Here is a 54,827-nt window from a genome sequence, read left to right as displayed (position 1 = left end):
TCGGCGACTACCGGCAGCTCAACGACGCCACCTTCAAAGCGGGCACCGGCGCCTCCAGCGGGTACGAGTACACCGACGAGGCGAACCGCCTGCATTTCCTGGTGACCGATCTCGACCGGGACGCACACGGCGTGCTGTCCTACACCGTCACGGTCTCCTCACTCGACGGCTCCGGCCCGCAGACCCGGGGCGCCCGGCTTCGGCCCGCGCCGCCCGCGTTCGCCCGCGGCGGGCTCGCCACCTGTGACTTCGCGCTGTTGAACTCGGGTTCGGCCGGCGGAGCCGCGGCGCCCTACGACACCGACACCTACCGGCTGAGCGCACGCACCAGCACCGGAGGCTGGCAGGTCCGGCTCCCGAACGAGCTGGCGACCGCGAAGTTCGGCGCTACGACGCGGGTGCCGGTATATGCCAAGCGCACGGCCGGTGCCCCGTACACCGCCCGCGTCGAGCTGACCGCGACCTCGGTCGCCGACCCGGCGAAGACGGCCACCACCACCTGCACCGCACTGGGCTCCTGAACGGAGGGCTAGGCTTCGCGGCATGAGTGCGGTGTACGACTGCAGCAAGCGCGATTCCCGGGCCGAAGGGCTGGCCTCCGCGGCCGGCGCGGTGCGGTCGAGCCGGTTGGTGGTGCTGCCCACCGACACCGTCTACGGCATCGGCGCCGACGCGTTCGACGCCGGCGCGGTGCAGGCTCTGCTGCGGGCCAAGAACCGCGGCCCGGACATGCCGGTCGGCGTGCTCGTCGGCTCATGGTCCACTGTGGACGGACTGGTGCTCGGCATGCCGCCGCAGGCGCGCGCGTTGGTGGAGGCGTTCTGGCCGGGGGATCTGTCCCTCGTGCTGCCGCACGCGCCGAGTCTGCAGTGGAACCTCGGGCACTCGCGCGGCACGGTGATGCTGCGGATGCCGCTGCACCCGGTCGCCCTCGAACTCCTGCGCGACGTCGGCCCGATGGCAGTGTCCAGCGCGAACGTGTCCGGCCGGCCACCCGCGGCCACAGCCGCCGAAGCACAGGAGCAGCTCGGCGATTCGGTCGCGGTGTACCTCGACGGCGGCTCCAGCGGCGATTCGGTCGCTTCGTCCATCGTGGACCTCACCGGGGACGGTCCGGTGGTCCTGCGCGAGGGCGCGGTCACCCGTGCGGCGATCGCCGAGGTCGTCGGTGTCCCGGTGGAATCGCTCGGCTGAGCCGGTCGGCTCGGTGCCCGCCGTGCGCCTGGTCCCCATCCGGTCGCGGTAGCGTAACGCGGTGACTCCGAACCCCCGGCAGATGTGACACCGTCATGCCTGCAGTGCAAGGACTTCTCCTCCCGATCCGGGAATTCCTCCTGGTCGCGCTCACCGCGGCCGCGGTGACCTATCTGCTCACCGGGCTGGTGCGCAAGATCGCGATCCGGATCGGCGCGATCGCCAACCCTCGGGCCCGCGACGTGCACGTCACGCCGATCCCGCGGATGGGCGGCGTGGGCATCTACTTCGGGCTGGCCGCCGCGATGGGGCTGGCCCACCAGCTGCCCGCGCTCGGGCACGCGTTCGACGCCTCGCTCGACTCGGTCGGCGTGCTGATCGCGGCCGGCGTCATCTCGCTGATCGGTGTGCTCGACGACCGGTTCGAATTGGACGCCTGGACCAAGCTCGCCGGCCAGGTGATGTGCGCGGGCATCCTGATCATCTTCGGCGTGCAGTGGGTGTCGTTCTGGGTGCCGTGGGGCGGGGGTGGTGATTCGTTCGGCTCGGTGCTGGTGCTGGACAAGAACCAGGGCGCGCTGCTGACCGTGGTGATGGTCGTGCTGATGGTCAACGCGGTGAACTTCGTGGACGGCCTCGACGGGCTGGCCGGCGGACTCGGGTTCATCGCAGCCGCGGCCACGTGCACCTTCTCGCTCAACCTGCTGGTCACCACCGGCGGGTCCTTCGTGGACGCCGGCACCTACGCGCCCGCGCTGATCGCGGCCGCGCTGGCCGGGGCGTGTCTGGGCTTCCTGCCCTACAACTTCCAGCCCGCCAAGATCTTCATGGGCGATTCCGGCTCCATGATGATCGGCCTGGTCCTGGCCGGGGCGACCATCTCGGCCAGCGGCCGGGTGAACTACCTGCGCTACACCGCCTCCGACGCGCTGGCCCTGCTGTCCCCGCTCGTGGTGGTCGTCGCGGTTCTCTTCATCCCTGTGCTGGACCTGGTACTGGCGGTGATCCGGCGGACCCGGCGCGGGGAGAGCCCGTTCGCCGCGGACAAGATGCACCTGCATCACCGGCTGCTCGAGATCGGTCACTCCCAGCGCCGCGCGGTGCTGCTGATCTACTTCTGGGCGGGCATTCTCGCCTTCGGCGCGGTGTCGGTGACCCTGTTCGACAGCGCCGTGGTGTTCTGGGTGATCGGCGCCGGACTGGTGGTCGCGGTGCTCGTCTCACTGGTGCCGCGGCTGCGCGCCCGGCACCACCGCGGCGGCTGAGCACCGGCGGCGGCTACACTGGCGGGTCGAACCGACCTGGGAGCCAAGCGTGAGCGAGACCGAAACCGAGAACCCGCACGCCGCGGTCGTGAGCAAGGCCGCACGTGCGATGACCCGGGCCTCCCTGCTGGTGACCCCGCCCGCGGTGCTGGCGTGCATCGCGGTGTTCAGCATCGTGTTCGGGCTACCCGGTTTGCTCGGCTCGCTGGTCGGCGGAACGCTGGCGTTGCTCGCCTCACTGTCCACTCTGGGCATGATGAAGTTCAGCGCGGGCCAGGACCCGATGTTCGTGATGGTGATAGCGCTCGGCGGGTACGTCGTCAAGATCGTCGTGCTGTTCGCCGCGCTGAGCCTGCTCAAGGGCGTCACCGTGCTGCACCCGCTCTCCCTCGGCATCACCATGATCGTGGCGATCCTGGTGGCCGCGGCCGTGGAGTTCGCCGCCTTCCGGCGGACCAAGATCCCGGCCATCATCCCGGCCGGCAGCTGATCCTCCGCCCGGTTCGAGACGGTGGTCCCGGCCGGACCCGGGACTTAAGTCCTCGGCCGTTCGGTGGGTTAGGAGTACGCCTGTACGGCACCGATTGACCTGCTGGTATGGTCCGCGTCATGGGTGGCGGCCTCGGCCGCGTACTCCCTCGCGAAACCTCGATCAGCAGTGTGGCGACCGATTGGTTCCTGCCGCTCCACCGCTGGTCCGAAGTGGACTGAAGGGCAGTGCGCGCGCGAGACCTTCCTGTGCCGCGGAGCGTGTTCCGGTGCTCCGCGCGCGGTGGGATAAGCCGCCTCCGGCGTCCCGAAACGTATCGGGTACGTTAAGTCCAGATCGTGACGATTCCCCCGGCGGAGTGAACGCCGGCCGGGAGAACCGGAGGGAGCGCAGTGAGCGCGCTGGTACTGGCCGAAGGTGCGGTGTTCTCACCACCCGGCGCCCAGAGTTTCGAGTTGCCGCCGTTGTTCGGCTCGGTCACCAAGCCGATGCTGCTGGTGGTGCTCTCGGTTGTCATCATCGCGACGTACTTCCTGCTGGCCACGCGGAAGCTGAAGGTGGTGCCGGGCAAGGGCCAGTTCATCGCCGAGTCGATCTACGACTTCAGCCGGAACAACATCGCGCGGCAGCAGATCGGTTCCCACGACTTCAAGCGGTACGTCCCGCTCGTTTTCGCGTTGTTCACCTTCGTGTTGCTGAACAACCTGTACGGGATCATCCCCGCGCTCCAGTTCCCCACGATGGCGCGGTTCGGCTTCCCGATCGCACTGTCGGTCCTCGTGGTCTTCCCGGTGTACCACTACGCCGGGTTCAAGCGGCATGGTTTCGCGGGCTACTTCAAGAAGGAACTGGCCCCGCCGAGCGTGCCGAAGGCGGTTCTGCCGCTGTTCTCGCTGATCGAGTTCGCGGAGAAGTTCTTCCTCAACCCGATCACGCTCGCCATCCGGGTGTTCGCGGCCATGTTCGCCGGGCACCTGATCCTGGCGGTGTTCACCCTCGGCGGCACCTTCCTGCTGACCGAGACCTCCGGCTGGGCGTTGAAGCCGGTCTCCCTGGTGGCCTGGGTCGTCGCCATCGGCATGACCTTCCTCGAAGCCTTCATCCAGGTCCTGCAGGCCTACATCTTCGCCCTGCTGTCGGCTGGGTACATCGGCGCCGCGCTGGCGTCGGACCACTGAGAAAGAACCACAAGCCCCGATCCGCGCGAGTGCGCGGACCGAAGTGAAGGGAAACGCACGTGAGCAACATCCTCCTCGCCCAGGCTGCCGCCCAGCCCGCCAACATCAACGCCGGTCTGGCCGCGATCGGGTACGGCCTCGGCGCGATCGGCCCGGGCATCGGCGTGGGCCTGATCTTCGCCGCGGTCATCAACGGCACCGCACGTCAGCCGGAGGCGCAGGGCAAACTGCAGGGCATCGGTTTCTCCACCTTCGTGCTCACCGAGGTGCTCGCCCTGATCGGCATTGTCATCTACTTCATCGCCTCCGCCGCCTGAGTTCTCGCTCGTTGCTTAAGGAGACGTCGTGCTGAACAGTGTTCTGTTCCTCGCCGCGGAAGGCGAGACGCACAACCCGATCATTCCGGATATCTCGGAGCTGATCCTCGGGTTCGTCGCCTTCCTGATCCTGCTGTTCGTGCTCAAGAAGTTCGTCGTCCCTCGGTTCGAGAAGGCGTACGAGGAGCGGGCACAGAAGATCGAAGGCGGCATCGAACGGGCGGAGAAGGCCCAGGCCGAGGCCGAGGCCGCGCTGACCGAGTACAAGGCGCAGCTGGCCGACGCCCGGTCCGAGGCCGCGAAGATCCGCGACGACGCGCGCTTGGAGGCCGAGCAGATCAAGGCCGAACTGCGGGCGAACGCCGAGGCCGAGGCCCAGCGGATCGTCACGCAGGGGCAGGCTCAGCTGCAGGCGCAGAAGGCGCAGATCGTCACCGAGCTGCGGGCCGAGCTGGGCCGCAACGCGGTGGAGCTGGCCGGCCGCATCGTCGGCGAGTCGCTCGAGGACGAGGCGCGCCGCCGCGGCACCGTCGACCGGTTCCTGGCGGAACTCGAGACGTCCGGTGCCACCAACGGAGCGGGGAAGTAGACCAGAGATGACGCTGCATGCTGCGAGCCGGGAAGCGCTCGACCTCGCCGGGACCCGTCTCGGCGAGGTACTGGCCGACGCGGGGGCCGACCCCGCGACGGTCGGGGACGAGCTGCTCTCGGTCGTCGACCTGCTGGACCGCGAGATCGGCCTGCGCCGCGCGGTCGGTGACCCTTCGGTGGACCCGGAGAGCCGCCGGGGCCTGGTCCGCCGGCTGTTCGAGGGCAAGCTGAGCGAACCGGCCCGCCAGGTGCTCGACACCGTGGTGGGCAGCCGCTGGTCCAGTCCCCGCCAGCTGGTGGACGGGCTCGAATCGCTCGGCCGCTCGGCGCTGCTCACCGCGGCCGAGCAGGCGGGCGGGGTCGAGACCGTCGAATCCCAGCTGTTCCAGATCGCGCGGATCGTGGCCGGCTCCCCGGAGCTGGACGCCGCGCTGTCCGACCCGATCGCTCCCGCGGAGGCGAAGCGCACGCTCGTGCGCGGGCTGTTCGCGGACAAGGTCGACGTGGTCACCGAAACCCTCGTCGAACAGGTCGTGCGCCGGGCCAAGGGCCGCGGGGTCGGTGCCCGGCTGGACACGCTGGTCGCACTCGCCGCGCAGCGGCGGGAGCGCTCGGTCGCCTACGTGACCAGCGCGAGCGCGCTCAGCGACGCCCAGCGGGCGCAGCTTTCGGCCAAGCTCGACGGGCTCTACGGCCGGCCGATCGCGCTGCACGTGGAGATCGACCCGGCCCTCGGCGGCGGGCTCGTCGTCCGGGTCGGCGACGAGGTCATCGACGGCAGCACCTCCGGTCAGCTCGCGGCGCTGCGCCGCAGGCTGGCCAGGGCCTGAGGCCGCATCCCCCGGCACACAGACTTTGCACACTGACGAAACAGAAGCGAGAGCGGGAACGAAATGGCGGAGCTGACGATCTCCTCGGACGAGATCGCCCAGGCGATCGGGAATTACGTCTCGAGTTACGCCCCTTCGGTGGAGCGGGAAGAGGTCGGCGTCGTCGCCGACGCCGGTGACGGGATCGCCCACGTCGAGGGGCTGCCCTCGGCCATGGCCAACGAGCTGCTCGAATTCCCGGGCGGCGTGCTGGGCGTGGCGCTGAACCTGGACGCGCGCGACATCGGTGTCGCGATCCTCGGTGACTTCGACGGCATCGTAGAGGGCCAGCAGGTCAAGCGGACCGGCCAGGTGCTCTCCGTGCCGGTCGGCGACGGCTACCTCGGCCGGGTCGTCAACCCCCTCGGCGAGGCGATCGACGGGCTCGGCGAGATCGAGACCACCGGCCGTCGCGCGCTGGAGCTCAAGGCCGCCTCGGTGGTCGAGCGCCAGCCGGTGTCCGAGCCGCTGCAGACCGGCATCACCGCGATCGACGCGATGACCCCGATCGGCCGCGGCCAGCGTCAGCTGATCATCGGCGACCGCAAGACCGGCAAGACCGCGGTCGCGGTGGACACGATCATCAACCAGAAGGCCAACTGGGAGACCGGCGACCCGAAGCAGCAGGTCCGCTGCATCTACGTCGCGGTCGGCCAGAAGGGCTCCACGATCGCCTCGGTGAAGACGGCGCTCGAAGAGGCGGGTGCGCTGGAGTACACCACCATCGTCGCCGCCCCGGCCTCGGACTCGGCCGGCTTCAAGTGGATCGCCCCCTACACCGGCTCGGCCATCGGCCAGCACTGGATGTACGAGGGCAAGCACGTCCTGATCGTGTTCGACGACCTGACCAAGCAGGCCGACGCCTACCGCGCGATCTCGCTGCTGCTGCGCCGCCCGCCGGGCCGCGAGGCCTTCCCCGGCGACGTCTTCTACTTGCACTCCCGCCTGCTGGAGCGCTGCGCGAAGCTCTCGGACGAGCTGGGCGCGGGCTCGCTGACCGGGCTGCCGATCATCGAGACCAAGGCCAACGACGTGTCGGCCTACATCCCGACGAACGTCATCTCGATCACCGACGGCCAGTGCTTCTTCCAGTCCGATCTGTTCAACGCCGGCCAGCGCCCGGCCATCGACGTGGGTATCTCGGTCTCCCGCGTGGGTGGTGCCGCGCAGGTCAAGGCGATGAAGAACGTCGCGGGCTCGCTCCGGATCGACCTGTCCCAGTACCGCGAGCTGGAGGCGTTCGCCGCCTTCGCCTCGGACCTCGACGACGCGTCGAAGGCGCAGCTCGAGCGTGGTGCCCGGCTGTACGAGGTGCTCAAGCAGCCGCAGTACTCGCCGGTCCCGGTCGAGGAGCAGGTCGCCACGGTGTACCTGGGCACGAACGGCCACTTCGACTCGGTCCCGACCGAGGACGTGCGCCGGTTCAACCTGGAGTTCCTCGACTCGGCGCGGCGCAAGCACGCCGAGGTGCTCGGCGCGATCCGCGAGACCGGCAAGTTCGAGGACGCCACCAGGGACGCGCTGATCGCGGCGGTGGAGGAGTTCAAGAAGGAGTTCACCACCGCCGAGGGCAAGCCGCTCGAGTCGAACGCCGACGCGATGGACGCCGAGAAGGTCGGGCAGGAGACCGTCAAGGTCAACAAGCCCGCCCCGAAGAAGTGAGCTGGTAGCCCATGGCCGCACAACTGCGGGAGCTTCGCTCGCGCATCAAGGCGACGAAGTCGATCGGCAAGATCACCAAGGCGATGGAGCTCATCGCCACCGCGCGCATCACCAAGGCGCGGGCGAAGGTTGCCGCTTCCCGGCCGTACGCGGACGAGATCACCAAGGTGCTCTCGGCGCTGGCCGGCGCGGCGACGAGTCTCGACCACCCGCTGCTGGTCGAGCGCCCGAACCCGAAGCGTGCCGCGGTACTGGTCGTCACCAGTGACAAGGGCCAGTGCGGTGGATACAACTCCAACGTGCTGAAGGCGACCGAGGAACTGCTCGCGCTGCTGCGCGAGGAGGGCAAAGAGGTCGACGTCTACACCACCGGCAGCAAGGGCCTGAACTACTACCGGTTCCGCAACCGCCCGGTGGCCGGCAGCTGGACCGGGTTCTCCGACCAGCCCGGCTACCCGGACGCGGTCACGGCCGCGGAAACGCTGGTGCGGTCCTTCAACGCCGGGGTCGACGACTCCTCCGGTAATGCCGACGGCATCACCGGGGTGGACGAGATCCACGTCGTCTACACCGAGTTCGTGTCGATGCTGACCCAGCGGCCGGTGGCCAAGCGCGTCGCGCCGCTGGAGGTCGAGTACTCCGAGGGCGAGGACGAGAAGCCCGCCGGGCTGCTGCCGAGCTACGAGTTCGAGCCCAGCGCCGACAAGCTGCTCTCCGCGCTGCTGCCGAAGTACATCAACACCCGGCTGTACTCCGCGCTGCTGGAGTCGGCGGCCTCGGAGCTGGCGGCCCGCCGCACGGCGATGAAGGCGGCCTCGGACAACGCGAACGAACTGGTGAACACGCTGACGCGGGAGGCGAACCAGGCCCGCCAGGCGCAGATCACCCAGGAGATCTCCGAAATCGTCGGTGGCGCGAACGCGCTCACCGCAGCAGGAAGTGATGACTGATGACGAGTACTGAAGCCCCGCGCGCCAAGGGGCGCATCGTCTCGGTGACCGGGCCGGTCGTCGACGTCGAGTTCCCGCGCGGTTCCGTCCCCGACCAGTTCAACGCGCTGCAGGTCGACATCGAGTTCGAGCAGCTGCGCAAGACGGTCACCCTCGAGGTCGCCAGCCACCTCGGCGACAACCTGGTGCGCACCATTTCGCTGCAGCCGCAGGACGGTCTCGTCCGCGGTGCCGAGGTCACCGACACCGGTGCCCCGATCAGCGTGCCGGTGGGCGACAAGGTCAAGGGCCACGTCTACAACGCGCTCGGCGAGTGCCTCGACGAGCCGGGCTACGGCGCGGACCTCGAGCGCTGGGGCATCCACCGCAACCCGCCGGCCTTCGACCAGCTCGAAGGCAAGACGGAGATGCTGGAGACCGGCCTCAAGGTCGTCGACCTGCTGACCCCGTACGTGCAGGGTGGCAAGATCGGCCTGTTCGGCGGTGCCGGCGTGGGCAAGACGGTGCTGATCAAGGAGATGATCACCCGCGTCGCCCGGAACTTCGGTGGTACCTCGGTGTTCGCCGGCGTCGGCGAGCGCACCCGTGAGGGCAACGACCTGTTCCTGGAGATGTCCGAGGACGGCGTCATCAACGACACCGCCCTGGTCTTCGGCCAGATGGACGAGCCGCCGGGCACCCGGATGCGGGTCGCGCTGTCCGCGCTGACCATGGCGGAGTACTTCCGCGACGTCCAGAACCAGGACGTGCTGCTGTTCATCGACAACATCTTCCGGTTCACCCAGGCCGGTTCCGAGGTCTCCACCCTGCTGGGCCGGATGCCCTCGGCGGTGGGGTACCAGCCGACGCTGGCCGACGAGATGGGTCAGCTGCAGGAGCGGATCACCTCGACCCGGGGTCGCTCGATCACCTCGATGCAGGCGATCTACGTGCCCGCGGACGACTACACCGACCCGGCCCCCGCGACCACGTTCGCGCACCTGGACGCCACCACCGAGCTTTCCCGGTCGGTGTTCCAGAAGGGCATCTTCCCGGCGGTGGACCCGCTGGCCTCGACCTCGACCATTCTCGACCCGGCGATCGTCGGGGAGGACCACTACCGGGTGGCCTCCGAGGTCATCCGGATCCTGCAGAAGTACAAGGAACTGCAGGACATCATCGCGATCCTCGGGATGGACGAGCTTTCCGAAGAGGACAAGCTGACCGTGCAGCGGGCGCGCCGGATCGAGCGGTTCCTGTCCCAGAACATGCTGGTGGCCGAGGCCTTCACGCAGATCCCCGGCTCGACGGTGCCGCTGGCCGAGACCATCGAGTCCTTCGACCGGATCACCAAGGGCGACTTCGACCACTACCCGGAGCAGGCGTTCCTGGGTATCGGCGGGCTCGAGGACCTGGAGAAGAAGTACCGGGAGATCACCGGTAAGTGACGTTCCGGGGCGGCGGGGCGGATGTCCATTGTGGACTGAAGGCCCCGCCGTTCCGGTACCCGAAGCCGGACCTATTACACTCGGCGGTGACCCCGGCGAGCGAAGGAGTGCTACGTGGCTGAGATGTCCGTGGAGCTGGTGGCCGTCGAGCGCCGGCTCTGGTCGGGTACCGCCACCTTCGTGGTGGCGCAGACCACCGAAGGCGAGATCGGCATCATGCCGGGCCACGAGCCGGTCCTCGGCCAGCTCGTCGAGGGTGGCGTGGTGAAGGTGAACACGGTCGACGGTGAGGTGCTCACCGCGGCCGTACACGGTGGTTTCCTGTCGGTCACCGCCACCGGCGTGAGTGTGCTGGCCGAGAGCGCCGAGCTGTCCGACGAGATCGACGTGGCGGCCGCGCAGGCCGCGCTCAGCACCGGTGACGAGGCCGAGCGGGCCAGGGCAGCGGGCAGGCTCCGCGCGGCCGGGCAAACGGCCTGACCGGGCGAACGCGAACGGAGGCCGGGCCATGGAGATCGTCATCGTGGTGCTGGCTCTCCTGATCGTGGTCGTCCTCGTGGCCGGCTGGTATGTCCAGCGATGGATCCGGATGCGCCGGGGCGGTGGCGTGAGCGTCGCGCTGCGGTGGCGTCCGGACCATCCGCGGGCCAGCTGGCACCTCGGGCTCGGCCGGTACGAGGGCGACAAGTTCGTCTGGTATCGGGTGTGGAGCCTGCGGGCCGGCCCGGACCGGGTCTTCCAGCGCGAGAGCATGCAGATCGCCGACCGGCGGGATCCCTCCGGATCGGAGGCCTACGCGGTGCCGGACGGCTCGACCGTGCTTCGTTGTGAGTCCGCGGCGCAGGAGGCGATCGAGATCGCCATGGGGCCGGGTGCGCTCACCGGGTTCCTGTCCTGGCTGGAGTCCGCCCCGCCCGGGCGCCGGTTGCCCCGGGCCTCCTGAATCGCAGCCTCAGCACGCCCTGCGCGGTCACCCGGCCGAGTTCCCACGAACCGCCAGGGCCGTGAAGGGACCCTTCACGGACTCTGAGTCTGTGAAGGGTCCCTTCACAGCCTTACGTCGGAAGGTTCCGCAGCGAGCCCGCCCCCACGGCCGCGCTCGTCAGCCGCCCGGCTGCCACAGCACATCACCGTCCGGGTTGGCCAGCCGGGAGAGGATGAACAGCAGGTCGGACAGCCGGTTGAGGTACTTCGCGGCGAACGGGTTCGTCGTCTCGGGCTCGGCCTCCGCCAGCGCCCAGGCGGCGCGCTCCGCCCGGCGGGTCACCGTGCGGGCCTGGTGCAAGTACGCCGCTCCTGGGGTGCCGCCCGGCAGGATGAACGAGGTCAGCTTCGGCAGCCGCTCGTTGAACTCGTCGCACCAATCTTCGAGCCGGGTCAGGTACGCCTCGGTGATGCGCAGCGGCTCGTACGGCGGGTTCTCTTGGATCGGCAGGCACAGGTCGGCGCCGACGTCGAACAGGTCGTTCTGGATCCGGCGCAGGACCGTGGTGATCTCCTCGGGCAGCCCGCCGAGCGCGACGGCCAGGCCGAGTACCGAATTCGCCTCGTCGGTGTCGGCGTATGCGGCCAGCCGTGGCGAGGTCTTGGGCACCCTTGAGCCGTCGCCGAGGGCAGTGCTGCCGCTGTCGCCGACCTTCGTGTATACGCGGTTGATGCGAACGACCATGCGGCTGACTCTACCTGGCCCCGCGTCGGGCAAAGCTGGGTGAGAGGGCATGATTGGCGGCCATGAGCGAGCACTTCAACGTGCACGGCGGGGCGCGGCTGGTCGGTGAGGTCGAGGTCGTCGGCGCCAAGAACAGCGTGCTGAAGCTGATGGCCGCGGCGCTGCTGGCCGAGGGCACCACGACGATCACGAACTGCCCCCAGATCCTCGACGTCCCCTTGATGGGCGATGTGCTGCGCAGTGTCGGCTGCGAGGTGGAGATCGAGGGCGACACCGCGCGGATCACCACCCCCGCGGAGCTGTCGCACCGGGCGGACTCGGCGGCGATGGGCAAGCTGCGCGCCTCGGTGTGCGTGCTGGGCCCGCTGGTCGGGCGGTTGAAGCAGGCCGTGGTGGCGCTGCCCGGCGGGGACGCGATCGGCCAGCGGCCGCTGGACATGCACCAGAACGGGCTGCGCAAGCTCGGCGCGACCAGCACCATCGAGCACGGCTGCGTGGTCGCGAAGGCCGAATCGCTGGTGGGCGCCCAGATCTGGCTGGACTTCCCGAGCGTCGGCGCGACCGAGAACATCCTGATGGCCGCGGTGCTGGCCGAGGGCTCGACGGTGATCGACAACGCCGCGCGCGAGCCGGAGATCGCCGACATCTGCACGATGCTCACCGAAATGGGCGCGAAAATCGAGGGCGTCGGCACGTCCACCCTGACCGTGCACGGCGTCCCGCAGCTGAACCCGACCGAGCACCGCGTGATCGGCGACAGGATCGTCGGCGCGACCTGGGCGTTCGCCGCCTCGATGACGCGCGGCGACCTGACCGTGCGCGGGGTCAACTCGCACCATCTCGACCTGGTGCTGGACAAGCTGCGCCTGGCCGGCGCCGAGGTGACCACGTTCGACGAGAAGGGCTTCCGGGTCGTGCAGCCGGAACGGCCCAAGGCGGTCGACTGGGTGACCCTGCCCTACCCCGGCTTCGCCACCGACCTGCAGCCGTTCGCGGTGGCGCTGTCCGCGGTGTCCGACGGCACGTCGATGATCACGGAGAACGTCTACGAGGCCAGGTTCCGCTTCATCGAGGAGATGATCCGCCTCTCCGGCGACGCCCGCACCGACGGCCACCACGCCGTCGTCCGCGGCGTCGACCGCCTCTCCAGCGCCCCCGTCTGGGCCTCCGACATCCGCGCCGGCGCCGGACTGGTCCTGGCCGGCCTGTGCGCGGACGGCGTAACCCAGGTGTGGGACGTCTTCCACATCGACCGGGGCTATCCGCACTTCGTGGAGAACCTGAACCGCCTCGGCGCCCGTATCGACCGCGTGGCGGGTGAACCGGAACGGGCGTAGACAGTGCCCGTACCCTGGGACTACACGTGAGAAACGGGGTTCGTGACGACTGCGCTGCCCGACTGGATGGTTCTGCCGCCCGGTGGTTTGTCCGCCGCTGATTACGAGGCGCTGGACGAAGAGGTCTGCCGGGCCATCGAGATTGTTGACGGAGCCATTGTCGTCAACCCCGCACCTCGTCGGATGCATCAACGGATCATCCGGCGCCTGTCGTATGCGGTCGAAGCGGCCTGCGGCCCGGACCTCGCCGTGGAATTCGACGTCGACCTCCGGCTGCGGGACGTGCCGCTGCTCAACCGGCGGCCGGACCTGGTCGTCTACGACGCCTGGCTCGGCGCGGACGCGGTGCTCCGCCCGGAGGCCTGCCACCTGGTCGTCGAGGTCATGTCGCCCGGCTCGGTCACTGTCGACCAGATCGACAAGCCCGCCGAGTACGCGGCTGCGGGCATCCCGCGGTTCTGGCGCGTCGAGAACGCCACGGACGAAGTCGGCGGGCTGACGGTCTTCTGCTATCGCCTCGACGGAACCACTCGCTCGTACGTCCCGGTCGGGGCGCATCAGCGGAGGCTGACCGTCTCCGATCCGTTCGAGCTGTCGGTGGAGCTGCCCGAACTGCTCTGAGTCACGCTCAGCTCTCAACCGCCAACGCCGCCCCGAAGCCGATCAACACCGTTCCCGTCACGCCGTCGAGCGTGCGGCGGACTCGGCGCTGTTCCAGCCAGTCGCGTACGCGGTGTACGAGCAGGAGTAGCAGAACTTGCCATACTGCGCCTGCTGCAGCGACGGTGTAGCCGAGCAGGAGCGCGTCGCCGGTGGTGGTCACGCCGGGGATGAGGAACTGGGGCAGCACCGACAGGTACAGCACCAGCACCTTCGGGTTCGTGATGTTCGACAGGAACCCTTCCCGCCACCGCCGGAACGCGCTCGGGCGCGTCCGCCGGGAGCCGTCCGCCGCGTTGTAGTCACCGCGCCAGGCGCCGCGCAGGGCCTGGCAGCCGAGGACGACCAGGTATGCGATGCCTAGCCACTTGACCGTCTCGAACACCGGCTGGGCTCGCGTGATGACCGCGCCGAGCCCGAACGCCGCGGCGGTGGCTTGCAGAGTGTTCGCCACGGTAATGCCGAAGCATGCCGACGCCCCGCCTCGCGCACCGCCGGACAGGGCGTTCTTGAGCACCACCATGCTGTCCGGCCCGGGCACGATCGCAAGCAGCACCATCATGGCGAGGAATCCGCCGTACACGCCCCACGTCATGCGCGCACCGTAACCGGCTCAGGACTCCAGGGCTAAAGCCGCCCCGAAGCCGAGCAGCGCGGTCCCGGTTACACCGTCGAGCGTGCGGCGGACCTTGCGCTGGCTCAGCCAACCGCGTACGCGGTGTACGAAGAAAAGCAGAGCCAGCTGCCAGATCCCGCCCAGCACCGCGACCGTGTACGCGAGAACGAGCGCGTCCAAGGTCGTGGTCTGCACTGGGTCGAGGAACTGCGGCAGCACCGACAGGTACAGCACAAGCACCTTCGGGTTGGTGATGTTGGACAGGAAGCCCTCACGCCACCGCCGGAAGCCGCTGGCACGCTTGCGCTGGGTCTGCGCGACGGCGTCGTAGTTGCCCCGCCACGGACCGCGTAGCGCCTGGACGCCGAGGAACACCAGATAGGCCGCGCCGAGCCACTTGAGCGTGAGGAACACCGGCTGCGACCGCGCGATGACCACGCCGAGCCCGAGCGCCGCGGCGGTGCCCTGCACCGCGTTGCCCGCGAAGATCCCGGCTGTGGCGAGGAATCCGCCTCGCGCGCCGCCGGAAAGCGCGTTCTTCAGCATCACCATGGTGTCCGGCCCGGGGGCGAGCACGATGAGGACCACGATCACCAGGTAGCTGCCGTATACGCTCCATGTCACGTCTGTCCACGGTAGAGCCCGGATCGGCCGCAGTCTCGCGGATTTCCGTCACAGTGCCGGGCAACCCGGGCGAAGCGGACAGCGTGTCCTCTTCGGAACGAGGAGGCAGGCATGTACCCACTGGCCGAAGGCGAACAACTGCTCTGGTCCGGACGCCCGCAGCGGTACGTGCGGCGGTACCGCGATTACCACTACTACCTGTCGGTGGCGATCCTGCTCCTCGGCGGGGTCGTCCTGACTGCCCGCTTCGACCTGCAGCTCTGGAACCTGCTCGGCTGGGGAGTCGTACTGGGGCTGCTGATCGGCACCGCCTGCGAACGCAACCGTGACCGTCGTGCATTCGTCGCCGCGACCACCTATCTGGTCACCGATCGCCGGCTGATCTTCGTTTCGCAGGGGGAGCCCGGGATCGAGTTCCGGTGGATCGGGCTCGCCGATCTCCGCCCGCCACGGGTGCAGGGGCACGGTGACGGCGTCGGCACGATCGACTTCCACCCCACGGCCCTTGAGTGGCTGAAGGACCAGGGATACCGGTCCCGGCCCGCGTGGGTTCCGATCCTGCCCGAGCTGATGGCCGTCCCCGACGCCGCACAGGTCGCCGCCCTGATCACGCGGAACGGTGCGGACGCTGCGGCCGCGGTGAGCCAGGGATCCGGGTCCCAGCGTCCGGAAGGTCAGGACAGCCGTCCCGATGCCTGAAATTCTGTCCACTATGGACTGTCGCGGGTGGCCTGTTCGCCCACTCCGGCACACGGAGCACTTTCCGTCGGCGTGATTCCGGGGCTACCGTCGGGGCATGGGCGAGTACGAGCACATCCTCGTGAAGCGGGACGGGGACACGATCACTGTCACCATGAACCGTGCGGCACGGCGAAATTCACTGTCCGCCGAGCATCTCGGTGAGTTGCTCGCGGCGTTCCGGGAAGCGGGCCGTTCGGACGCGACCGGCATCGTGCTGGCCGGCGCCGGTCCGGTGTTTTCCGCGGGGCACGACTTCGGCGACGTGGCCGCGCGTGACTTTATGGGCGTACGCGAGCTGCTCACGCTCTGCACCGAGCTGATGCGGACCATGCAGTCGGTTCCGCAGGTGGTGCTCGCGCGTGTGCACGGGTTGGCGACTGCCGCGGGCTGCCAGCTGGTCGCGTCCTGCGACCTTGCGGTGGCCGCGGAATCCGCCGGTTTCGCCCTGCCTGGCGGCAAAGGCGGCTGGTTCTGCCACACCCCGGCGGTCCCGGTGGCCCGCTCGATCGGCCGCAAGCGCCTGATGGAGCTGGCCCTGACCGGAGACGTGGTGGACGCCGCGACAGCGCTCGACTGGGGGCTGGTCAACCGCGTGGTCCCGGACGCAGAGCTGGACGAAGCTGTGGCCGCCCTGCTGGCGCGCGCCACCCGGGGCAGCCGGGCGAGCAAGGCGATGGGGAAGCAGACGCTGTACGCGCAGCTCGATCGCCCGGAAGCGGACGCGTACGCGATCGCGCTGGAAGTCATGGCCTCGGCCTCGCAGCTACCCGGCGCGCGCGAGGGAATTGCGGCGTTCCTGGAGAAGCGCAAGCCGGACTGGACGGACTAGCGCCGTTCGTGCAGAACCAGCAAGGTGTAGGCGGCGATCGTCTGCGCGTCCAGGATCTCACCGGACGCGATCATCTTCTCCACCTCGTTCCGTCCGAACCAGGCGGTGCGCATGTCCTGCTCCTCCGGTTCCCGCTCCGGTTCGCCCTCGGTCAGGCCGGTGGCCAGGTAAACGTGGCCGCGCTGGCTGGTCAGGCCGGGGGCGACTTCAAGCAGGCCGATCTCGGTCATGGTCTCCGCGCGGAGCCCGGTCTCCTCGCGTAGCTCCCGGCGCGCCAGCTCGGCGGGCGGCACCTCGGCGAGATCGGGCGCGGTGCCCTGGACGAACTCCCAGCGGCGCGCCCCGACCGGGTAGCGGAACTGCTCGACCAGGTGCATCCGGTCACCCGCGAGCGGGATCACCAGCGCGTAGGTCGGTTTGTCGATCACGCCGTAGATGCCGGGACTGCCGTCCGCGCGGCGGGTGGTGTCCTCGCGCACCGTCATCCAGTTGTTCCGATACACCTCGCGGGTCGCGACACGCTGAACGGGGTCCACCCGTTCAGTATCACCGAGCCTGTCCTACCCTCGGCGGGTGCGTCTCGTGATCGCTCGGTGCCAGGTCGACTACGCCGGCCGCCTGCTGCCCGTCAAGTCGGACGGCTCGGTGTCGGTGCACTCCGACGACCGTGCCTGCAAGCACGCCTCTCCGAGGTCGAGACACCTGTCTCCATCCATGAAGCGGATGGGCGCTGCTCCTCGGCTCGCCGAGGGATCGATCGCGAAGGGATGGGCGCGGTGAGGCTCGTAGTCGCTCGCTGTCAGGTGGACTACATCGGTCGGCTGACCGCGCATCTGCCGATGGCCAACCGGGTGCTCATGGTGAAAGCGGATGGCTCGGTTCTCGTTCATTCGGATGGTGGCTCGTACAAACCCCTCAACTGGATGTCGCCGCCATGCTGGTTGATCGAAGACCCCGGAATCTGGACGGTCCAGAACAAGGCCGGTGAGAAGCTCGTCATTGCGATCGACGAGGTCATGCATGACTCGAAACATGAGCTGGGTGTGGATCCGGGACTGCAAAAGGATGGCGTCGAAGCCCACTTGCAGGAGTTGCTGGCCGAGCACATCAAAACCCTTGGCGACGGTTATACGCTGGTCCGCCGCGAGTTTCCGACGGCGATCGGGCCGGTCGACATCATGGCCCGTGACGCTGACGGCGCAAGCGTGGCGGTGGAGATCAAGCGGCGTGGCGAGATAGACGGTGTAGAACAGCTGACGCGTTACCTCGAACTGCTCAATCGTGACCCGCTGCTCGCCCCGGTGCAGGGCGTATTCGCGGCGCAGGTCATCAAGCCCCAAGCCCGCACGCTCGCCCAGGACCGGGGTATCCGGTGCGTGGTGCTGGACTATGACGCTCTGCGCGGTACCGACTCTGACGAGTTTCGCCTGTTCTGACCGACCGATCACGGTGGCCTTGTGTGCCACGCGGAGGCCGCATTCAATGTGGCAAGATCATCCTGCGGCCAACCGATGCTGCGCTCCTGTGATCGGCTAGCAGTGCATGCTCAATACGGTGACATGCCGTGATGCCGGTCTGAACGTGCTCAACCGGTGGCTTCGACGTTCCATGCCTTGAGGTAGGGCGTGGCGCTGGGGGCGTTCTTGACCAGGGCAGTGCGCCACGGCAGTACACCTTCGCGTTGCAACCTGCCGATTACAACGATGGGGTGTACTCCTCGATCATTCGCAACCGCGTTGATCCATTGAGCGCCGATTCGCGAAGGTGGTCTGGGGAGAGGTTGATCGAAAACCCAGCCGGATGCGAGCTCATCTGCCTGGTCCTCGTCACCCAAAGTATGATCGTCCTCGTCGATGAGAGGTTTCCCATTCTTGGAAACGTCGCCGCGAACTACATGAGCAATCTCATGTAGCAGGGTGAACAGTACCTTGTCGAGACGGTGACCCCGGCCGGACAGTGCAATGACTGGGCCGGCCTCGTCCGCATAGGACGCACCGGAGATTTTGCTGGACGGGAATGCCTCCACGAACACGAGGCGAACTCCGGCGGCGCCGAATTTTTCCGGTAGTCTCTTGAAGTCGCCTGGGTCGCGAACCAGGCGACTTACTTGCTTCGCAAGTTCTTCGAGCATGTGGTGCGAAAAAGTGTGGGATGACATCGTGGCGGCGGCTCTCCGTACGCAGGCGAACCAGCCGTTCTGGGTCGGTGTGAGTGGTTCGTCATTGTTGGCACGTCGTGCTGCCATGTGCCATGGGGGTTGTTCGTCGAGGGTTTCGATTCCCATGAGTTGCATGAGCTGCTGGGCCTGGCCGGCAGTGGACGTGGCCGTTATGATTCCGCGCTTGCGCAGTACGGCCATGGGGGCCAACGCGTTGATCTTTGCTCGCGTCTTGACGTCGTCGAGGTCCTCTTGGATATCCGGATCCAGCCGCTGCTTCCAGAGAAAATATGAATTCTGCACGTTGAGCCAAAACTCGGCACTAGTCCCGAATGCTGCTCCGATCTGCGCGGCGGATTCCCGTGTAATCTCCTTCTTGCCCTGAATGATCTCGGAGACAAACTGGGTTGGGCGCCCAAGGATCTCGGCGAACTCGGCTTGAGTCCATCCCCGGGCCTCCAACTCGTCAGCGAGGTGCTCCCCAGCGGGAAACGCCTCGGCGAGTGTGGTGTCCATGAGCGATTCCCTAGTGGTAGTCAACGACTTCGATGATGACTGCGATGCGGTCGCCGTTGGTCTTGAATGTGACGATCAGTCGGTATTGGTCGTTGAGGCGCATCGAGTGCTGTCCCGCCCGGTCACGCCGCAACAGTTCCAAGCGCAGGCCGCGAAGCGCGTACAGGTCACGCTCGTCTTTCGCGGCCACGATGCGCTGGACCGTCTTCCGATAGGCCTTGACGACATCGCGACCCCATCCCTTCGGCGCAAAAGCAGCGTCTTCGGCCAGTCGACGCAGGTTCTCGTCGCTGTACTCGACTCGCAACTCGCCCTCACTTCATCACCCCTGGGCCGAAGCCCCGTGTGAGCATGAAGGCTACCTTTCGTTCCCGGGTGGGCCGTCGCCCGGTCCCTGTTGACTAGTGTACATGTGTTCACCTCTAAGGTGAAGTGATGAATGCGACCAAGGTCATAGTGATTCCCGCTGTTGGGCAGCCCGCAGGGCAGAGGTGGGGGTAGTGATGACTGTTCGAGGTGGAGTCGAACGCTTCGGGTCCCGGCAGATGCCGGGCTCGCGAGTTCCGCCTGTTCTGAGCTTTCCCCGGCCGGATTCCGGCGACGGCCGCACGCGGCGGCCACGATGCCCTCGCCCCCCGGCGCTGAGCGGTCAAAGCGTGCCCTCGGCGGCTCATCCCCCTTGTTGCCCCTTGTGGTTCGCCGGGCTGAATCTCCCCCTGACTCTGCCCGAACGGGCACTGCGCTGGATGGCCGATCCGGTTGGGTCGCCCGCCGGAACGCCCGGTAGGCCACGGGATCGACCACGACCGAACACGTGGTCTGGTCCACTAGATAAATCACAGGTCAGCCATCTGTTGGAAAATTCCGCAGTGTCGGCGTGACTCCTCGGGGAGACATGCAGTACGGTCCGGTCGGCAGGGACGATGGTGTTTCCTGTGGGAGAATGTTTGATTCGGAGGTGGCCGGGTGCTCGTCCTCGCCGACGCGAACCTGCGGCTCAACGCGAGTCCGATCGACTACATCGAGCTGGCGTTCTATTTCCTGCTGGTGCTGGGCATCGGCTATCTCGCCCGGCGGCAGGTGTCCAGCAGCCTGGACTTCCTGCTCTCCGGCCGCTCACTGCCGGCCTGGGTGACCGGCCTCGCGTTCGTCTCCGCGAACCTCGGCGCGGTCGAGGTGATGGGCATGTCCGCGAACGGGGTGCTCTACGGCCTGCCGACGGTGCACTACTTCTGGATCGGCGCCATCCCGGCGATGCTGTTCCTCGGCCTGGTGATGATGCCGTTCTACTACGGCTCCAAGGTCCGCAGCGTGCCGGAGTTCATGCGCCGCCGGTTCGGCAAGCCCGCGCACCTGGTCAACGGCATCAGCTTCGCGGCCGCGCAGATCCTGATCGCGGGTGCGAACCTGTTCCTGCTGGCCAGTGTGGTCAACCTGCTGCTGGGCTGGCCGCTGTGGGTGTCCATTGTGGTGGCCGCCGCGATCGTGCTCGCCTACACCGCGCTCGGCGGGCTCTCGGCGGCGATCTACAACGAGGTGCTGCAGTTCTTCGTGATCGTGGTGGCGCTGCTGCCGCTCACGATCGTCGGCCTGGTCAAGGTCGGTGGCTGGCAGGGCCTGGTGGACAAGGTCACGAACAGCCCGGGTGGTTCCGCGCAGCTGCACTCCTGGCCCGGCGACAACCTGACCGGCTTCGGCAACAACTTCCTTTCCGTGCTGGGGATCGTGTTCGGTCTCGGCTTCGTGCTCTCCTTCGGCTACTGGACCACGAACTTCGTCGAGGTCCAGCGCGCGATGGCGTCGAAGAGCATGTCCGCCGCGCGGCGCACGCCCATCATCGGCGCGTTCCCGAAGATGCTGGTCCCGTTCATCGTCATCATCCCCGGCATGATCGCCGGCGTGGTGGTGCCGGAGTACTTGCGCGACAAGGGAATCCTGCTCGACGGCGGTACCGCGCCGAGTGGTGTCACGGCGAACAACGCGTTGCTGCTGCTGATGCGCGACCTGCTGCCCAACGGCATCCTCGGCATCGCGATCGCCGGTCTGCTCGCCTCGTTCATGGCAGGTATGGCGGCGAACCTCAGCTCATTCAACACGGTGTTCACGTACGACATCTGGCAGACGTACGTGAAGAAGGACAAGCCGGACGGCTACTACCTGCGGCTCGGCCGGAGCATCACGGTGGTCGCCACGATCCTGGCCATCGGCACCGCGTTCATCGCGTCGAACTCCTCGAACATCCTCAACTACCTGCAGGATCTGTTCTCCTTCTTCAACGCGCCGCTGTTCGCCACCTTCATCCTCGGCATGTTCTGGAAGCGGATGACCCCGCACGCGGGCTGGAGCGGCCTGGCGTTGGGCACACTGAGCGCGGTCACCGTGTGGAGCCTTTCGCAGGCCGAGGTTCTGCCGCTGACCGGACAGGGCATCAGCTTCGTGGCCGCCGGTACCGCGTTCGCGGTGGACATCGTGGTCAGTGTGGCGGTCTCGCTGGCGACCCGGCCGAGGGCGGACGCCGAACTCGTGGGGCTGGTCTATTCGCTGACCCCACGGGATTCCCTCAAACACGACGCGAGCGGCGAGAACGCCGGCTGGTACCGCAAGCCGGGCCTGCTGGCCGGCATCGTGCTCGTGATCACCATCGGTCTGAACATCATCTTCTGAGGAGGCCCGCATGACCGAGTCCTCGCGGCCGCGCAAGGCGGGCGCCTTCGACATCCGGCTGATCATCGCGCTGCTGCTCGGCGTCTACGGCGTGGTCCTGACCGTGATGGGCCTGGCCTTCACCTCGGACGCCGACCGGGAGAAGGCGGCCGGGGTGAACATCAACCTGTGGGCCGGGATCGGCCTGCTGGTGGTCACCGCGATGTTCGTGCTGTGGACCGTGCTGCGCCCGCTGGCGGTGCCGCAGGCCGCCGCGGAACCGGCCGAATAACCGGGTTGTGGCCATGTCCGGTGGCCCGGCCCGCTAGGTTTCCGGACGTGGTGCACGATCGCCGGCCCGGCCGGTTTCCGAAGCTTTCCGCCCTCGTCGCGGCCGGCGCGCTGGTGGTTTCCGGCTGCGGGCACGGGAACCTCGGCAAGGAGAACTTCGCCCGCACCCCGGTGCCCGCGCCGGCGAGCGTCGCGTCCACTGTGGCGGTGGACGATCCGGCGACCACCGCCGAGGTGCTGCGGAATCTGCAGCCGTGCCAGTTCGTCGGCCCGGAGGTGCTGAAGCAGCTGGGGACGCCGCAAGGGGAACCGGCGCCGTCCGCCGTGCGGTTCGACGTCTGCAGTGCTTCGGTGACCGACCCCGGCGGCAAGAACCTCTCCGTGGAGGTCTCCCTCGGCAAGCCGGTGAGCATCACCGTGCAGAAGGTCACCGATCAGGTGGACGGCCTGCCTCGGCTGGAGGGGTCCGGTGCCGGCGCCGAGTCGTGCACGGCCGGTGTGCTCACTTCGCGAAAGCCGGACCTCGGCGTCTTGTTCGCGCTCAACTACCCCGGCGGGGACGCCTGCCCGGCCGGGCGCACGCTGGCCGCCGAGGCCGCGAAGATCCTGCACCGGACACCGCAGAAGTACGCCCCGGGCGCGGGCAGCCTGGTCACCACCGATCCGTGCGCGATGCTCGACCGGAGCGTGGTGGACGCGGTGGCCAAGGGCGCCAAGCCCGAGGTCACCGGGCTGCACAGCTGCCGATGGGGGACCACCGCGTCGCTGGAAGTGCTGCTGCTGCCGGGGCGCCCGCTGCTGGAGGGCGACGGCTGGCAGAAGGTCGACGTCGGCTCGCCCGGCCAGGCCTTCCAGAAGCAGGGCCCATCCGGTCCGGGGAGCTGCCAGGTGCACTGGCAGCACCGGCCGTGGCAGCAGGGCTATTTCGAAATCGCCCAGGTGGAGTACCAGAACGGGACTCCGGGCACCGATGATCCCTGCGGCCAGGCCGTCCCGGCCGCTCAGCAGCTCGCCGCCGAACTGCCCAAGCCGTGAAGGGTCCCTTCACGGACGCTGATTCCGTGAAGGGACCCTTCACAGCTCCTTCGCCGGAGCCGTGGAGCCACTAAGTTGAAGGGTGCCCACCACGTCGACGTGTCGGAGGCTCCTCATGAAGAAGATCATCAACGATCCGGCCACCGTGGTCGCCGAGTCGCTGAGAGGACTTGCCGTCGCCCATGCGGACCTGCTGCGGGTGCGGGACGATCCGGCGCTGGTCGTCCGGGCGGACGCCCCGGTGCCGGGCAAGGTCGCGGTGATCTCGGGCGGCGGTTCCGGCCACGAGCCGCTGCACGGTGGGTTCGTCGGGCCGGGGATGCTCGACGCGGCGGTGCCCGGCGCGGTCTTCACCTCGCCGACGCCGGACGCGGTGCAGGCAGCGCTCGCCGAGACCACCGGCCCGGCCGGTGCGCTGCTGATCGTCAAGAACTACACCGGTGACGTGCTCAACTTCGAGACCGCCGCCGAGCTGGCCGCGGTCGACGACCTCGACGTGCGCAGCGTGGTGATCGACGACGACGTCGCGGTCAAGGACTCCACCTTCACCGCCGGGCGCCGCGGCGTCGGCGGCACGGTGCTGGTGGAGAAGATCACCGGGGCCGCGGCCGCCCGCGGTGACACACTGGACGCGGTGGAAGCGCTGGCACGCAAGGTGATCGGGCAAGTTCGCTCGATCGGGGTGGCGCTCACCGCACCGACCGTGCCGCATGTCGGCCAGCCCAGTTTCGACCTGGGCCCGGACGAGATCGAGTTCGGCATCGGCATCCACGGGGAGCCGGGCCGCGAGCGGATCCCGGCCGAACCGGCCGACGCGCTGCTGGCCCGGATGGTCGAGGCGGTGGCTTCCGACCTGCCGTTCGCCGCGGGCGACCGGGTGCTGCTGTTCACCAATTCGATGGGTGCCACCCCGCAGCTGGAGCTGTACCTCGCGCACGGCATTGCCGAGCGGCTGCTGGCCGAGCGTGGCATCGTGGTCGAGCGCAGGCTGGTCGGCCCGTACATCACGAGCCTGGAGATGCAGGGCATCAGCCTGACCTTGTTGAAACTGGACGACGAGCTGACGCAGCTGTGGGACGCCCCGGTGCGCACCCCGGCTCTGCGGTGGGGGATCTGATGAGTTGTTCTGCCGAGGGCCTAGCCGCGGCGCTGCGCGAGGCCGCCGAGGTGGTCGCGGAGCACCGCAGCGAGCTGGTGGAGCTGGACCGGGTGATCGGGGACGCTGACCACGGCGAGAACCTGAGCCGCGGCTTCACCGCGATGGTCGCCGCGCTGGAGACGGAGGTGCCACCGACTCCCGCCGCAGTGCTGAAGCTCGCGGCCACCACGTTGATCTCCAAGGTCGGTGGCGCGGCGGGTCCGTTGTACGGCACGGCTTTCCTGCGTGCGTCGGCGAAACTCGGTGACGCCGCGGTGCTTGATCCGCCGTTGCTGATCGAAGCGCTGCGCGCCGCGCTGGAAGGCGTGCAGGCGCGGGGCAAGGCGGTCGGCGGGGACGCGACGATGGTCGACGCGCTGATCCCGGCCCTGTCCGCGGCCGAAGGGGCGGCCGGTGGCTCGGTGGCCGAGGTGCTCACCGCCGCGGCGGAAGCGGCCGATCGCGGCGCGGAGTCCACTGTGGACCTGGTGCCACGCAAGGGCCGGGCGTCCTATCTCGGCGAACGGGCGGTGGGGCACATGGACCCGGGCGCGCGCTCGACCGCGTTGCTGCTGCACGCTTTCGCGGAGGCGGCCCGGTGACCGTCGGAATCGTTCTCGTGTCGCACAGCGCGAAACTGGCCGAGGGGCTGGCCGAGCTGGCCGGTCAGATGGCGCCCGACGTACGCATCGTGCCCGCCGGCGGGCTGTCCGACGACGGCGGTCTCGGCACCGACTACGACGACGTCGTGGCCGCCACCCAGCGGGCCGATTCCGGCGACGGCGTGGTGCTGCTCTACGACCTGGGCAGCGCGCAGATGACCGCCGAGCTGGCCGTGGAGTCGCTCGCCGACCCTTCGGCCGCCGTGGTCGCGGATGCGCCGCTGGTGGAAGGCGCCGTGGCGGCGGCGGTGGCCGCCCAGTCGGGCGCGAACCGCAAGGCGGTGGGCGAGGCGGCAGCAGGCGCCGGTCTCGCGCCCGACCTGGCGGCCGTCGAAGCCTCCGCGGACGACGGCGGTGAGGAGAAGGCGTTCACGCTGACCAACGACGTCGGCCTGCACGCGCGTCCGGCGGCCGTGCTGGTGCGCAGCCTGGCCGGGTTCGAGGCGGACGTCTCAGTACGGCTGGGCGCGCGCGAGGCAGACGCACACAGCGTGCTGGCGTTGATGTCGCTGGGTGCGCGGCAGGGGGACCGGATCGTGGTCCGGGCCTGCGGGCCGCAGGCCGCCGAGGCGCTCGCCAAGGTGACCGAGCTGGTGGGCACGAACTTCGGCGAGTGATTCCGGGGCGGGCTCCGGCGGCAATCCACCGGAGCCCGTGATCCGGTGCGTGCAGTCCGAAGTGGACGGCTTTACGGGGGCGGTAAGAGCGGGCCGCCCGCCCAGTGCTGGAAGACCAGATTCGTGTGTACGCGGGCGATTTCGTCGCGGGCGGTCAGCTCGTCGAGCACGAGGCGCTGCAGTTCGCCGGCGGAGGCGACGGCGACGTGGGCGAGGAAATCGTCCGGGCCGGTCAGGTGGTAGACCGCGCGGACTTCGGGCAGGCCGAGCAGGTGCCGGACGAACGCGTCGACCAGCGGCCGCCGGTGTGGCCGGACCTGCACGAACAGGAACGCCTCCAGGGGGCGCCCGAGTTTTGCGGCGTCCACGGCGGCGTGCTGGCCGGTGATCACGCCCGTCTCGCGCAGCCGGTTGACCCGGTCCAGGCAGGTGGAGGGCGCGATCCCGACCGCCGCCGCGAGATCCTTGTTGGTGATCCGGGCATCGTTCTGCAGCTGACGCAGGATCTCAAGATCAACCGGACTCAGTTCGACGGAAGCAGTCATGCGCGAACGATATCCGAAATCCTTGCCCGGAATCCGGTGAAGAACCGACGATACGGCTATGACCTCCTCGCTGCACACACGTGCCGTCCACGCCGGTCGCGACGATCTCGCGGGCCTCGGCCTGCACGCCGCCCCGATCGATTTCTCCACCACCTACCCCTCGCGGGACAGTGCCGAGGAGGCCCGGAGGATCGACGCGTTCGCCGCGGGCGAGGACGTCACCGGGATTTACGGCCGGATCGGCAATCCGACGGTCGAGCGGTTCGAGCTGGCGCTCGCCGAACTGGAGGGCTTCGACCACGCGGTCGCGTTCGCCAGCGGGATGGCCGCCGTGTCGGCCTGCCTGCTTTCCGCGGTGATGCAAGGGAAACCGCACATCGTCGGCGTCCGCCCGCTTTACGGCGGCACGGACCACCTGCTCACCACCGGACTGCTCGGCACCGAGGTCACCTGGACCGCCCCGGAGGACGTGGCCGGTGCGCTGCGGCCGGACACCGGGCTGGTCTTCGTGGAGAGCCCGGCGAACCCGACCCTGTCCGAACTCGATCTCGCCGCGCTGGTGGAAACCTGTGGCGCGGTGCCGGTCCTGGTGGACAACACCTTCGCCACGCCGGTGCTGCAGCGGCCCGGACAGCACGGGGCGCGGCTGGTGCTGCACAGCGCCACGAAGTTCCTCGGTGGTCACGGCGACGTGATGGGTGGCGTGGTCGCCTGCGGTGCCGAGGAAGCCGCCCGCCTGCGTGGCCTGCGGTTCGCGACCGGCGGCGTCCTGCACCCGCTTGCCGGATATCTGTTGCTACGCGGCCTTTCCACCCTGCCACTGCGGGTCAAGGCCGCCTCGGCGACCGCGGCCGGACTCGTCGGACGGCTTGCCACGCACCCCGCGGTGCACGCCGTGCACTACCCGAAACTGGGCGGCCCGCTCATCTCCTTCGAGGTGACCGGCGACCCGCACGCGGTGATCGGCGCGGTCCGGCTGATCACTCCCGCGGTGAGCCTCGGCAGCGTCGACACGCTCATCCAGCACCCGGCGTCACTGACACACCGCATCGTCGCCGAGGACGATCGCACCGGTTCCGGCATCACCGCCCGCCTGCTCCGGCTGTCAGTGGGACTGGAGGACGTCGAGGACCTGTGGCTGGATCTGGACCAGGCGCTGAAATCCTGCTAACCGCCGCAACAGCCGCCTCCGCAGCACCCGCCGGACGGGGCGGGGGCGGCTGAACCGGTGAGCGCGACCGTGGTCAGCAGCTTGACGGTGTCGGTGTGGCCGCCGGGGCACAGCGCGGGCGAGCCGGATTCGCTCATCGGCCGCTGAAGCTCGAACGTCTCGGTGCAGTCGCGGCAGCGGTAGGCGTAGGTGGGCATGCGGTGATTATCGCCGCTCGTGCCCGGCGGTGGGAAGCTGTCGGGGTGGATGTACCTCACTACGCGGATGTTCCGCACCTCGGCCAGGTCGTTCCGTCCCTGCTCGCCGCGCTGGGCGTGCCCGGGGAGGCGAGCACGCTCGTGGTACCCGAGTGCCGCAGCGCCTGCGTACTGCTCGTCGACGGGCTTGGTTGGCAGCTGCTGGCCGAGCATGCGACCGACGCGCCGGTGCTGACGGAGCTGGCGAAGAGCCCGCTGCGCGCGGGGTACCCGTCGACCACGGCGGCCGGCCTCGCGGCCATCGGTACCGGCCTCGCGTCCGGCGAACATGGGATGGTCGGCTATACCTTCGAGGTGCCCGGCGCCGGCGTGCTGAACGCCCTGCGCTGGCGTTCACACGAGGACGGCAGCGATCTGCGCGGTGCGCTGCCTCCACGTGACGTACAACCGTTGCCCACGACGTTCGAGCGCGCGGCCGCCGCCGGACTCGATGCCGTCGCGGTGTCGTCCGCCCAGTTCGCAGACACGGCGATGACCAAAGCGACGCAGGGCGGCGCGCGGTACGCCGGTGTACACGCGCTCGGCGACCTCGCCGCGCGTACGCTGGAAGTGTTGTCGTCACGGGCTTTCTGCTACGCCTACCATGGCGAGCTGGACCTTGTCGGGCACCTGTACGGCCCCGGTTCGACCGCGTGGCGAATGCAGCTGCGACAGGTCGACCGTCTTGTGGAGTCGATTGTGGACGGTCTACCACCCGGTGCTGTGCTAGCCGTCGTCGCCGACCACGGCATGGTGCGTATCGGGGAGAAATTCGACCTCGAAGCCACTCCGGAACTACTCGTCGGCGTACGCGCTTTCGGTGGCGAGGTGCGAGCACGGCACGTGTACACCGAACCGGGCGCCGAAGCCGACGTACGCCAGGCATGGCAGACCGTACTCGGCGACCGTGCGTGGGTCCGCTCCCGCGACGAGGCGATCGAGGAAGGCTGGTTCGGCACCGTCAGCGACCGCGTACGCCCCCGGATCGGCAACGTGGTAGCCGCGGCGTGTGGGACCTTCGGCATGGTTCGCGAACTCGGGGAGGCGGTCGAATCGTCCCTGCTCGGCCAGCACGGTTCGTTCACCGAGGCGGAACAGCTGGTGCCGCTGGTGCTGGCGGCGGGGTGAGTGACCCGTCTCGACGGCCCCGGACAGCCGGTACCGCCGATCCTTGCGACGGACCGAGCCCTTACCGTTGCTCGCGTGCCCCGACGCAACCGCCCCGGCCGGGCCCGCCCCGGACCGGCCGAACGACCGGACCCCGGCGCGGTCGGCGGCTGGGCAAGCACCGAATCGGCGCCCGATGGGGATTGGCTGGTGCGCACCGTCCCCGGCGCGCAGGCGGGCAAGACCTACCGTTGCCCCGGCTGCGATCACGAGATCCGCCCCGGCACCCCGCACCTGGTGACCTGGCCCGCCGATGACACCGGCGGAGTCGCCGATCGCAGGCACTGGCACCGCCCGTGCTGGGCCGCCCGCGCCCGCCGCCGCCCCGGCCGGTGACGTTCTCGCCCGGAAAACCCCACGGCGCCGACACTTCCGGCCGCACACGCCGCTCGTCCGGCGAACCACGGACAACGTCCACAATGGACGTGACTCCGGAGGATGTCCGAGCCACGGCCGCTCAGCTCACCGCCGGGTACCCGGCTGGCGCCGCTCACAGCCTCAGGCCCGGCTCACCGCCGCGCGCCCGGCTGGCGCCGCGGCATGAACGCTGGGCATCCGCGTTCGTGCCGCATGCTCGGCTGGCTGCAGCTCACCCTGGACACTGCCACTCACCGGACTCGTTGCCCCTCCATCCAGCTCACGCCGGACACCCGCGTTCATGGCGGGTACCCGGCTCACCGCCGCACGCCGTTCACCGCCGCATGGGGCTGACGCTCGCCACCCGGCCCATCCCGTTCCACACCCCTCGAAGGTAACTCCCAGGTACGACAGAATCCCGCCATGACCGAACTGCCCCTCCTGCTGCTGCACGCCTTCCCGCTCGACGCCCGGATGTGGGACCAGGTGCGCGCACCACTGGCCGAACGGATCCGCGTGATCACGCCCGACCAGCGCGGTTTCGGACGCAGCCCGTTGCCGGAGACCGAACGCGAGCCGGACCTCGCCGACGCCGCCCGCGACGTGCTCGCGTTGCTCGACAAACTCGGTCTCGACCGGGTGGTGCTCGGCGGTTGCTCGATGGGCGGCTACCTGACGATGGCCCTCCTCCGCCTCGCGCCGGAACGCGTCGGCGGACTGGTCCTGATCGACACCAAGGCGGCCGCCGACACCCCGGAAGCCGCGCAGAACCGGCTCGACCTGGCGAACCGCGCCGAGGCCGAAGGCATCACCGGCTGGCTGGCCGAGCGGAACCTGCCCGCCCTGCTCGCGGACACCGCGGCACCGGAGGTCGTCGAGCGGGTGCGCGGGCTGATCGACGCCCAGCCGCCGTCCGGCGTCGCCTGGGCCGCCCGCGCGATGCGGAACCGGCCGGACGCCACGGACGTGCTGCGGCAGGCCGAAGTCCCGGCGCTGGTGATCGTCGGCGAGCGGGATGCGCTCACCCCGCTCGATGCCGCGAACACGATGGTCGGAGCGTTGCCGGACCCGACACTTGCCGTCATCCCGGACGCCGGGCACCTGACCCCGCTCGAAGCCCCTGCGAGCGTCACAGAGGCAATCCTCGGCTGGTACCCGGTCAGCTGAAGCCGGCCATCAGCTTCCGCAGCACGGTGTGGGAAGCGCTCCGCGATGAGGAGCCGCCAAGCGACAGCGAACAGCTCGCGAAGCTGCGTACACGTGGCAAGAGCTGCTTCGTCTGCTTCGCCGGGGCACGCGGCCAGCATCTCCGGAATGCCTTGCTTCGCGAGAATCGCCAGATCCCACTCAAGCGGTCCGCGCCAGCATGGTCCGTCAGCGGTCGCCAGGAGGTTGCCCGGGTGCGCGTCGCCGTGCAGCGGGCGGCCCGGTGCCGGCAGGAGGTTCTCGGCCAGCCGCAGGGTTTCCGTCCATATCCGGTCGCTCGCTCCGGGTGGCAGCGTCGCGGTCCGGTCGGCCATGCGCAGCAGCTCGTCCGCCGGGCCGCGTGGAGGCAATTCGCCCGGATAGTCACGCAGGGCGTCGTGCACCTGCGCCAGAGACCTTACGGTCTCCCTCACCCCGTGCCGATGGTCCGGGATCGTGGCGGGTCCAGTTCCAGAGCGTGACCGGCAGTCCGGCCGCGAAATGCGGTCCGGCCGGGGGATCCGTGGTCGGTGAGACGACGCGCACACCACGTTCGGTGAGGTACGTCGACATCGCCACGTCACGCGCGAGCCACGGGGTCGGGTCCGGCCGCAGCAGACGCGTGGTGCCGGGTACCCGTGCGATCGCCGGACCCATTCTCACCAGCACGTTCGATCGTTCGTGGAGGACCTCGGCGCGATCGGCGGGAACCCCGGGGCGGCGCCCGGGCGGCGACCGCCGCGGCGGTGTGGGACCCGGTCATCCGGCGATCTGAGCAGCCGGTGCGAGCGACTGTCGGTGACGAGGGCTACGATCCTCCCGAGCCGCTCGGATCAGGCCAGTCCTGAGCCCGGACGACCCGGACGATGACCACCACAAGGCTGCAGTGTTGGAGGCAGGAGTGACGGCCGTAGCCCCGAAGCCGATCGCAACGCGCCCGTATCCCGCGCGCGAGTCGGTAAAGGGTTCGTACCTGCTGCGGTTGTTCCGCACGACGGACCACAAACAGATCGGGATCATGTACCTGGTCACGTCGTTCGCCTTCTTCATGGCGGGCGGCGCGATGGCCATGCTGATCCGCACGGAGCTGGCCCGGCCAGGGCAGCAGTTCCTCTCCCAGGAGCAGTACAACCAGCTGTTCACCATGCACGGCACGGTGATGCTGCTGCTCTACGCCACCCCGATCCTGTTCGGGTTCGCGAACTTCATCCTGCCGCTGCAGATCGGCTCGCCGGACGTCGCCTTCCCGCGGCTGAACGCGTTCTCCTACTGGCTGTACCTGTTCGGCGGCCTGATCGTGCTGTCCGGCTTCCTCACCCCGGGTGGCTCGGCCGACTTCGGCTGGTTCGCCTACACGCCGCTCTCGGACGCGATCCACTCGCCCGGCGTCGGCGCCGACCTGTGGATCGCCGGTCTGGCGGTGTCCGGTCTGGGCACCATCCTGGGTGCGGTCAACATGATCACCACCGTGGTCTGCCTGCGTGCGCCCGGCATGACCATGTACCGGATGCCGATCTTCACCTGGAACATCCTGATCACCAGCATCCTGATCCTGCTCGCCTTCCCGATCCTGACCGCGGCTCTGTTCGGCCTGCTGGCGGATCGACATCTGGGCGCGCACGTGTTCGACCCGGCCAATGGCGGGGTGATCCTCTGGCAACACTTGTTCTGGTTCTTCGGCCATCCAGAGGTATATATCGTCGCGCTGCCGTTCTTCGGGATCGTGTCGGAGATCTTCCCGGTGTTCAGCCGCAAACCGGTGTTCGGCTACAAGGGCCTGGTCTTCGCGACGCTGGCGATCGCCGCCCTGTCCGTGGCGGTGTGGGCGCACCACATGTATGCCACCGGCGCCGTGCTGCTGCCCTTCTTCTCCTTCATGACGTTCCTCATCGCGGTGCCGACCGGTGTGAAGTTCTTCAACTGGATCGGCACGATGTGGAAGGGCCAGCTGTCCTTCGAGACGCCGATGATCTTCTCGATGGGCTTCATCGTCACGTTCCTCTTCGGCGGCCTGACCGGCATCCTGCTGGCCGCGCCGGCGATCGACTTCCACGTGTCGGACAGCTACTTCGTGGTGGCGCACTTCCACTACGTGCTCTACGGCACGATCGTGTTCGCGACCTTCGCCGGGATCTACTTCTGGTTCCCGAAGATCACCGGCCGGATGATGGACGAGAAGCTCGGGAAGTGGCACTTCTGGACCACGTTCATCGGCTTCCACGCCACGTTCCTGGTGCAGCACTGGCTCGGTGCGGAGGGCATGCCCCGCCGCTACGCGGACTATCTCGCCAGCGACGGGTTCACCACGCTGAACACGATCTCCACGATCGGCGCGTACATCCTCGGCGCGTCCACGCTGCCGTTCATCTGGAACGTGTTCAAGAGCTACCGCTACGGCGAGATCGTGACCGTCGACGACCCGTGGGGCTACGGCAACTCCCTGGAGTGGGCCACGTCCTGCCCGCCGCCGCGGCACAACTTCACCGAGCTGCCCCGGATCCGCTCCGAGCGTCCGGCGTTCGAGCTGCATTACCCGCACATGGTGGAGCGGCTGCACACCGAAGGCGAGATCGGGTTCTTCGGCAAGCCACGTCATGTGGCCGCGCCTTCGCAGAAGCTGGTCGAGGCCACCATGCCCGGTGACCACGACAAGGACAACGCGAGCGAGAAGTAGCCTCGCGGCAGACCTCGAACGAGGCGGGCGCCCCTCCACCAGGGCCGCCCGCCTCTTTCGTGCCCGGAAAAGCTGTGAAGGGTCCCTTCACGGACGCTGCGGCTGTGAAGGGTCCCTTCACAGCTCCTCCGAACCGCCCACAATCGCTCGTTCGTGGAGTGCGGGTGTGAAGCCGGGCACGCGGGCATGCTGCATTCCGGCCGAGGGGGCCAGACTGGTCGGGTCTCGCATCCGCCTTACGAGGGAGAGCTCCCAGTGACCCAGACTCCCGTGCTCATCACCACCACCGGGCCGGACAAGCCGGGTGTTTCGTCCGTGCTGTTCGCCGTGCTCACCCGGCACGACGTCGACGTGCTCGACGTCGAACAGGTGGTGATCCGGGGGCAGCTGGTGCTGGGTGTGCTGGCCGGCGTCTATCGCGATCCGGAGGGGCTGCAGGAGTCCGTGGAACAGGCGATGGCGACCGTCGGGATGGAGGTCGAGGTCCGTATCGGCGACGCGATCGGTGCCGATCCGTTCGCGCTCGGGCGGCGCGACTCCTCGCACGTGCTGGTGGTGCTCGGGCGCCCGGTGACCGCGCGCGCGTTCTCCGAGGTGGCTCGCCGGCTGGCCTCGGTGGGCGCGAACATCGACTCGATCCGCAGCGTCGCCGACTACCCGGTGACCGGCCTGGAGCTGTACGTCTCGGTGCGCGAGGACAGCGAGATCGCCGACGCCGAACTGCGTTCCGAACTGGCCGACGCGGCCTCCAAGGCCGGCATCGACGTCGCGGTGGAGCGGGCGGGCATCACGCGCCGGGCGAAGCGGCTGGTCGTCTTCGACGTGGACTCCACGTTGGTGCAGGGCGAAGTGATCGAGATGCTGGGCGCGCACGCCGGCGTCGAGGAGCAGGTCCGCGAGATCACCGAGGCTGCCATGCGCGGCGAGCTGAACTTCACCGAATCGCTCGAACGCCGGGTGGCGCTGCTGGCCGGGCTGCCGGCCTCGGTGATGGACGAGGTCGCCGCCCAGCTCGAACTCACGCCCGGCGCCCGCACCACGGTGCGCACGCTCAAGCGGATGGGCTTCCGCTGCGGTGTGGTGTCCGGCGGGTTCTCGCAGATCATCGAGCACCTGGTGGCGGATCTCGGGCTGGACTTCGCGGCCGCGAACGAACTTGAGGTGGTGGACGGCAAGCTCACCGGCCGCGTGACCGGCGAGGTCGTCGACCGCGCGGGCAAGGCGACCGCGTTGCGCCGGTTCGCCGGGGAGTACGGGGTTCCGCTCGGCGCCTGCGTCGCGGTCGGCGACGGGGCCAACGACATCGACATGCTCGCCGCCGCCGGGATGGGCGTGGCATTCAACGCGAAGCCCGCCCTCAAGGAGGTCGCGGACACCGCGATCTCCCACCCGTATCTGGACGCGGTGCTGTTCGTCCTCGGCGTCACCCGGGCCGAGGTGGAGGCGGCGGACGCGGCGGACGGGCTCGATCTGGTGCGCCAGTGAGCCGGATTCTCGAACCACTGCGCAGCCGTTACGCATACTGGCTGGGCATGCCCGCGGAGGCGACGTCCGACACCTCCGACGAGGATCCGGACCAGGTGCGCGCGATGCCGATCGTTCTGCGCATCGAACGTGCCGAGCCGCCCGGCCGGACCGCGTTGCTGGAGGCGGCTGCTGCGGCCGCGGTCGCGGTCTGCCTGGACGAGCGTTCCGAGGCCGGCGGGGAATGGGCCGAACCCGTAAATCTCTGGCTGGACAATCGGATCCGGAAGGTTTCCCGGCGGGCTCGTGGGGCGCATTGGCGGGCGGTGCTCGACTTGCCCGGAGTCACCGTGGAAGTCGGCGGGGCGGAGGTCCGGGCACTGGTACCGGGGCTGGTTTCCCAAGCGCCGAAAGAGGTTTCCCGGTTGCAGATCTCCGGGAGCGAGCTGCCGATGGATACGCCCGGAGCGGCTCCGGGCGGTGTGCCGGTGCTGCTGCTCAATCCCGACGTGGCGATGACTGTCGGGAAGGCTGCCGCTCAGGTCGGGCACGCCACGATGATTCTCGCGTCGCTGCTGCCGGACGAGGCGTTGGGTGCGTGGGCGGCGCGGGGGTATCGGGTGGCGGTGCGGACGCCTTCTTTGGCGCGGTGGAAGGAATTGTGCCCGATCGAGGATCCGGAAGGGGGCTGGCGGAACGATCGGGTGGTGGCGGTGCGCGACGCCGGGTTCACCGAGGTGGAGCCGGGGACCATTACCGTGCTCGCGCAGTATCCGGAGGGCGGGATTTCGGGATGACGCTTGAAGTACTGCGCGAGGGCAAGCATCGGTTCGTCGGGCGTAACGATCGTGGGGCGGAGGTCGTGCTGGGGAGGGCCGGGGCGGAGGGGGCGTTCTCCCCGGTGGAGTTGCTGCAGATCGCGGTGGCGGGGTGTTCCGCGGTGACGGCGGAGGAGCTGATCGTGCGGAGGGTGGGGGAGGACGCGGAGTTCCGGGTGGTGGTGAGTGCGGATCGGCGGGTGGGGGTGGCGGAGCTGGACGGGGTCCGGGTGGTGTTCGAGGTGGATCTGGCGGGACTGGCCGGGGATGTTCGGGAGGGGATGGTCCGGGCGGTGGAACGTGCGGTGGAGCGGTTGTGCACGGTGCGGAGGACCTTGGTGAAGGGGGTGCCAGTGGTGGAGGAGTTCCCCGGCTCCCAGCGGTGAGCGGGCACCTCGGGCGTAATAAGGCTGTGAAGGGTCCCTTCACAGCCTCTGAGTCCGTGAAGGGTCCCTTCACAGCCAGCGGCGATGGGTGGGCGGCGAACTGCGTCAGCTTTGCCAGACCACGTAGGCCTGGTCGGCGTCGGTGGTCATGGCTTCGATGAAACGGTCGTTGTCGAAGCCGGGGAGGGTTTGCAGGCGTTCGATCAGGGCGTCGGCTGCGGGGTCGCCGCTGGGGATGGCGGTGCCTTTGCCATCGGAGCCGACGAGCATGAAGAAGACGTCCTCGTTCCAGGGGCCATCGGGGATGACTCTGACCATCACGGACTGCAAATCCGACCACGTGACGGCCTCTTCGCTGCCATCGGCAAGCGTGCGCCGCACCCCGGTGTCGTCGACACTGACGGTCCGGGATCGTGCGCTGGACGGATCCTGGGTCAACCGGTGCTCCCTGTCGTAAACGTTGCCGATTACCGTACTCGCCGGGTCCTCACCCGGTCTCATGCGGGCGCGGCCGCGTCCAGTCGCTTCAACGCATCGCGCGCGACCTGCGGGTCCGTGGTGGGCCAGAACGGCGCCAGAGACGCACGCAGGAATCCGCCGTAGCGGGCAGTGGCCAGCCGCGAATCCAGCACCGCGATCACCCCGCGGTCGTCGATCGCGCGGTGCAGCCGGCCGGTGCCCTGTGCGAGCAGCAGCGCGGCATGCGTCGCGGCGACGGTGAGGAAGCCGTTGCCGCCCCTGGCTTCCACGGCGCGCTGCCGGGCCGAGGACACCGGATCGTCCGGCCGCGGGAACGGGATCCGGTCCACCACTACCAGCTGCAGCGACGGGCCGGGCACATCCACGCCCTGCCACAGGGTGAGCGTGCCGAACAGGCAGGTCCGCGGGTCCTCGCTGAACTGCCGCACCAGCAGCCCGGTGGCATCGTCGCCCTGGCACAGCACCGGATGGTCGAGCCGTTCGCGCATGGCCGCGCTGGCCTGCTTCGCCGCGCGCATCGAGGAGAACAGCCCGAGGGTGCGTCCGCCGGCGGCCTCCACCAGCTCGGCCAGCTCGTCCAAAGTGGACTCGCCGAGGCCGTCGCGGCCCGGTGAGGGCAGGTGCTTGGCCACGTACAGGATGCCGTTGCGCCGGTGGTCGAACGGCGAGCCGACATCGAGGCCGGTCCACTTCGGCCCGCTGTCCTCGTCCGCGGGTGCTTCCTTGTCGGTGGCCGTGCCGGGCGACTTCTCCACCCGGGCACCGGACGGCGGCAGGCCCCACTGCCGAGCCATGGTGTCGAACGCGCCGCCGAGGGTGAGCGTCGCCGAGGTGAGCACGGTGGTGTGCTGATTGAACACCCGCTCACGCAGCAGCCCGGCCACGCCGAGCGGGGCGACTTTCAACGCCGGCGGACGCGGGTTGGCCGAGTACTTGTCGCCGGTGAGCCACACGACGTCGCGCTGATGGGCCTGATCGTCGGTGTACGCGTCGAGCAGCCGTACCGCGACATCGTGCACCTCTTCCACCAGCGAACGCGCGAGCTTGCGCGCGGTGGCCTCGTCGACGTCTTCCTTACGGTCGGAGCCCAGCGCGGTGAGGCATTCCTTCGCCGCGTCGCGCACCGCCGGGATCGCGCCCTTCAACGCCTGCGGCAGGGTGTCCAGCCTGCCCGCGGGCAGATCGTCGAGAATCAGCGCCAGGCCGTCGGAGGATTCCAGCAGCCGGTCCGCGATCGCGGCGTCCATCACCCGGCCGCAGCGACGCGCGGCGGAGGCGGCCATCGCGCTGGTCAGCTCCCCGGTCGCGACGGAGGTGACCCGGTCCACCAGATCGTGTGCCTCGTCGATGATCACCAGATCGTGGTCGGGCAGCACCTGATAGCCCTGGAGCGCGTCGATGGCCAGCAACGCGTGGTTGGTGACCACCACATCGGCCTTGCCCGCCTCCGCACGCGCGCGCTCGGCGAAGCAGTCCGTGCCGATCGGGCAGCGGTTCACGCCGAGGCACTCCCTCGCGGTGACCGAGATCTGGCGCCAGGCCTGATCCGACACCCCGGGCACGAGTTCGTCCCGGTCACCGGTCTCGGTGTCGGAGGACCACTCGTGCAGCCGGGTGATCTCCTTGCCCATCCGGGAGACCGCGAACGGATCGAACAGCTGCGCGTCCTCGGGCTCGTCGGCCGGGCCGGTGTCGAGCCGGTGCAGGCACAGATAATTGCGGCGGCCCTTGAGAATGGCGAAGGTCGGCGTGCGGCCGAGCGGCTTCTTCAGCGCCTTGGCCAGCCGCGGCAGATCCCGGTCCACCAGCTGGCGCTGCAGGGCGATGGTGGCGGTCGAGACGACCACCGTGGTGTCCTTCTCCACCGCGTGCCGGATCGCCGGGACCAGGTATGCCAGGGACTTCCCGGTGCCGGTGCCCGCCTGCACGGCGAGATGCTCCCCGGTGCGGATCGCGTGGCCGACGGCATCGGCCATCTTGACCTGGCCGGGACGCTCGGCGCCGCCGACGGACTCCACTGCGTGGGTCAGGAGTTCGAGGACGCCGGGGAAATCGGTTCGGGCGGGCACAGCCAGACACGATAGCCGTCGTCCCCGACAGGATCACCGCTCCGGCGCGAACGGGCCGTTCGCGCCGGAGCGGCGGAACGCGTCAGTCCTGCTTGCGCAGCCGCGAAACCGCGGCCCACGCCAGCGGCAGCACACCGGCCGCGACGACGATCTTCAGCAGGTCACCGATCAGGAACGGCACCACGCCCTTGCCGAACGCGGTGGCGAAGTCGTAGTGCGCGGCGGCCATCAGCCAGGGCACGCCGAACGCATAAATCACCACATTGCCCAGCGCCATGGTCCCCGCCATGCGCAACGGCGTGCGGTCACCACCGCGGCGGGCGAGTGCACCGACGAGCGCACCGGCGAACACGAACCCGACGATGTACCCCGCCGAAGCACCCGACAGCCCGGAAGTCGCGCCCTGGAACCACGGCACGCCGACCGCGCCGACGAGCAAGTACAGCAGCAGCGAAGCTGCGCCACGGCGCATGCCGAGCGTCGCACCCACCAGCAATGCGGCGAAGGTCTGGCCGGTCATCGGCACCGGCGTACCCGGCAGCGGGATCACCAGCTGCGCCGCCGCGCCGGTCAGCACGGCGCCCCCGGCCACCAGCGTCAGGTCGCGCACGAGTGCGCCAGGCACGAGATCGGCCAGCACCTGGCGGCGGCCGGTGAGGGAAAGCGACGACACGGGACCTCCCACGACGAAAACGGACGTCCAGGCAGGTTAACGCTCGCTAGCCTGACCGGGCGGCACAAGTTGCGTTCCTCACGACGCCACACGTCCGGGTGGTGTAGGGGCGGTGGCGTTTGGCCCCACCACCGCGCTGCCGATCTCGATGCACGGGCGAAGGGAGAACGATGCGCGCACGGGTCCGTTCGACGGGAACGCTGGTAACGGTGCTGACCGGACTATTGCTGGGTACGGCCGCCCACGCTGCCGAGGTGACCTCCACCGGGTGGGGTTCCGCGGGCAGCCTCGACTTGCTGGTGGACGGCGAGCACGTCGTCACCGGCGAGCTGGCTCGCTGCGATGCCGACGGGCCGTTGTCCGCGCGCAGCGACGGCGGCGTCGCGGGCAATGTCGCGGACTTCGGGTTCGGCGGCTCCACCTGCGGGCGTACGGGCGCGGTGGCCACCGCGCAGGGGGGTGGACAGCGATTCGAGACCGATCTCCTACGCCGCTGGGGCGGCCCGGTGCTGAAGGTCCGCACGTACTCCTCGGGCTGCTCGACCACCGAGTCCGGCAGCACCGGTTCGATGTCCATCGGTGAGGTCTCCGGGCTCACGGTGCCGTCTTCGATCCCCGCGAACTACTCGATCACCATCCCCGGCGGTGAAGCGGGCACAGCAATGGCCACGGTCACGCTGAACGAGACTGTCACGCCACAGCCGGCCGACGGCAGCCTCGTCACGCACGCTATGCACCTGAAGCTGTTCCCACAAGGCGGCCCGGCGAGCGGGGACCTCTACCTCGGCACTGCGGCGTGCAACCCGTACGGCAAGGGTGGTCAGCCGGGTGGCAAGGCGGGTGCACCGGAGTAGGCGACGTCCGCTTCGTCGAAGTCCTTCAGCGTCGCGTCCACAGTGGCCCGTGAGCCGCCAACGGTGAGGTCCAGCAGCACGCGTACGCCGAAACCAGCGCGCGCTGCGTCGAGCGCGGTGGCGCGTACGCAGAAGTCCGTGGCGATGCCGACCACGTCGACGTCGGTCACGCTCCGCGCGTGCAGCCACTCTTCGAGCGTCTCGCCCGTGCGGGACTTCCCCTCGAAGCCGGAGTACGCAGCTTCGTATTCGCCCTTCGAGAACACTTCCTCGATCGGGACGATGTCGAGCGCCGGATGGAACGAAGCACCGGCCGTGCCCACGACGCAGTGCGGCGGCCAGCTGTGGTTGAAGTCTGGCGTTTCGCTGAAGTGGTCGCCCGGATCGATGTGGTGGTCGCGCGTGGCCACCACGTGCACATAGCCGCCCGCGGCCAGGTGCTGTGAGATGGCTTCGGCGGCTGCCGCCCCACCGGGCAGGCCGAGCGACCCGCCCTCGCAGAAGTCGTTCTGTACGTCCACCACGATCAGCGCGGTTCCCATGGCCTGCTCTCCCTACAGAAACGTCGTCGGTATCGCGGGCTCGCCGTGGGAGAGCTTCAAACCTTCCCACGGCAGGCTGACTTGCGCACGTCGCAACCGGGCGCGCGCGTCGTCCAGTGTGGGCAGATCCTCCACCGCTTGGCCACCGCGCACCAGGGGTATCTGCAGGTCGCGGTCGTACTCCTCGGCCGCCGGACGCTCCGCGGCAGCCGTCCACACAACCTCTTCGACTGCGGTGCCGGTAGCGCGGTGCCGCCGTAGCGCGTGCTTACGCCCGCCGCGGGACTCCTTGTGCGTACTGCGTTTCGCGACCGGACGGCCGTCCACTTCGACCAGCTTGTAGACCATGCCCGCCGTCGGCGCGCCCGAGCCGGTGACTACCGACGTACCGACGCCGTACGCGTCCACCGGCTCTGCGCGCAGCGCCGCGATGGCGTGCTCGTCGAGGTCCCCCGACACGACGATGCGGGTGTCCTTGGCGCCCAGGGAGTCCAGCTGATCACGAGCCTTGCGCGCGAGCGGCCCGACGTCACCGGAGTCGATCCGGATCGCGCCCAGGTCGGTTCCCGCCACTCGTACAGCGGCTTCGATTCCGGCGGTGATGTCGTACGTGTCGACGAGCAAGGTGGTGTCCGCGCCCATTTTTTCGACCTGCGCGCGGAACGCGGCTTCTTCGCTGTCGTGCAGGAGCATGAAGGCGTGCGCGACGGTGCCACGCGTGGGAATGTCGTAGCGACGGCCGGCTTCGAGGTTGGACGTGGTCGCGAAGCCGGCCAGGTACGCGGCCCTTGCCGCGGCGACGGCCGCGTACTCGTGCGTACGCCGTCCGCCCATCTCGATGATCGGCCGTCCGTGCGCGGCGCCCGCCATCCGCGCCGCTGCCGACGCAATGGCACTGTCGTGGTTCAGGATCGACAGCGTCAGCGTCTCCAGCACCACGGCTTCGGCGAAACTGCCGGTGACGGTAAGGATCGGGGAGCCGGGGAAGTACAGCTCGCCTTCGGGGTAGCCGTCGATGTCGCCGCTGAACTCGTAGTCCGCCAGCCAGGACAGCGTCGCAGGGTCCACGACAGCGGTCTGTTCGAGCACGGTCAGCTCGGCGTCGGTGAACCGGAAGTCGGCGATCGCGTCGAGCACGCGCGCTGTGCCGGCCACGACGCCGTAGCGCCGTCCGTCCGGCAGCCGCCGCGCGAAGACTTCGAACACGCACGGACGGTCCGCTGTGCCGTCCGCGAGGGCGCTAGCCAGCATGGTCAGCTCGTAGTGGTCGGTGAGCAGCGCCGTGCTGGCGCTGGTGACCGGCTCGGGTGAACCCATGGGATCACCCTATTCACCCGTACGGCCGGACCTGGCGCGGCGTACCGGGTTACCGTCGTGACACCATGGGGTGCATGTCCACGCCTGTTGCCTCCGAACAGACGCAGGTCGATCCACTCGGGGCCGACGTCACCGAATCCGACCAGCCGTGGCGGACCGTCGTGTGGAACGATCCGGTCAACCTCATGTCGTACGTGACGTACGTGTTCCAGAAGCTGTTCGGCTATAGCCGGGACCACGCCACCAAGCTGATGCTCGACGTACACCACAAGGGCCGGGCGATCGTGTCGTCCGGCGCCAAGGAGAAGGTGGAGACCGACGTGGCGAAACTGCAGGCCGCGGGGCTGTGGGCGACCATGGAGCAGCCCTCGTGAAGGCCTGGCGCCGCAAGGGAGAAGTCATCCTCGCCGGGTTCGAGCAGCAGGAGGCCGCGGTGCTGCGCGGCCTGGTCGGACAGCTGGAGGACATGCTGCGCGCGCGGGGCGAAGAAGCCCCGCAGGACGAGCTGGCCGAGCTGACCGGCATCCGGACCGGCCCCAGCGAGGCGCCGGACGACCCGGTGCTCTCCCGGCTGCTGCCGGACTTCCACCGGCTCGACCCGGACAACCCGAGCCGGGACGACCTCGACTCCGCTGCCGCGATGCGCTCCCTGCACGAACCGGAGCTGCTGGAGGCCAAGGTCGGCGTCGCCAAGACCGTGCTCGACACGCTCCCACGCGACGGCGGCCAGGTACGGCTGAGCTTCGAGCAGGCCGACGCATGGCTCGGCGCGCTGAACGACGTACGGCTCGCGCTGGGTACCGCGCTCGACGTCACCGACGACATGCCGGACGAACTGCCGGACGACGATCCGCGCGCCCCGCACCTCGGCGTCTATCACTGGCTGACCTGGGTGCAGGAGACGCTGATCCAAGCGGTCACCGCGTGAACGCGATCACCGACGTGCCGGGGGTGCTCGTCGGGCACCACCAGCGCCTCGGCGAAGGCTGGGCGACCGGTACGACTGTGGTCCTGGTGCCGGACGGTGCCGTCGGCGCGGTCGATCAGCGTGGCGGTGCCCCCGGTACCCGCGAGACCGACCTGTTGAAGCCGGAAAACCTCGTACAGCGGGTGAACGCGGTCTGCTTGTCCGGTGGAAGCGCGTACGGCCTCGCTGCGGCCGACGGTGTGATGCGCTGGCTCAGCGAGCGCAACCTGGGTTTCCCGGTCGGCGAGCAGCCGCACGAAGTCGTGCCGATCGTGCCTGGAGCCGTGCTGTTCGATCTTCCACGCAGCGGGTGGGGCAATCGCCCGGACGCCGGCTTCGGCTACGCGGCCTGCGAAGCCGCCACGACGACCGTCGCGCAGGGCACAGTCGGCGCCGGCAGCGGCGCTGTCGTCGGCTCGCTCAAGGGCGGCATTGGGACGGCGAGCGAGCGGGTCGGCGAGGTGACGGTCGGCGCGATCGCCGCAGTGAACGCAGCCGGTGAGGCAGTGGACTTCAAGACCGGCCGGGCCTTCGCCGCGGACCACGAGGTGGACGGCGAGTTCGGCGTCCGCTGGCCGGACCGGCCTGGCGCCGTACCTGGGCAGCGCACCGACCTGAACACCACAGTCGGCGTCGTGGCCTGCGACGCGGCCCTTTCGAAGGCCGAAGCACGCCGTCTCGCCGTGTCCGCCCAGGACGGCCTGGCGCGCGCGGTCCGTCCGGCACACAGCATGTTCGACGGGGACACGGTGTACGCGCTGGCCACCGGTACACGCGAGCTGCCGCAACAGTCCGGTTCCTTCGCGAGCGCCGCACGCGCGGGCGCGTTGGACGCGCTGTGCTCGGCCGCCGCACGGGTCTTCGCCCGCGCGATGGTGCACGGCCTCCTCGCCGCGACGGCAGCCGGGGGAGTAGCTGCCTATCGCGACGTATGGCCGGAGGCCTTCGGCCCTTCGTGACCGGTTTGGAGGTGGCGTGCGCCACTTCTCGCCATGTGGACAGCCAAGGTCCACGACCTAAGATGTCGGTGTGCTCCGGATCCGCCGTGAACTCGTCGACCAGATCGTCGCCCACGCCCGTCGTGATCACCCCGACGAGGCGTGCGGGGTGATCGCCGGCCCGGTGGGGTCCGATCGGCCGGAACGGTTCGTGCCGATGCTGAACTCGGCCCGTTCGCCCACGTTCTACCAGTTCGACTCCGGCGAGCAGCTCGAGCTGTACCGGGAGATGGACGCGAACGACGAGGCACCGGTGGTGATCTACCACTCGCACACCGCGACCGAGGCCTACCCCTCGCGCACCGACGCGAACATCGCCGGTGAGCCGGAGGCGCACTATGTGCTCGTCTCCACCAAGGACCCCGATTCGCACGAGTTCCGCTCGTACCGGATCGTGGACGCCGAGATCACCGAGGAACCGGTCGAGATCCTCGACTGAGCTGCCGGAATAAGTGCGGCGCCGGCAGCGTCGAGCCCAAGGCGTCCGCGAGAAGAACCCACCGGAGGTAGAAACCCATGGCCGTGACCGTCTCCATCCCGACCATCCTGCGTACGCACACCGGCGGCGAGAAGTCCGTCGCAGCGGCGGGCAAGACCGTCCTCGAGGTGATCGACGACGTCGAGTCGCGCCACGCCGGGATCAAGGCGCGCCTGGTCAAGGAGGAGAAGCTGCACCGCTTCATCAACGTGTACGTCAACGACGAGGACGTACGCTTCGCCGGTGGTCTCGAGGCCGAGGTGAAGGACGGCGACACGCTCACCATCCTGCCCGCCGTGGCCGGTGGCGCGCGCTGAGCCGATGGCCCGTTACGAGTCGCTTCTCGACGCGCTCGGCGGCACCCCTCTCGTCGGGCTGCCGCGGCTGTCGCCGACGCACGACGTGCGGCTGTGGGCGAAGCTGGAGGACCGCAACCCGACCGGCTCGATCAAGGACCGCCCCGCGCTGGCCATGATCGAGGCGGCCGAAAAGGAAGGCCGGCTTCGGCGCGGGTCCACCATCCTGGAGCCGACCTCGGGCAACACCGGGATCTCGCTCGCCATGGCCGCCAAGCTCAAGGGCTACGGCCTGGTGTGCGTGATGCCCGAGAACACGTCTAGCGAACGCAAGCAGCTGTTGCAGGCGTACGGCGCGCGGATCGTGTTCTCCCCGGCTGCGGGCGGTTCGAACGAAGCGGTGCGGCGAGCCAAGGAGCTGTCCGAGCAGAACCCGGACTGGGTGATGCTCTACCAGTACGGCAACCCCGCCAACGCCGACGCGCACTACCGTGGCACCGGCCCGGAGCTGCTGAAGGACTTGCCGACGCTCACGCACTTCGTCGGCGGTCTCGGCACCACCGGCACGCTCGTGGGCGTGGGCCGGTACCTACACGAGGCGAAGCCGGACGTACAGATCATCGCGGCCGAGCCGCGGTACGGCGAACTCGTGTACGGGCTGCGAAACCTCGACGAAGGCTTCGTACCCGAGCTGTACGACCCCACCGTGCTGAACGGCCGCTACTCCGTCGGCGCGTACGACGCACTTCGCCGCACGCGCGAGCTGCTGGAGCACGAAGGCATCTTCGCCGGCATCTCCACCGGCGCGGTGCTACACGCGGCACTCGCGGTAGCTGAGAAAGCCGCAGCGAAAGGCGAAAAAGCCGACGTCGCCTTCGTCGTCGCAGACGGTGGCTGGAAATACCTCTCCACCGGCGCGTACGCAGGTTCGCTGGACGAAGCAGCCGAGCGCCTCGACGGCCAGCTCTGGGCCTGAGCGACAGCCCGTCACGGCCGCTGATGGCCGTGACGGGCGCTCGAGCCGGGACCCCACCTCAGGGATCAGGGATTTCACCCGAGGCGAGAGACACCGGCCGCGTCGTAACCTGGAGGCGTGAGCACATTGCCTCCCCTTCCGACGCCGCCCACGGGTGGTGGTGCGAATCAGGCCACGGACGTGGCGAAGCGGATCCTGCCGCCGAATCCGAAGGCCGCGGCGTTCGTCGCGCTGGGTTTCACCTTGGTGCTCTACCTGGTGGAGTTGGCCGACGTGATTCTGCCGGGGGATCTGGACCACGCCGGGATCGTGTCGCGGCAGGCCGGTGGGCTCGACGGCGTCCTCTGGGCGCCGCTGCTGCACGCCGGCTGGTCGCACCTGTTCTCCAACACGGTGCCGGTACTGGTGTTCTCGTTCCTCGCGATGGCCGCGGGCATCGGCCGCTGGGTGGTGGTCACCGCGATCATCTGGCTGGTGTCCGGGCTCGGCGTGTGGCTCGTGGGGCCGGCCGATACCTACACCGTCGGGGCTTCCGGGCTCGCCTTCGGCTGGCTGGCCTACCTGCTGGTGCGGGGGTTGTTCCACCGCTCGATGCCCCAGATCCTGGTCGCCGTGGTGCTGCTCGGGGTGTGGAGCGGGATGCTGTGGGGCCTGTTGCCGGGCGACCCGGGCGTCTCTTGGCAGGGGCATCTGTTCGGCGCGCTCGCCGGCGTCCTCGCGGCGTGGCTGACTTCACGTGGGGAGCGAGGTAAAGCGGCGAAGGCGCTTCCGGCGTCTCCCGGTAACCTCGGGGCGTGAGTTCCCCCGACGCGCCCATCGGTGTCTTCGATTCCGGCGTCGGTGGTCTCACCGTCGCGCGCTCGATCCTTGAGCTGCTGCCCGCCGAGAAGCTGCGCTACGTCGGTGACACCGCCCGCAACCCGTACGGTCCGCTCCCCATTGCCACAGCACGCGCGTACGCGCTCGAAGCGCTCGACAGTCTCGTCGAGAGTGGCGTGAAGGCGTTGGTGATCGCGTGCAACACGGCTTCGGCAGCGTGCTTGCGTGACGCGCGCGAGCGCTACGACGTACCAGTGGTGGAAGTCGTGTTGCCGGCCGCGCGGAGGGCTGCGGTGGCCACACACAGTGGGCGCGTAGGCGTGATCGGCACCGAGGGCACAGTGCGTTCGAGAGCTTACGACGACGCCTTCGCGGCGGCTCCGGACGTACGGCTCACCAGTGTGGCTTGCCCACGCTTCGTCGACTTCGTCGAGCGCGGAATCACGTCGGGGCGGCAGATCCTTGGGCTCGCGCAGGGATACCTGCAGCCGTTGCTCGAAGCCGAGGTGGACACGCTCGTACTCGGGTGTACGCACTATCCGCTGCTGTCCGGCGTGCTGCAGATCGTCATGGGCCAGGACGTCACTCTGGTTTCGAGTGCCGACGAGACCGCGAAGGATCTCTACCGTGTGCTCACTGAGCGCGAACTGCTGGTGGAGCGAGCCGACGCGCCGCAACACGAGTTCGTCGCGACCGGTTCGCCGGAACCGTTCACCAGGCTGGCGCAGCGGTTCATGGGTTTCGCGCCTGGTGTGCTGGCTCCGGCCAGCGCGTGACGGCGGAGTTAGGGTGTCGGGGTGCGACTGACGATCCTCGGGTGCTCCGGCAGCGTCCCCGGGCCGAATGCCGCCGCGTCCGGGTACCTGTTGGAGGCGGAGGGCTTCCGGCTCGGGCTCGAACTCGGGAACGGGGCGTTCGCTCAGCTCCAGACCGTGCTCGATCCGTTCGAACTAGACGCGCTTCTCCTGTCGCACTTGCATTCCGACCATTGCGCAGACGTCAACGCGCTCACCGTGTTGCGGCGCTACCACCCGGCACCGCCGTACCCGGCCCGGCCACGGCGGTTGCCGGTGTATGCGCCGCCCGACGCTCCTTCGCGTCTCGGGCATCTATACGCGGCCGACGCTGCCGAACGAGCATCCGTGGATCTGTCGGACGTGTACGAGTTCCATGCGCTGCGCGAAGAGACCGTGGTGATCGGGCCGTTCGACGTCACGGCAGTAGCGGTCTATCACCCGACGCCGGCGTTCGGCCTGCGCATTACGTACGGCGGCAGCATCCTCGCGTACACCGGTGATACCGGGAAGTGCCGCGTACTCGGCGAGCTGGCCGATGGCGTCGACGTACTGCTTTCTGAAGCGTCTTGGACGGATGGTGAGAACCGGCCCAAGGGCGTGCACCTTTCCGGTAAAGAAGCCGGTGAGCTGGCCAAGGAAGCCGGGGTCGGGCGGTTGCTGCTCACCCACATCGCGCCGTGGACCGACCGGCAGGCGGTGCTCGCCGAGGCACGGGCGGTCTTTCCCGAAGCCGAGCTGGTGAGCCAGGGCGCGGTCTACGAGATCTGATCGCGGTTCTGTCGGGGGAAGGGCCTACAGTGCACCCCGTGGCGAGAAAAGACGGCAGGACCGACGACCAGCTCCGCGAGATCAAGATCACCCGTGGTTTCCAGAAGTGGCCGGCCGGTTCGGTGCTCATCGAGTTCGGCAACACCCGCGTGCTGTGCGCGGCCAGCGTCACCGAGGGCGTGCCGCGCTGGCGGGCCGGCTCCGGGCTGGGCTGGGTGACCGCGGAGTACGCGATGCTGCCCTCGGCGACCAACACCCGCAGCGACCGCGAATCGGTGAAGGGCCGCATCGGCGGGCGTACGCACGAGATCTCCCGGCTCATCGGCCGTTCGCTGCGGGCCTGCATCGACCTGGCCGCCCTCGGCGAGAACACGATCGTGATCGACTGCGACGTGATCCAGGCCGACGGTGGCACCCGCACCGCCGCCGTGACCGGTGGTTACGTGGCGCTGGCCGACGCGGTCACCTGGCTGGCCGCGGCGAACCGGCTGAACGACCCGAAGCCCCTGTCGGCTTCGGTGGCCGCCGTGAGCGTCGGCGTGGTCGACGGTCGCGTACGCCTGGACCTCCCGTACGAGGAGGACGCGCGCGCCGAGGTGGACATGAACGTGGTCGCCACCGATGCCGGCACGCTGATCGAGGTGCAGGGCACCGGCGAGGGCGCCACCTTTGCCAGGTCCACCTTGGACACCATGCTGGACCTGGCGCAGGCCGGCTGCGCGGAGCTGACCGTCAAGCAGAACGAGGCGCTCGCCCTGCCCTATCCCGGTGAACTGCCCGAACCCCGGCCGGGCAAGAAGAAGGGTGCGAAATGACCCGGGTCCTGCTGGCCACCCGCAATCAGAAGAAACTCGGTGAACTGCGGCGGATCCTGGCCGCGGAGGGTATCGCCGGAATCGAGATCGTCGGATTGGCCGACATTCCGGAATTCCCGGAGGCCCCGGAAACCGCCCCCGATTTCGAAGGCAATGCGGTAGCCAAGGCCCGGGACGCGGTGGCCGCCACCGGCCTGCCCGCCATCGCCGACGATTCCGGCCTGGCCGTGGACGCGTTGAACGGAATGCCCGGCGTCCTCTCCGCCCGCTGGTCCGGAAAACACGGGGACGACGAAGCGAACCTGAACCTGGTGCTGGCCCAGCTGACCGACACCCCCGCCGCCCGCCGCGGCGCCGCCTTCGTCTGCGCTGCCGCTCTCGTCACCCCCGCCGGCAAGGAAACCATCGTCCGAGCTGAATGGCGCGGCACCCTCACCACGGAGAAACGGGGCACCAACGGCTTCGGCTACGACCCCATCTTCACCCCCGACGGCAAGAACAAGACCTCGGCAGAACTCCACCCCGCCGAAAAAGACGAACAATCCCACCGAGGCAAAGCCCTACGCGCTTTACTCCCGGAAATAGCAAAACTGGCCACCGCGTAACCCACCACGAAGTCGCACCAGCGCGCCCACACCTCCCCGCACCCCGATCCGAAGCCTCCACACGGGCTGCTCCAGGCCGTAGCCACAACCCCTTCGGGTTGCCCATCTCCCGGAGGAATTGTCAGCAACCGATAAGCCCTTCCCCGCCGGCTCGCCCGGAAGAGAAAACCCCCTTATCCTCACCGGCATGTGCGCCGACATCCTCCTGGCCGAGGACGACCGGAAACAAGCCGATCTGGTCCGGCTCTACCTGGAGCGCGAGCAGCACACCGTCACCATCGTCCCGGACGGGCGCCAGGCGCTCACCCACCTCCGCACCCACCCGCCGGACCTGGTCATCCTCGACGTCATGCTCCCCGGCATGACCGGCCTGGAGATCTGCCGCACGATCCGCCGCGAGTCCGCCCTCCCGGTCCTCATGCTGACCGCCAGGTCCACTGAGGACGATCTCATTCGCGGCCTGGACCAGGGCGCCGACGACTACCTCACCAAGCCCTACAGCCCGCGCGAGCTGATGGCCCGCGTCCGCACGCTGCTGCGCCGCACCCAGCCCGGCCGCACGAACGGCATCCTTCAGGTCGGCACCCTCACCGTCGATCCGATCCGGCACGAAGTCACCGTCGGCGAGCGCCAGATCGAAACGACCCCGGGCGAGTTCCGCCTGCTGGAGATCATGGCCGCGTACCCGGACCAGGTGTTCACCCGCGGGCAGTTGCTGGAGCGCCTGCACGGTTTCGACCGCTACATCACCCAGCGCGCGATCGACGTGCACGTGATGAACCTGCGCAAGAAGATCGAGCCGTCGCCGCGGAAACCGGTTCGCCTGCTGACCGTCTACGGCGTCGGCTACAAGCTGACCGCGCCCGATGCGCCGTAGCGTCCTCGTCCGGCTCATCGCGGTCTCCGCCCTGGTCGCGGTGTGCGCGATCGCCGCGACCGCGTGGCTCGCCGCGCGCACCACGTCGGGCGCGATCGAGCGGGAACAAGGTCAGGTCTTCGCCGAGGACGGCACGATCTACCAAGGTTTGCTGGAGTACGCGGCGAAGCATCCGCACTGGGGCGGTGTGGCGGAGACCGTCCGGAACTATGCGGAGAAGACCGGCCGCCGTGTCACCCTCACCACACCGCAAGGCCAGGTGATCGCCAGCTCCGACCCGGATCCCGGGCGGCTGCCCGAGCAGCCGTCGGTGGTGATCGATCCGTTGTCGGTGGATGCGGGCCTTGGCGTGCAGTCCACTGCGGACCGGATCGATCCGGAGGCCGTCGGTCCCTACGCTCTGCCGCCCGACGAGCGCGAGAAGTTGACGGTGATCGCGAACCGGGTCCTGCGGTGCGTGCGCCTGAACACCGGGCTCGGCGCGGTGGAGGTTTCGCCGAGCGGTCATCCGCGGGTGACCGGTCCCGATCCGGCTTATCTGGCGCGGTGCAACGGTTCGGATCTGGACGACCCGACCGGCACCGAGCAGGCCGCGCTGAACCGGTTGACCGATCTGGTGAACGCCTGCCTCGGCCGCAACGATCACACCGTGGCGACCGCGAAGTTGCCGCTGGTCTGGACCTTCGACGGGCCGGTCCTGAACTCCACCGACCAGACCGCGCTCAACTGTCTCGGCTCGGCCCGCCGCGAGCAGCTGACCCCGCACGTCGCACCGGCGGCTTGGCTCTTTATCACCGAAAACGGTGGTGCCGCACCGCCGAGCGGGTTCACGCTGTCCACCGACAACCAGATCCGGCTCGCCGGGGTGGCCGGCGGGATCCTGCTACTGACCGTGATCGTCACGGGGCTGGCCTCGATCCGGCTGATCCGCCCGCTGCACGCGCTGACCGGTGCGGCACAGCGGATGGGCGCCGGGGAGTCCGGCGCCCGCGTGCGGGTCGAGGGGAAGGACGAGATCGCCAAGCTGGCCAAGGCATTCAACGATATGGCCGCGGCACGCGAGCAGCTGGAGAGCGCGCGCAAGGCGATGGTCGGCGACATCGCGCACGAGCTGCGTACCCCGCTGGCCACCATCCGCGGCTGGCTGGAAGCCGTGCAGGACGGGGTGAGCCGGATGGACGGCGAGCTGGTCGCCTCGTTGCTGGAGGAAGCCGTGCACCTGCAGCACATCGTCGACGACCTGCAGGACCTGGCGCTCGCGGACGCCGGGGCGCTGCGCGTGCATCCGGAACCGATCGACGCGGACTCGCTGCTGGCCCAGCTCGCCTCGGCACACGCGGCGCGCATCGCGGACGCCGGCCTGACACTGACCACGGTGCCGCCGTCCGATCCCGCGATCACCGCGGACCCCGTGCGGTTGCGGCAGACGCTGGACAACCTGGTCTCCAACGCCGTGCGGCACACCCCGCGCGGTGGCTCGATCACCGTCACCGGCCGCCGCGAGGGTGACGACGTCGTGTTCGAGGTGGCCGACACCGGCGAAGGGATCTCGGCCGAGAACCTGCCGCACGTGTTCGACCGGTTCTGGCGGGCCGATCCGTCCCGCAGCCGCAGTTCCGGCGGCAGCGGCCTGGGGCTGGCCATCGTGCGCAACCTCGTCGAGGCGCACGGCGGCACCGTCGCCGCGGCCAGCACGCCGGGCCGCGGTACCACCTTCACCCTGCGTCTCCCCGCGGATCCGGCCTCCATGCCTCCCCACTGAAGGCTGTGAAGGGTCCCTTCACGGACTCAGAAGCCGTGAAGGGACCCTTCACGGCACCGCCGGTGTGGAGAAGGTGCGTTCAGGAGGCGAGCCCGAGGTCCCGGATCAGCTTGGCGACGTGGCTGGTCGCGCGGACGTTGTAGAGCGCCTTGGCGATCTTGCCGTCCGCGTCGATGATGAAGGTCGAGCGGATCACGCCCTGCACGATGCGGCCGTAGTTCTTCTTCTCGCCGAACGCACCCCACGCGGTGAGCACCTGCCTGTCCGGATCGGACAGCAGCGGGAAGGTCAGTCCCTCGGCCTCGACGAACTTGGCGAGCTTCTCCGGCTTGTCCGGGGAGACGCCGAGCACCTGGAAGCCGGCGTCGTTCAGCTCGGCGAGGTGGTCGCGGAAGTCGCAGGCCTGCTTCGTGCAGCCGGGCGTGCCCGCGGCCGGGTAGAAATACACCACCACGGACTCGCCGCGGAAGTCACTCAGCGAGACGTCCTTGCCGGTGCTGTCGGGCAGAGTGAAGCCGGGAGCGGGGTCGCCGGGGGAAAGTCGCTCGGTCATGAGCGCAGCGTAATTCAGGCGGTGCCGCCGTAGGAGACCACGGCGGGTTCGCCTGCGCTCGGCCGCAGCCACAACTCCAGCCGGGCGGCCTGCGCGGGTACCGCGAACGCGATGGTGAACTGGGCCGAGCGGCCGGGCAGCAGATCCTTGCTCGCGTCCGTGACGCCGCCTAGGCCCTGGGTGGCGTCCACGACCTGCTTGGCCTGCTGCCCGCCGATGGCAGCGGTGATCGCCAGCCCGGAGAGGCGATAGGTGTCCGAGCCGTCGTTGCGCACTTCGACGGCGAACGACGCGGCGCGCGGGCTGCGCGGGTAAGCCGCCGCGCTCGGCTGGAACGAAACCGGCGCGGACACCGAAACGGTGATCCCGCTGGTGAACCGGTGCTCGGCGCCGAACTGCAGCTCGCCGGCGGCCGGTGCGGTGGCGGGCTTGGCGGGCGCCCCGGCCGAGCCGCCGGAATCCGTGCCGAACGCGGCGGTGCTCTGCCGGATGTCGACCCCGCAGGCCGTCGCCAGGCACAGCAGGCAGGCGGACAGCAACAGCTTCAGGGTGCGCGGGGGCGCCATCGCGGTTTACTCCAGTCGGGGTGGGGCGGGGAGTCCGTTCGGATCAATTGCCAGACGAACCCGGTCCACTCTGACCGCACTCGCAGCTGCACGGGCGGGAAGACGCGGACCTGGTGTACAGCCGTGGCCGATCCGTGATCGAAGAAGCACTGGGCGTGACAGTCGTCACTGAAGTGCAACTCAGACGGCGAACGCGAACAACAGGATGAATACTGCGACGCCCCCGCCCCAGGCGACGATCAGCCAGCCGAAGTCGCGGACCGGGTCGACCGCCCGGCTCTCCTCTCCCGGGACGTACACCCCGCGGTTCTCGAACCAATCCGCGCAGGTGCGCAGGAGGTGCAGGGGATTACGTGATGGCACGGGCACCTCCCTGGTCTGGCTGCCGCCCCAGCCTACGGGCGGGGCCGATGAGCGCGCTCGCGACTGACCCGGGGAGGGTGAAGGCCGCGCGCCGATTGCGTTGCGACCGTCGATCTGCGCTGGTCGGCGCCATGATCGTCCACTCGGGAAAAGTATTCCTTGACTTGAATATTCTCAGTGGTGAATACTCCTTCTCATGGAACGGATCGCTGCCGCACTCGGGGATGCCGCCCGGTGGCGGCTGGTGGAGTTGCTCGCCGAGCGGCCCCGCACAGTCGGCGAGCTGGCCGAGCTGGCCGGCCTGCGGCAGCCGCAGGCGACGAAGCATCTGCAGACCCTTGCGCGGGCCGGGCTGGTCGCGGTGTTCCCGCTTGGCCAGCGGCGGGTCTACGCCGCCGAAGCCGGCCCGTTGGAGCAGCTCGCGCGGCGGGTGCGGGAAATGGTGCACGCCATCGCCGAACAGGAGGGGGACCGTGACGTGCTCAGCCGGTATCGGGCCGCCATCGAGGCGGAAACCGTCGCGGCAGAAGGAGACCGGTGGGCGGACGGACGCTTCTTCACGTTTCGGCGTTCGCTGGACGCGTCGCCGGAGGTCGTCTGGCGGCAGTGGATCGAGCCGGAGCGCTTGGCGCGCTGGTGGGCTCCGCCGTCGATGACGGTCGCCGAGTGCGTGCTCGAACCCTGGCCGGGTGGCCGGGCGGTACTCGAATACCGCGACGGTGACGGGCGGTACCGCTCCGAAGGAACGGTCCACTCCGCGACGGAACCCGCTCAGCTAGCGTTCGAGCTGTCGGTGCTGGACGCGACCGGCGCGGCCTTCTTCACCGGCCACTACGACGTGACGCTGACCGCGGTATCCGGCGGGACCCGGTTGCGGCTGGACCTGCGCATTACTGACCTCACCGTCGAGGCGGTGCCGTTCATCGCCGGGATCGAGACCGGCTGGGAACAAGTGCTCGACAACCTCGCCGCCGTTATCGGGGGCACACTGGGAAAGGAAAAGAAATGACCACGACCCGAAGAGTCACCGCGAACCTGAGCCTCACCCTTGACGGCCGCTACCACGGCCCGGGCGGCCCCGCCGACCTGAGCGCGATCGTGCCGTACGCGGTCAGCGAAACCGGCCGCAACCACCTCACCCGCATTTGGCAGCAGGCGACCACGGCCTTGCTCGGCCGCGGCAACGCCGAGGGATTCGTCGGCTACTGGTCGGCCGTCGCCGACGACGAGACGGCCGACCCCCGTGATCGCGGATACGCGAAATGGCTGACCAGCGTGGAAAAAGTCGTCCTGTCGACCACCTGGACCGAGCCGCCGTGGGACCACACTCTCGTGCGGAACGCCCCCGCGGCCGACGTCGTCGCCGAACTGAAGGCGGCGGGGGAGGGCGACATCCTGGTGAACAGCAGCGTCAGCGTGATCAAACCCCTGCTTTCGGCGGACCTGATCGATCGGCTGTACCTGATGATCTGCCCGGAAATCGCCGGCAGTGGCGCGCGGTTGTTCGAGGACGGCCTGCCGGGCACCAGGTGGACGCTCGCCGAAAAGGAAATCGGCGATCAGGGCGAACTCTCGCTGGTCTACGACCGCGTGCGCTGAGGGTCAGTTCCGGTAGCGGAACAGAATTCGTCCGCGGTCGAGGTCGTACGGGCCAGGGTGTCGGCAAAGTTGGTCGGGGACCCGGCAGTGGGCGATGCGGAGGTGTGTGCGACCACCTCGTGGCGTGCGCCGGACCGGTTTCGGGTCTGTGAAGGGTCCCTTCACAGACTC

Annotated in this window: 65 protein-coding genes and 1 pseudogene (1 of these 66 running past the window's edge); 49 read left to right on the top strand and 17 right to left on the bottom strand. The window is 69.1% G+C overall.

Features of this window, described 5'->3' with window-relative positions:
- The 13 genes from D5S19_RS09545 to D5S19_RS09485 form a co-directional block, all read left to right on the top strand.
- A protein-coding gene (locus tag D5S19_RS09545) for a M6 family metalloprotease domain-containing protein (RefSeq protein ID WP_120022990.1) crosses the window boundary here: on the top strand, window positions 1-521 show its 3' end. The gene continues 1,444 nt to the left of window position 1, outside the view; 521 of the gene's 1,965 nt are visible here — the last part of the coding sequence; its start codon lies beyond the left edge, outside the window; its stop codon occupies window positions 519-521.
- 22 nt (window positions 522-543) lie between these two features.
- Complete coding sequence (locus D5S19_RS09540) at window positions 544-1,194, top strand: L-threonylcarbamoyladenylate synthase (RefSeq protein WP_120022989.1); 651 nt, start codon at window positions 544-546, stop codon at window positions 1,192-1,194.
- A 95-nt stretch (window positions 1,195-1,289) separates the two neighbouring features.
- Complete coding sequence (locus tag D5S19_RS09535) at window positions 1,290-2,459, top strand: glycosyltransferase family 4 protein (RefSeq protein ID WP_120022988.1); 1,170 nt, start codon at window positions 1,290-1,292, stop codon at window positions 2,457-2,459.
- Window positions 2,460-2,508: 49 nt separating this feature from the next.
- Window positions 2,509-2,949, top strand: coding sequence for a hypothetical protein (locus D5S19_RS09530; RefSeq protein ID WP_120022987.1), 441 nt, complete (start codon window positions 2,509-2,511; stop codon window positions 2,947-2,949).
- A gap of 392 nt (window positions 2,950-3,341) precedes the next feature.
- Entirely contained in the window at window positions 3,342-4,127 is a 786-nt protein-coding gene (gene atpB / locus D5S19_RS09525; protein WP_120022986.1) for a F0F1 ATP synthase subunit A, read from the top strand.
- Between the two features lie 59 nt (window positions 4,128-4,186).
- Complete coding sequence (locus D5S19_RS09520; RefSeq protein WP_120022985.1) at window positions 4,187-4,444, top strand: ATP synthase subunit c family protein; 258 nt, start codon at window positions 4,187-4,189, stop codon at window positions 4,442-4,444.
- 28 nt (window positions 4,445-4,472) lie between these two features.
- Window positions 4,473-5,033 (top strand): F0F1 ATP synthase subunit B, encoded by a 561-nt coding sequence (locus D5S19_RS09515; protein WP_120022984.1) that lies wholly within the window; start codon window positions 4,473-4,475, stop codon window positions 5,031-5,033.
- A gap of 7 nt (window positions 5,034-5,040) precedes the next feature.
- Window positions 5,041-5,865, top strand: coding sequence for a F0F1 ATP synthase subunit delta (locus tag D5S19_RS09510; RefSeq protein WP_120022983.1), 825 nt, complete (start codon window positions 5,041-5,043; stop codon window positions 5,863-5,865).
- A gap of 63 nt (window positions 5,866-5,928) precedes the next feature.
- Entirely contained in the window at window positions 5,929-7,566 is a 1,638-nt protein-coding gene (atpA, locus tag D5S19_RS09505) for a F0F1 ATP synthase subunit alpha (RefSeq protein ID WP_120022982.1), read from the top strand.
- Between the two features lie 11 nt (window positions 7,567-7,577).
- Window positions 7,578-8,516: a F0F1 ATP synthase subunit gamma gene (locus tag D5S19_RS09500; protein WP_120022981.1), complete on the top strand. Its 939-nt coding sequence runs from the start codon at window positions 7,578-7,580 to the stop codon at window positions 8,514-8,516.
- Window positions 8,516-9,943, top strand: coding sequence for a F0F1 ATP synthase subunit beta (gene atpD / locus D5S19_RS09495; protein ID WP_120022980.1), 1,428 nt, complete (start codon window positions 8,516-8,518; stop codon window positions 9,941-9,943). Before D5S19_RS09500 ends, atpD begins: the two co-directional genes overlap by 1 nt.
- Before the next feature lie 114 nt (window positions 9,944-10,057).
- Window positions 10,058-10,423, top strand: coding sequence for a F0F1 ATP synthase subunit epsilon (locus D5S19_RS09490; RefSeq protein WP_098513579.1), 366 nt, complete (start codon window positions 10,058-10,060; stop codon window positions 10,421-10,423).
- A gap of 28 nt (window positions 10,424-10,451) precedes the next feature.
- Entirely contained in the window at window positions 10,452-10,886 is a 435-nt protein-coding gene (locus D5S19_RS09485) for a DUF2550 domain-containing protein (RefSeq protein WP_120022979.1), read from the top strand.
- A gap of 159 nt (window positions 10,887-11,045) precedes the next feature.
- Here the strand turns inward: D5S19_RS09485 and D5S19_RS09480 are convergent, their stop codons facing one another.
- A complete protein-coding gene (locus D5S19_RS09480; RefSeq protein ID WP_120022978.1) occupies window positions 11,046-11,612 on the bottom strand; it encodes a cob(I)yrinic acid a,c-diamide adenosyltransferase in 567 nt (188 codons plus the stop codon).
- Between the two features lie 62 nt (window positions 11,613-11,674).
- On the opposite strand from D5S19_RS09480, the gene murA reads away from it, so the two are divergent.
- Both murA and D5S19_RS09470 read left to right on the top strand, forming a co-directional pair.
- Window positions 11,675-12,949: a UDP-N-acetylglucosamine 1-carboxyvinyltransferase gene (murA, locus tag D5S19_RS09475; RefSeq protein WP_120022977.1), complete on the top strand. Its 1,275-nt coding sequence runs from the start codon at window positions 11,675-11,677 to the stop codon at window positions 12,947-12,949.
- Window positions 12,950-12,991: 42 nt separating this feature from the next.
- Complete coding sequence (locus D5S19_RS09470; RefSeq protein WP_233573790.1) at window positions 12,992-13,570, top strand: Uma2 family endonuclease; 579 nt, start codon at window positions 12,992-12,994, stop codon at window positions 13,568-13,570.
- Between the two features lie 7 nt (window positions 13,571-13,577).
- On the opposite strand, the gene D5S19_RS09465 is transcribed toward D5S19_RS09470, so the two are convergent.
- On the bottom strand, window positions 13,578-14,204 hold the full coding sequence (locus D5S19_RS09465) for a LysE family translocator (RefSeq protein WP_120022976.1): 627 nt from the start codon (window positions 14,202-14,204) through the stop codon (window positions 13,578-13,580).
- 18 nt (window positions 14,205-14,222) lie between these two features.
- Window positions 14,223-14,849 (bottom strand): LysE family translocator, encoded by a 627-nt coding sequence (locus D5S19_RS09460; RefSeq protein ID WP_120022975.1) that lies wholly within the window; start codon window positions 14,847-14,849, stop codon window positions 14,223-14,225.
- 111 nt (window positions 14,850-14,960) lie between these two features.
- On the opposite strand from D5S19_RS09460, the gene D5S19_RS09455 reads away from it, so the two are divergent.
- Together D5S19_RS09455 and D5S19_RS09450 are read left to right on the top strand one after the other, a co-directional pair.
- On the top strand, window positions 14,961-15,548 hold the full coding sequence (locus D5S19_RS09455) for a hypothetical protein (protein WP_120022974.1): 588 nt from the start codon (window positions 14,961-14,963) through the stop codon (window positions 15,546-15,548).
- Window positions 15,549-15,645: 97 nt separating this feature from the next.
- Window positions 15,646-16,419, top strand: coding sequence for an enoyl-CoA hydratase-related protein (locus D5S19_RS09450; protein WP_120022973.1), 774 nt, complete (start codon window positions 15,646-15,648; stop codon window positions 16,417-16,419).
- Here D5S19_RS09450 and D5S19_RS09445 read toward each other — a convergent pair.
- Entirely contained in the window at window positions 16,416-16,955 is a 540-nt protein-coding gene (locus D5S19_RS09445; protein WP_120022972.1) for an NUDIX domain-containing protein, read from the bottom strand. The genes D5S19_RS09450 and D5S19_RS09445 overlap by 4 nt on opposite strands.
- Before the next feature lie 37 nt (window positions 16,956-16,992).
- Here D5S19_RS09445 and D5S19_RS34095 point away from each other — a divergent pair, with 37 nt between their 5' ends.
- Window positions 16,993-17,199: a hypothetical protein gene (locus D5S19_RS34095; RefSeq protein ID WP_407641737.1), complete on the top strand. Its 207-nt coding sequence runs from the start codon at window positions 16,993-16,995 to the stop codon at window positions 17,197-17,199.
- On the top strand, window positions 17,196-17,855 hold the full coding sequence (gene nucS, locus D5S19_RS09435) for an endonuclease NucS (protein WP_120023021.1): 660 nt from the start codon (window positions 17,196-17,198) through the stop codon (window positions 17,853-17,855). The genes D5S19_RS34095 and nucS overlap by 4 nt, the downstream gene beginning before the upstream one ends.
- A 149-nt stretch (window positions 17,856-18,004) precedes the next feature.
- Here nucS and D5S19_RS09430 read toward each other — a convergent pair whose 3' ends face one another.
- Both D5S19_RS09430 and D5S19_RS09425 read right to left on the bottom strand, forming a co-directional pair.
- A complete protein-coding gene (locus tag D5S19_RS09430) occupies window positions 18,005-19,093 on the bottom strand; it encodes a HigA family addiction module antitoxin (protein WP_120022971.1) in 1,089 nt (362 codons plus the stop codon).
- A gap of 10 nt (window positions 19,094-19,103) precedes the next feature.
- The gene (locus tag D5S19_RS09425) at window positions 19,104-19,400 is read right to left on the bottom strand and encodes a type II toxin-antitoxin system RelE/ParE family toxin (protein ID WP_120022970.1); all 297 of its coding nucleotides are present in this window, start codon (window positions 19,398-19,400) and stop codon (window positions 19,104-19,106) included.
- 659 nt (window positions 19,401-20,059) lie between these two features.
- Between D5S19_RS09425 and D5S19_RS09420 the strand changes: the two genes are divergently transcribed.
- The 6 genes from D5S19_RS09420 (at window position 20,060) to dhaM (ending at window position 25,479) form a co-directional block, all read left to right on the top strand.
- The gene (locus tag D5S19_RS09420; protein ID WP_120022969.1) at window positions 20,060-21,757 is read left to right on the top strand and encodes a sodium:solute symporter family protein; all 1,698 of its coding nucleotides are present in this window, start codon (window positions 20,060-20,062) and stop codon (window positions 21,755-21,757) included.
- A 10-nt stretch (window positions 21,758-21,767) separates the two neighbouring features.
- Window positions 21,768-22,028, top strand: coding sequence for a hypothetical protein (locus D5S19_RS09415; protein ID WP_120022968.1), 261 nt, complete (start codon window positions 21,768-21,770; stop codon window positions 22,026-22,028).
- Between the two features lie 47 nt (window positions 22,029-22,075).
- Window positions 22,076-23,062, top strand: coding sequence for a DUF3558 domain-containing protein (locus D5S19_RS09410; RefSeq protein WP_199730415.1), 987 nt, complete (start codon window positions 22,076-22,078; stop codon window positions 23,060-23,062).
- A gap of 115 nt (window positions 23,063-23,177) precedes the next feature.
- Window positions 23,178-24,179 (top strand): dihydroxyacetone kinase subunit DhaK, encoded by a 1,002-nt coding sequence (gene dhaK / locus D5S19_RS09405; RefSeq protein ID WP_120022967.1) that lies wholly within the window; start codon window positions 23,178-23,180, stop codon window positions 24,177-24,179.
- The gene (gene dhaL / locus D5S19_RS09400; protein ID WP_120022966.1) at window positions 24,179-24,802 is read left to right on the top strand and encodes a dihydroxyacetone kinase subunit DhaL; all 624 of its coding nucleotides are present in this window, start codon (window positions 24,179-24,181) and stop codon (window positions 24,800-24,802) included. Before dhaK ends, dhaL begins: the two co-directional genes overlap by 1 nt.
- Window positions 24,799-25,479, top strand: coding sequence for a dihydroxyacetone kinase phosphoryl donor subunit DhaM (gene dhaM / locus D5S19_RS09395; protein ID WP_120022965.1), 681 nt, complete (start codon window positions 24,799-24,801; stop codon window positions 25,477-25,479). The genes dhaL and dhaM overlap by 4 nt, the downstream gene beginning before the upstream one ends.
- A gap of 71 nt (window positions 25,480-25,550) precedes the next feature.
- On the opposite strand, the gene D5S19_RS09390 is transcribed toward dhaM, so the two are convergent.
- Window positions 25,551-26,024, bottom strand: coding sequence for an Lrp/AsnC family transcriptional regulator (locus tag D5S19_RS09390; protein WP_120022964.1), 474 nt, complete (start codon window positions 26,022-26,024; stop codon window positions 25,551-25,553).
- 58 nt (window positions 26,025-26,082) lie between these two features.
- On the opposite strand from D5S19_RS09390, the gene D5S19_RS09385 reads away from it, so the two are divergent.
- Entirely contained in the window at window positions 26,083-27,195 is a 1,113-nt protein-coding gene (locus D5S19_RS09385) for a trans-sulfuration enzyme family protein (RefSeq protein ID WP_120022963.1), read from the top strand.
- Here D5S19_RS09385 and D5S19_RS09380 read toward each other — a convergent pair.
- Complete coding sequence (locus tag D5S19_RS09380; protein ID WP_098513596.1) at window positions 27,192-27,392, bottom strand: FmdB family zinc ribbon protein; 201 nt, start codon at window positions 27,390-27,392, stop codon at window positions 27,192-27,194. The genes D5S19_RS09385 and D5S19_RS09380 overlap by 4 nt on opposite strands.
- A 45-nt stretch (window positions 27,393-27,437) precedes the next feature.
- Here D5S19_RS09380 and D5S19_RS09375 point away from each other — a divergent pair, with 45 nt between their 5' ends.
- The 3 genes from D5S19_RS09375 to D5S19_RS09365 all read left to right on the top strand — a co-directional run bounded on the left by D5S19_RS09375 (window position 27,438) and on the right by D5S19_RS09365 (window position 30,122).
- Window positions 27,438-28,559, top strand: a complete 1,122-nt coding sequence (locus D5S19_RS09375) for an alkaline phosphatase family protein (RefSeq protein ID WP_120022962.1) — start codon at window positions 27,438-27,440, stop codon at window positions 28,557-28,559.
- Window positions 28,560-28,634: 75 nt separating this feature from the next.
- Window positions 28,635-28,934 (top strand): hypothetical protein, encoded by a 300-nt coding sequence (locus D5S19_RS09370; protein ID WP_120022961.1) that lies wholly within the window; start codon window positions 28,635-28,637, stop codon window positions 28,932-28,934.
- 444 nt (window positions 28,935-29,378) lie between these two features.
- Window positions 29,379-30,122: an alpha/beta fold hydrolase gene (locus D5S19_RS09365; RefSeq protein ID WP_120022960.1), complete on the top strand. Its 744-nt coding sequence runs from the start codon at window positions 29,379-29,381 to the stop codon at window positions 30,120-30,122.
- Window positions 30,123-30,379: 257 nt separating this feature from the next.
- On the opposite strand, the pseudogene D5S19_RS34305 reads toward D5S19_RS09365, so the two are convergent.
- Window positions 30,380-30,544, bottom strand: a pseudogene (locus D5S19_RS34305) (aminoglycoside phosphotransferase family protein); the annotation flags it as partial.
- A 497-nt stretch (window positions 30,545-31,041) separates the two neighbouring features.
- On the opposite strand from D5S19_RS34305, the gene ctaD reads away from it, so the two are divergent.
- The 4 genes from ctaD (at window position 31,042) to D5S19_RS09340 (ending at window position 35,482) form a co-directional block, all read left to right on the top strand.
- The gene (ctaD, locus tag D5S19_RS09355) at window positions 31,042-32,814 is read left to right on the top strand and encodes an aa3-type cytochrome oxidase subunit I (protein ID WP_120022959.1); all 1,773 of its coding nucleotides are present in this window, start codon (window positions 31,042-31,044) and stop codon (window positions 32,812-32,814) included.
- A gap of 255 nt (window positions 32,815-33,069) precedes the next feature.
- Window positions 33,070-34,299, top strand: coding sequence for a phosphoserine phosphatase SerB (serB, locus tag D5S19_RS09350; RefSeq protein WP_120022958.1), 1,230 nt, complete (start codon window positions 33,070-33,072; stop codon window positions 34,297-34,299).
- On the top strand, window positions 34,296-35,075 hold the full coding sequence (locus D5S19_RS09345; protein ID WP_120022957.1) for a peptidyl-tRNA hydrolase: 780 nt from the start codon (window positions 34,296-34,298) through the stop codon (window positions 35,073-35,075). Before serB ends, D5S19_RS09345 begins: the two co-directional genes overlap by 4 nt.
- Window positions 35,072-35,482 (top strand): OsmC family protein, encoded by a 411-nt coding sequence (locus D5S19_RS09340; protein WP_120022956.1) that lies wholly within the window; start codon window positions 35,072-35,074, stop codon window positions 35,480-35,482. Before D5S19_RS09345 ends, D5S19_RS09340 begins: the two co-directional genes overlap by 4 nt.
- 105 nt (window positions 35,483-35,587) lie before the next feature.
- On the opposite strand, the gene D5S19_RS09335 is transcribed toward D5S19_RS09340, so the two are convergent.
- The 3 genes from D5S19_RS09335 to D5S19_RS09325 form a co-directional block, all read right to left on the bottom strand.
- Window positions 35,588-35,920, bottom strand: coding sequence for a hypothetical protein (locus tag D5S19_RS09335; RefSeq protein ID WP_120022955.1), 333 nt, complete (start codon window positions 35,918-35,920; stop codon window positions 35,588-35,590).
- 59 nt (window positions 35,921-35,979) lie between these two features.
- Window positions 35,980-38,031, bottom strand: a complete 2,052-nt coding sequence (locus D5S19_RS09330) for an ATP-dependent DNA helicase (protein ID WP_120022954.1) — start codon at window positions 38,029-38,031, stop codon at window positions 35,980-35,982.
- An 82-nt stretch (window positions 38,032-38,113) separates the two neighbouring features.
- Window positions 38,114-38,704, bottom strand: a complete 591-nt coding sequence (locus D5S19_RS09325) for a biotin transporter BioY (RefSeq protein WP_120022953.1) — start codon at window positions 38,702-38,704, stop codon at window positions 38,114-38,116.
- 170 nt (window positions 38,705-38,874) lie between these two features.
- Between D5S19_RS09325 and D5S19_RS09320 the strand changes: the two genes are divergently transcribed.
- Window positions 38,875-39,558, top strand: coding sequence for a hypothetical protein (locus D5S19_RS09320; protein ID WP_233573789.1), 684 nt, complete (start codon window positions 38,875-38,877; stop codon window positions 39,556-39,558).
- On the opposite strand, the gene D5S19_RS09315 is transcribed toward D5S19_RS09320, so the two are convergent.
- Together D5S19_RS09315 and D5S19_RS09310 are read right to left on the bottom strand one after the other, a co-directional pair.
- Window positions 39,525-40,100, bottom strand: coding sequence for an isochorismatase family protein (locus D5S19_RS09315; protein ID WP_120022951.1), 576 nt, complete (start codon window positions 40,098-40,100; stop codon window positions 39,525-39,527). The two genes, D5S19_RS09320 and D5S19_RS09315, sit on opposite strands and share 34 nt — an antisense overlap.
- 12 nt (window positions 40,101-40,112) lie before the next feature.
- Entirely contained in the window at window positions 40,113-41,417 is a 1,305-nt protein-coding gene (locus D5S19_RS09310) for a nicotinate phosphoribosyltransferase (RefSeq protein WP_120022950.1), read from the bottom strand.
- 74 nt (window positions 41,418-41,491) lie between these two features.
- Here D5S19_RS09310 and clpS point away from each other — a divergent pair, with 74 nt between their 5' ends.
- From clpS to D5S19_RS09245, 13 genes are all read left to right on the top strand, one after another.
- Entirely contained in the window at window positions 41,492-41,791 is a 300-nt protein-coding gene (gene clpS, locus D5S19_RS09305; RefSeq protein ID WP_120022949.1) for an ATP-dependent Clp protease adapter ClpS, read from the top strand.
- On the top strand, window positions 41,788-42,345 hold the full coding sequence (locus D5S19_RS09300) for a DUF2017 domain-containing protein (RefSeq protein WP_098513610.1): 558 nt from the start codon (window positions 41,788-41,790) through the stop codon (window positions 42,343-42,345). The genes clpS and D5S19_RS09300 overlap by 4 nt, the downstream gene beginning before the upstream one ends.
- The gene (locus D5S19_RS09295; protein ID WP_233573788.1) at window positions 42,342-43,343 is read left to right on the top strand and encodes a P1 family peptidase; all 1,002 of its coding nucleotides are present in this window, start codon (window positions 42,342-42,344) and stop codon (window positions 43,341-43,343) included. The genes D5S19_RS09300 and D5S19_RS09295 overlap by 4 nt, the downstream gene beginning before the upstream one ends.
- Window positions 43,344-43,413: 70 nt before the next feature.
- The gene (locus D5S19_RS09290; RefSeq protein WP_120022948.1) at window positions 43,414-43,821 is read left to right on the top strand and encodes a Mov34/MPN/PAD-1 family protein; all 408 of its coding nucleotides are present in this window, start codon (window positions 43,414-43,416) and stop codon (window positions 43,819-43,821) included.
- 77 nt (window positions 43,822-43,898) lie between these two features.
- On the top strand, window positions 43,899-44,177 hold the full coding sequence (locus D5S19_RS09285) for a MoaD/ThiS family protein (RefSeq protein ID WP_098513612.1): 279 nt from the start codon (window positions 43,899-43,901) through the stop codon (window positions 44,175-44,177).
- A gap of 4 nt (window positions 44,178-44,181) precedes the next feature.
- Entirely contained in the window at window positions 44,182-45,132 is a 951-nt protein-coding gene (locus tag D5S19_RS09280; RefSeq protein ID WP_120023018.1) for a PLP-dependent cysteine synthase family protein, read from the top strand.
- A 117-nt stretch (window positions 45,133-45,249) separates the two neighbouring features.
- On the top strand, window positions 45,250-45,930 hold the full coding sequence (locus D5S19_RS09275; protein WP_199730414.1) for a rhomboid family intramembrane serine protease: 681 nt from the start codon (window positions 45,250-45,252) through the stop codon (window positions 45,928-45,930).
- Window positions 45,927-46,727: a glutamate racemase gene (gene murI, locus D5S19_RS09270; protein ID WP_120022946.1), complete on the top strand. Its 801-nt coding sequence runs from the start codon at window positions 45,927-45,929 to the stop codon at window positions 46,725-46,727. The genes D5S19_RS09275 and murI overlap by 4 nt, the downstream gene beginning before the upstream one ends.
- A gap of 21 nt (window positions 46,728-46,748) precedes the next feature.
- On the top strand, window positions 46,749-47,516 hold the full coding sequence (locus D5S19_RS09265) for an MBL fold metallo-hydrolase (RefSeq protein ID WP_120022945.1): 768 nt from the start codon (window positions 46,749-46,751) through the stop codon (window positions 47,514-47,516).
- 38 nt (window positions 47,517-47,554) lie between these two features.
- Window positions 47,555-48,331, top strand: coding sequence for a ribonuclease PH (gene rph, locus D5S19_RS09260; protein WP_120023017.1), 777 nt, complete (start codon window positions 47,555-47,557; stop codon window positions 48,329-48,331).
- Window positions 48,328-48,936, top strand: a complete 609-nt coding sequence (gene rdgB, locus D5S19_RS09255) for an RdgB/HAM1 family non-canonical purine NTP pyrophosphatase (RefSeq protein ID WP_120022944.1) — start codon at window positions 48,328-48,330, stop codon at window positions 48,934-48,936. Before rph ends, rdgB begins: the two co-directional genes overlap by 4 nt.
- 187 nt (window positions 48,937-49,123) lie before the next feature.
- Complete coding sequence (locus D5S19_RS09250) at window positions 49,124-49,813, top strand: response regulator transcription factor (protein WP_120022943.1); 690 nt, start codon at window positions 49,124-49,126, stop codon at window positions 49,811-49,813.
- Window positions 49,803-51,575, top strand: a complete 1,773-nt coding sequence (locus D5S19_RS09245) for a sensor histidine kinase (RefSeq protein ID WP_120022942.1) — start codon at window positions 49,803-49,805, stop codon at window positions 51,573-51,575. The genes D5S19_RS09250 and D5S19_RS09245 overlap by 11 nt, the downstream gene beginning before the upstream one ends.
- 79 nt (window positions 51,576-51,654) lie before the next feature.
- On the opposite strand, the gene bcp is transcribed toward D5S19_RS09245, so the two are convergent.
- The 3 genes from bcp to D5S19_RS09230 all read right to left on the bottom strand — a co-directional run bounded on the left by bcp (window position 51,655) and on the right by D5S19_RS09230 (window position 53,057).
- Window positions 51,655-52,128, bottom strand: a complete 474-nt coding sequence (gene bcp, locus D5S19_RS09240) for a thioredoxin-dependent thiol peroxidase (protein ID WP_120022941.1) — start codon at window positions 52,126-52,128, stop codon at window positions 51,655-51,657.
- Window positions 52,129-52,142: 14 nt separating this feature from the next.
- Window positions 52,143-52,694 (bottom strand): hypothetical protein, encoded by a 552-nt coding sequence (locus D5S19_RS09235; protein ID WP_120022940.1) that lies wholly within the window; start codon window positions 52,692-52,694, stop codon window positions 52,143-52,145.
- A 180-nt stretch (window positions 52,695-52,874) separates the two neighbouring features.
- Window positions 52,875-53,057, bottom strand: coding sequence for a hypothetical protein (locus tag D5S19_RS09230; RefSeq protein WP_098513621.1), 183 nt, complete (start codon window positions 53,055-53,057; stop codon window positions 52,875-52,877).
- A 196-nt stretch (window positions 53,058-53,253) separates the two neighbouring features.
- Between D5S19_RS09230 and D5S19_RS09225 the strand changes: the two genes are divergently transcribed.
- Together D5S19_RS09225 and D5S19_RS09220 are read left to right on the top strand one after the other, a co-directional pair.
- Entirely contained in the window at window positions 53,254-54,066 is an 813-nt protein-coding gene (locus tag D5S19_RS09225) for a metalloregulator ArsR/SmtB family transcription factor (RefSeq protein ID WP_120022939.1), read from the top strand.
- Window positions 54,063-54,656 carry a dihydrofolate reductase family protein gene (locus D5S19_RS09220; RefSeq protein ID WP_120022938.1) on the top strand — a complete coding sequence of 198 codons (594 nt, stop codon included), beginning with the start codon at window positions 54,063-54,065 and terminating at the stop codon, window positions 54,654-54,656. Before D5S19_RS09225 ends, D5S19_RS09220 begins: the two co-directional genes overlap by 4 nt.
- Window positions 54,657-54,827: the final 171 nt, after the last annotated feature.

It is taken from the genome of Amycolatopsis panacis, assembly GCF_003600245.1.
GTDB classification, from domain to species: Bacteria; Actinomycetota; Actinomycetes; order Mycobacteriales; family Pseudonocardiaceae; genus Amycolatopsis; species Amycolatopsis sulphurea.
This window is presented reverse-complemented; position numbering and strand designations above follow the sequence as displayed.

Bases quoted from the DNA above. Each gene is read 5' to 3' on its own strand.
- D5S19_RS09540 (WP_120022989.1), top strand. From the start codon at position 544: ATGAGTGCGGTGTACGACTGCAGCAAGCGCGATTCCCGGGCCGAAGGG.
- D5S19_RS09535 (WP_120022988.1), top strand. From the start codon at position 1,290: ATGCCTGCAGTGCAAGGACTTCTCCTCCCGATCCGGGAATTCCTCCTG.
- D5S19_RS09510 (WP_120022983.1), top strand. From the start codon at position 5,041: ATGACGCTGCATGCTGCGAGCCGGGAAGCGCTCGACCTCGCCGGGACC.
- atpA (WP_120022982.1), top strand. From the start codon at position 5,929: ATGGCGGAGCTGACGATCTCCTCGGACGAGATCGCCCAGGCGATCGGG.
- D5S19_RS09500 (WP_120022981.1), top strand. From the start codon at position 7,578: ATGGCCGCACAACTGCGGGAGCTTCGCTCGCGCATCAAGGCGACGAAG.
- atpD (WP_120022980.1), top strand. From the start codon at position 8,516: ATGACGAGTACTGAAGCCCCGCGCGCCAAGGGGCGCATCGTCTCGGTG.
- D5S19_RS09485 (WP_120022979.1), top strand. From the start codon at position 10,452: ATGGAGATCGTCATCGTGGTGCTGGCTCTCCTGATCGTGGTCGTCCTC.
- D5S19_RS09480 (WP_120022978.1), bottom strand. From the start codon at position 11,612: ATGGTCGTTCGCATCAACCGCGTATACACGAAGGTCGGCGACAGCGGC.
- murA (WP_120022977.1), top strand. From the start codon at position 11,675: ATGAGCGAGCACTTCAACGTGCACGGCGGGGCGCGGCTGGTCGGTGAG.
- D5S19_RS09465 (WP_120022976.1), bottom strand. From the start codon at position 14,204: ATGACGTGGGGCGTGTACGGCGGATTCCTCGCCATGATGGTGCTGCTT.
- D5S19_RS09455 (WP_120022974.1), top strand. From the start codon at position 14,961: ATGTACCCACTGGCCGAAGGCGAACAACTGCTCTGGTCCGGACGCCCG.
- D5S19_RS09450 (WP_120022973.1), top strand. From the start codon at position 15,646: ATGGGCGAGTACGAGCACATCCTCGTGAAGCGGGACGGGGACACGATC.
- D5S19_RS09430 (WP_120022971.1), bottom strand. From the start codon at position 19,093: ATGGACACCACACTCGCCGAGGCGTTTCCCGCTGGGGAGCACCTCGCT.
- D5S19_RS09415 (WP_120022968.1), top strand. From the start codon at position 21,768: ATGACCGAGTCCTCGCGGCCGCGCAAGGCGGGCGCCTTCGACATCCGG.
- dhaK (WP_120022967.1), top strand. From the start codon at position 23,178: ATGAAGAAGATCATCAACGATCCGGCCACCGTGGTCGCCGAGTCGCTG.
- dhaL (WP_120022966.1), top strand. From the start codon at position 24,179: ATGAGTTGTTCTGCCGAGGGCCTAGCCGCGGCGCTGCGCGAGGCCGCC.
- D5S19_RS09390 (WP_120022964.1), bottom strand. From the start codon at position 26,024: ATGACTGCTTCCGTCGAACTGAGTCCGGTTGATCTTGAGATCCTGCGT.
- D5S19_RS09385 (WP_120022963.1), top strand. From the start codon at position 26,083: ATGACCTCCTCGCTGCACACACGTGCCGTCCACGCCGGTCGCGACGAT.
- D5S19_RS09380 (WP_098513596.1), bottom strand. From the start codon at position 27,392: ATGCCCACCTACGCCTACCGCTGCCGCGACTGCACCGAGACGTTCGAG.
- D5S19_RS09365 (WP_120022960.1), top strand. From the start codon at position 29,379: ATGACCGAACTGCCCCTCCTGCTGCTGCACGCCTTCCCGCTCGACGCC.
- D5S19_RS09340 (WP_120022956.1), top strand. From the start codon at position 35,072: ATGACGCTTGAAGTACTGCGCGAGGGCAAGCATCGGTTCGTCGGGCGT.
- D5S19_RS09320 (WP_233573789.1), top strand. From the start codon at position 38,875: ATGCGCGCACGGGTCCGTTCGACGGGAACGCTGGTAACGGTGCTGACC.
- D5S19_RS09315 (WP_120022951.1), bottom strand. From the start codon at position 40,100: ATGGGAACCGCGCTGATCGTGGTGGACGTACAGAACGACTTCTGCGAG.
- D5S19_RS09310 (WP_120022950.1), bottom strand. From the start codon at position 41,417: ATGGGTTCACCCGAGCCGGTCACCAGCGCCAGCACGGCGCTGCTCACC.
- clpS (WP_120022949.1), top strand. From the start codon at position 41,492: ATGTCCACGCCTGTTGCCTCCGAACAGACGCAGGTCGATCCACTCGGG.
- D5S19_RS09285 (WP_098513612.1), top strand. From the start codon at position 43,899: ATGGCCGTGACCGTCTCCATCCCGACCATCCTGCGTACGCACACCGGC.
- D5S19_RS09280 (WP_120023018.1), top strand. From the start codon at position 44,182: ATGGCCCGTTACGAGTCGCTTCTCGACGCGCTCGGCGGCACCCCTCTC.
- rdgB (WP_120022944.1), top strand. From the start codon at position 48,328: ATGACCCGGGTCCTGCTGGCCACCCGCAATCAGAAGAAACTCGGTGAA.
- D5S19_RS09250 (WP_120022943.1), top strand. From the start codon at position 49,124: ATGTGCGCCGACATCCTCCTGGCCGAGGACGACCGGAAACAAGCCGAT.
- D5S19_RS09245 (WP_120022942.1), top strand. From the start codon at position 49,803: ATGCGCCGTAGCGTCCTCGTCCGGCTCATCGCGGTCTCCGCCCTGGTC.
- bcp (WP_120022941.1), bottom strand. From the start codon at position 52,128: ATGACCGAGCGACTTTCCCCCGGCGACCCCGCTCCCGGCTTCACTCTG.
- D5S19_RS09235 (WP_120022940.1), bottom strand. From the start codon at position 52,694: ATGGCGCCCCCGCGCACCCTGAAGCTGTTGCTGTCCGCCTGCCTGCTG.
- D5S19_RS09225 (WP_120022939.1), top strand. From the start codon at position 53,254: ATGGAACGGATCGCTGCCGCACTCGGGGATGCCGCCCGGTGGCGGCTG.
- D5S19_RS09220 (WP_120022938.1), top strand. From the start codon at position 54,063: ATGACCACGACCCGAAGAGTCACCGCGAACCTGAGCCTCACCCTTGAC.